52 protein-coding genes and 1 tRNA gene (2 of these 53 only partly in view) are annotated in these 55,926 nt (G+C 61.9%); 32 read left to right on the forward strand and 21 right to left on the reverse strand.

Annotated features, from left to right (window positions below; translation table 11 throughout):
• Nucleotides 1-557, reverse strand: the 5' portion of a protein-coding gene (locus tag A2I95_RS02140; protein WP_291727312.1) for a glutathione S-transferase family protein. 52 nt of this gene lie to the left of the window's left edge; 557 of the gene's 609 nt are visible here — the first part of the coding sequence; it begins with the start codon at nucleotides 555-557; the stop codon falls past the left edge of the window.
• A 188-nt stretch (nucleotides 558-745) separates the two neighbouring features.
• Complete coding sequence (locus A2I95_RS02145) at nucleotides 746-2,326, reverse strand: bifunctional UDP-sugar hydrolase/5'-nucleotidase (protein WP_291727314.1); 1,581 nt, start codon at nucleotides 2,324-2,326, stop codon at nucleotides 746-748.
• Between the two features lie 162 nt (nucleotides 2,327-2,488).
• On the opposite strand from A2I95_RS02145, the gene A2I95_RS02150 reads away from it, so the two are divergent.
• Genes A2I95_RS02150 through arsC form a run of 3 tightly spaced genes read left to right on the forward strand, consistent with a single transcriptional unit; the run spans nucleotide 2,489 to nucleotide 4,220 of the window.
• Nucleotides 2,489-2,827, forward strand: a complete 339-nt coding sequence (locus A2I95_RS02150) for a DUF952 domain-containing protein (RefSeq protein ID WP_291727316.1) — start codon at nucleotides 2,489-2,491, stop codon at nucleotides 2,825-2,827.
• On the forward strand, nucleotides 2,824-3,882 hold the full coding sequence (locus A2I95_RS02155) for a quinone-dependent dihydroorotate dehydrogenase (protein WP_291727318.1): 1,059 nt from the start codon (nucleotides 2,824-2,826) through the stop codon (nucleotides 3,880-3,882). Before A2I95_RS02150 ends, A2I95_RS02155 begins: the two co-directional genes overlap by 4 nt.
• Complete coding sequence (gene arsC / locus A2I95_RS02160) at nucleotides 3,879-4,220, forward strand: arsenate reductase (glutaredoxin) (protein ID WP_291727320.1); 342 nt, start codon at nucleotides 3,879-3,881, stop codon at nucleotides 4,218-4,220. The genes A2I95_RS02155 and arsC overlap by 4 nt, the downstream gene beginning before the upstream one ends.
• A 36-nt stretch (nucleotides 4,221-4,256) precedes the next feature.
• On the opposite strand, the gene A2I95_RS02165 is transcribed toward arsC, so the two are convergent.
• From A2I95_RS02165 to A2I95_RS02175, 3 genes are read right to left on the reverse strand one after another with little or no spacing between them, the layout of a single operon-like run.
• Complete coding sequence (locus A2I95_RS02165) at nucleotides 4,257-5,576, reverse strand: MATE family efflux transporter (protein WP_291727322.1); 1,320 nt, start codon at nucleotides 5,574-5,576, stop codon at nucleotides 4,257-4,259.
• A 6-nt stretch (nucleotides 5,577-5,582) separates the two neighbouring features.
• The gene (locus A2I95_RS02170) at nucleotides 5,583-6,101 is read right to left on the reverse strand and encodes a PaaI family thioesterase (protein WP_024089720.1); all 519 of its coding nucleotides are present in this window, start codon (nucleotides 6,099-6,101) and stop codon (nucleotides 5,583-5,585) included.
• Nucleotides 6,098-6,520, reverse strand: a complete 423-nt coding sequence (locus tag A2I95_RS02175; RefSeq protein WP_291727327.1) for a PaaI family thioesterase — start codon at nucleotides 6,518-6,520, stop codon at nucleotides 6,098-6,100. Before A2I95_RS02175 ends, A2I95_RS02170 begins: the two co-directional genes overlap by 4 nt.
• A 124-nt stretch (nucleotides 6,521-6,644) precedes the next feature.
• On the opposite strand from A2I95_RS02175, the gene A2I95_RS02180 reads away from it, so the two are divergent.
• The 9 genes from A2I95_RS02180 to A2I95_RS02220 all read left to right on the forward strand — a co-directional run bounded on the left by A2I95_RS02180 (nucleotide 6,645) and on the right by A2I95_RS02220 (nucleotide 15,969).
• Nucleotides 6,645-7,013: a MerR family DNA-binding transcriptional regulator gene (locus A2I95_RS02180; protein ID WP_291727329.1), complete on the forward strand. Its 369-nt coding sequence runs from the start codon at nucleotides 6,645-6,647 to the stop codon at nucleotides 7,011-7,013.
• Nucleotides 7,014-7,437: 424 nt separating this feature from the next.
• The gene (locus tag A2I95_RS02185; RefSeq protein WP_291727331.1) at nucleotides 7,438-7,839 is read left to right on the forward strand and encodes a MerR family DNA-binding transcriptional regulator; all 402 of its coding nucleotides are present in this window, start codon (nucleotides 7,438-7,440) and stop codon (nucleotides 7,837-7,839) included.
• Between the two features lie 72 nt (nucleotides 7,840-7,911).
• Entirely contained in the window at nucleotides 7,912-9,693 is a 1,782-nt protein-coding gene (locus A2I95_RS02190) for an acyl-CoA dehydrogenase C-terminal domain-containing protein (protein ID WP_291727333.1), read from the forward strand.
• Between the two features lie 77 nt (nucleotides 9,694-9,770).
• Entirely contained in the window at nucleotides 9,771-9,983 is a 213-nt protein-coding gene (locus tag A2I95_RS02195) for a hypothetical protein (RefSeq protein WP_027259316.1), read from the forward strand.
• 27 nt (nucleotides 9,984-10,010) lie between these two features.
• Entirely contained in the window at nucleotides 10,011-11,159 is a 1,149-nt protein-coding gene (locus tag A2I95_RS02200; protein WP_291727335.1) for an acyl-CoA dehydrogenase family protein, read from the forward strand.
• A gap of 272 nt (nucleotides 11,160-11,431) precedes the next feature.
• Nucleotides 11,432-12,064, forward strand: coding sequence for a glutathione S-transferase family protein (locus A2I95_RS02205; RefSeq protein ID WP_291727337.1), 633 nt, complete (start codon nucleotides 11,432-11,434; stop codon nucleotides 12,062-12,064).
• Nucleotides 12,065-12,074: 10 nt separating this feature from the next.
• On the forward strand, nucleotides 12,075-13,286 hold the full coding sequence (locus A2I95_RS02210; protein ID WP_291727339.1) for an acetyl-CoA C-acetyltransferase: 1,212 nt from the start codon (nucleotides 12,075-12,077) through the stop codon (nucleotides 13,284-13,286).
• Complete coding sequence (locus A2I95_RS02215; protein ID WP_291727341.1) at nucleotides 13,286-13,771, forward strand: cupin domain-containing protein; 486 nt, start codon at nucleotides 13,286-13,288, stop codon at nucleotides 13,769-13,771. Before A2I95_RS02210 ends, A2I95_RS02215 begins: the two co-directional genes overlap by 1 nt.
• Nucleotides 13,768-15,969 carry a 3-hydroxyacyl-CoA dehydrogenase NAD-binding domain-containing protein gene (locus A2I95_RS02220; RefSeq protein ID WP_291727343.1) on the forward strand — a complete coding sequence of 734 codons (2,202 nt, stop codon included), beginning with the start codon at nucleotides 13,768-13,770 and terminating at the stop codon, nucleotides 15,967-15,969. Before A2I95_RS02215 ends, A2I95_RS02220 begins: the two co-directional genes overlap by 4 nt.
• A 76-nt stretch (nucleotides 15,970-16,045) precedes the next feature.
• On the opposite strand, the gene A2I95_RS02225 is transcribed toward A2I95_RS02220, so the two are convergent.
• The 3 genes from A2I95_RS02225 to A2I95_RS02235 form a co-directional block, all read right to left on the reverse strand.
• Nucleotides 16,046-16,726, reverse strand: coding sequence for a Hint domain-containing protein (locus A2I95_RS02225; RefSeq protein ID WP_291727345.1), 681 nt, complete (start codon nucleotides 16,724-16,726; stop codon nucleotides 16,046-16,048).
• Between the two features lie 180 nt (nucleotides 16,727-16,906).
• Nucleotides 16,907-17,572 carry a sulfotransferase family 2 domain-containing protein gene (locus tag A2I95_RS02230; protein ID WP_291727347.1) on the reverse strand — a complete coding sequence of 222 codons (666 nt, stop codon included), beginning with the start codon at nucleotides 17,570-17,572 and terminating at the stop codon, nucleotides 16,907-16,909.
• Nucleotides 17,573-17,698: 126 nt separating this feature from the next.
• Nucleotides 17,699-18,622 carry a DMT family transporter gene (locus A2I95_RS02235; RefSeq protein WP_291727350.1) on the reverse strand — a complete coding sequence of 308 codons (924 nt, stop codon included), beginning with the start codon at nucleotides 18,620-18,622 and terminating at the stop codon, nucleotides 17,699-17,701.
• 76 nt (nucleotides 18,623-18,698) lie between these two features.
• On the opposite strand from A2I95_RS02235, the gene A2I95_RS02240 reads away from it, so the two are divergent.
• The 3 genes from A2I95_RS02240 to A2I95_RS02250 all read left to right on the forward strand — a co-directional run bounded on the left by A2I95_RS02240 (nucleotide 18,699) and on the right by A2I95_RS02250 (nucleotide 22,004).
• The gene (locus tag A2I95_RS02240; protein WP_291727351.1) at nucleotides 18,699-20,327 is read left to right on the forward strand and encodes an AMP-binding protein; all 1,629 of its coding nucleotides are present in this window, start codon (nucleotides 18,699-18,701) and stop codon (nucleotides 20,325-20,327) included.
• A 105-nt stretch (nucleotides 20,328-20,432) separates the two neighbouring features.
• Nucleotides 20,433-21,443, forward strand: coding sequence for a hypothetical protein (locus tag A2I95_RS02245; RefSeq protein ID WP_291727353.1), 1,011 nt, complete (start codon nucleotides 20,433-20,435; stop codon nucleotides 21,441-21,443).
• A gap of 117 nt (nucleotides 21,444-21,560) precedes the next feature.
• Nucleotides 21,561-22,004, forward strand: coding sequence for a PACE efflux transporter (locus tag A2I95_RS02250; RefSeq protein ID WP_291727355.1), 444 nt, complete (start codon nucleotides 21,561-21,563; stop codon nucleotides 22,002-22,004).
• 78 nt (nucleotides 22,005-22,082) lie between these two features.
• Here the strand turns inward: A2I95_RS02250 and A2I95_RS02255 are convergent, their stop codons facing one another.
• From A2I95_RS02255 to A2I95_RS02280, 6 genes are all read right to left on the reverse strand, one after another.
• Entirely contained in the window at nucleotides 22,083-23,429 is a 1,347-nt protein-coding gene (locus tag A2I95_RS02255; RefSeq protein WP_291727357.1) for an SPOR domain-containing protein, read from the reverse strand.
• Nucleotides 23,430-23,613: 184 nt separating this feature from the next.
• Nucleotides 23,614-24,246: a uracil phosphoribosyltransferase gene (gene upp / locus A2I95_RS02260; RefSeq protein WP_291727359.1), complete on the reverse strand. Its 633-nt coding sequence runs from the start codon at nucleotides 24,244-24,246 to the stop codon at nucleotides 23,614-23,616.
• A gap of 90 nt (nucleotides 24,247-24,336) precedes the next feature.
• Nucleotides 24,337-25,548, reverse strand: a complete 1,212-nt coding sequence (locus A2I95_RS02265) for a phosphopentomutase (RefSeq protein ID WP_291727361.1) — start codon at nucleotides 25,546-25,548, stop codon at nucleotides 24,337-24,339.
• Nucleotides 25,548-26,852 (reverse strand): thymidine phosphorylase, encoded by a 1,305-nt coding sequence (locus A2I95_RS02270; RefSeq protein WP_291727363.1) that lies wholly within the window; start codon nucleotides 26,850-26,852, stop codon nucleotides 25,548-25,550. The genes A2I95_RS02265 and A2I95_RS02270 overlap by 1 nt, the downstream gene beginning before the upstream one ends.
• Nucleotides 26,852-27,244: a cytidine deaminase gene (locus A2I95_RS02275; protein WP_291727365.1), complete on the reverse strand. Its 393-nt coding sequence runs from the start codon at nucleotides 27,242-27,244 to the stop codon at nucleotides 26,852-26,854. The genes A2I95_RS02270 and A2I95_RS02275 overlap by 1 nt, the downstream gene beginning before the upstream one ends.
• 180 nt (nucleotides 27,245-27,424) lie before the next feature.
• Entirely contained in the window at nucleotides 27,425-27,703 is a 279-nt protein-coding gene (locus tag A2I95_RS02280; protein WP_291727367.1) for a hypothetical protein, read from the reverse strand.
• A 207-nt stretch (nucleotides 27,704-27,910) separates the two neighbouring features.
• On the opposite strand from A2I95_RS02280, the gene A2I95_RS02285 reads away from it, so the two are divergent.
• Nucleotides 27,911-30,184 carry an NADP-dependent malic enzyme gene (locus A2I95_RS02285; protein ID WP_291727369.1) on the forward strand — a complete coding sequence of 758 codons (2,274 nt, stop codon included), beginning with the start codon at nucleotides 27,911-27,913 and terminating at the stop codon, nucleotides 30,182-30,184.
• Between the two features lie 61 nt (nucleotides 30,185-30,245).
• On the forward strand, nucleotides 30,246-30,647 hold the full coding sequence (locus A2I95_RS02290; protein ID WP_291727371.1) for a GFA family protein: 402 nt from the start codon (nucleotides 30,246-30,248) through the stop codon (nucleotides 30,645-30,647).
• Nucleotides 30,648-30,742: 95 nt separating this feature from the next.
• Here the strand turns inward: A2I95_RS02290 and prpE are convergent, their stop codons facing one another.
• Complete coding sequence (gene prpE / locus A2I95_RS02295; protein ID WP_291727373.1) at nucleotides 30,743-32,632, reverse strand: propionate-CoA ligase PrpE; 1,890 nt, start codon at nucleotides 32,630-32,632, stop codon at nucleotides 30,743-30,745.
• A 628-nt stretch (nucleotides 32,633-33,260) separates the two neighbouring features.
• On the opposite strand from prpE, the gene A2I95_RS02300 reads away from it, so the two are divergent.
• Nucleotides 33,261-34,706 (forward strand): amidase family protein, encoded by a 1,446-nt coding sequence (locus tag A2I95_RS02300; protein ID WP_291727375.1) that lies wholly within the window; start codon nucleotides 33,261-33,263, stop codon nucleotides 34,704-34,706.
• Between the two features lie 409 nt (nucleotides 34,707-35,115).
• Here A2I95_RS02300 and A2I95_RS02305 read toward each other — a convergent pair whose 3' ends face one another.
• The gene (locus A2I95_RS02305; RefSeq protein ID WP_291727377.1) at nucleotides 35,116-35,877 is read right to left on the reverse strand and encodes an NAD kinase; all 762 of its coding nucleotides are present in this window, start codon (nucleotides 35,875-35,877) and stop codon (nucleotides 35,116-35,118) included.
• A gap of 169 nt (nucleotides 35,878-36,046) precedes the next feature.
• Here A2I95_RS02305 and glyA point away from each other — a divergent pair, with 169 nt between their 5' ends.
• From glyA to A2I95_RS02325, 4 genes are all read left to right on the forward strand, one after another.
• On the forward strand, nucleotides 36,047-37,342 hold the full coding sequence (glyA, locus tag A2I95_RS02310) for a serine hydroxymethyltransferase (RefSeq protein WP_291727379.1): 1,296 nt from the start codon (nucleotides 36,047-36,049) through the stop codon (nucleotides 37,340-37,342).
• Nucleotides 37,343-37,714: 372 nt separating this feature from the next.
• Nucleotides 37,715-38,506: a DeoR/GlpR family DNA-binding transcription regulator gene (locus A2I95_RS02315; protein WP_291727381.1), complete on the forward strand. Its 792-nt coding sequence runs from the start codon at nucleotides 37,715-37,717 to the stop codon at nucleotides 38,504-38,506.
• Nucleotides 38,507-38,666: 160 nt separating this feature from the next.
• A complete protein-coding gene (locus A2I95_RS02320) occupies nucleotides 38,667-40,343 on the forward strand; it encodes a Na/Pi cotransporter family protein (RefSeq protein ID WP_291727383.1) in 1,677 nt (558 codons plus the stop codon).
• Nucleotides 40,344-40,384: 41 nt separating this feature from the next.
• Entirely contained in the window at nucleotides 40,385-41,224 is an 840-nt protein-coding gene (locus A2I95_RS02325; RefSeq protein ID WP_291727385.1) for a DMT family transporter, read from the forward strand.
• Between the two features lie 51 nt (nucleotides 41,225-41,275).
• Here the strand turns inward: A2I95_RS02325 and A2I95_RS02330 are convergent, their stop codons facing one another.
• The 3 genes from A2I95_RS02330 to A2I95_RS02340 all read right to left on the reverse strand — a co-directional run bounded on the left by A2I95_RS02330 (nucleotide 41,276) and on the right by A2I95_RS02340 (nucleotide 47,370).
• Nucleotides 41,276-44,233: an ATP-binding protein gene (locus A2I95_RS02330; RefSeq protein ID WP_291727387.1), complete on the reverse strand. Its 2,958-nt coding sequence runs from the start codon at nucleotides 44,231-44,233 to the stop codon at nucleotides 41,276-41,278.
• Nucleotides 44,234-44,466: 233 nt separating this feature from the next.
• Nucleotides 44,467-46,815, reverse strand: coding sequence for a methyl-accepting chemotaxis protein (locus tag A2I95_RS02335; protein ID WP_291727389.1), 2,349 nt, complete (start codon nucleotides 46,813-46,815; stop codon nucleotides 44,467-44,469).
• Between the two features lie 480 nt (nucleotides 46,816-47,295).
• Nucleotides 47,296-47,370, reverse strand: a tRNA-Thr gene (locus A2I95_RS02340).
• A gap of 85 nt (nucleotides 47,371-47,455) precedes the next feature.
• On the opposite strand from A2I95_RS02340, the gene A2I95_RS02345 reads away from it, so the two are divergent.
• The 5 genes from A2I95_RS02345 (at nucleotide 47,456) to hisD (ending at nucleotide 51,339) form a co-directional block, all read left to right on the forward strand.
• Entirely contained in the window at nucleotides 47,456-47,611 is a 156-nt protein-coding gene (locus tag A2I95_RS02345) for a hypothetical protein (RefSeq protein ID WP_164982766.1), read from the forward strand.
• A gap of 6 nt (nucleotides 47,612-47,617) precedes the next feature.
• Nucleotides 47,618-48,886, forward strand: a complete 1,269-nt coding sequence (gene murA / locus A2I95_RS02350; protein ID WP_291727392.1) for a UDP-N-acetylglucosamine 1-carboxyvinyltransferase — start codon at nucleotides 47,618-47,620, stop codon at nucleotides 48,884-48,886.
• Complete coding sequence (locus A2I95_RS02355; protein ID WP_291727394.1) at nucleotides 48,886-49,362, forward strand: DUF2948 family protein; 477 nt, start codon at nucleotides 48,886-48,888, stop codon at nucleotides 49,360-49,362. The genes murA and A2I95_RS02355 overlap by 1 nt, the downstream gene beginning before the upstream one ends.
• A 3-nt stretch (nucleotides 49,363-49,365) precedes the next feature.
• Complete coding sequence (locus tag A2I95_RS02360) at nucleotides 49,366-49,878, forward strand: GNAT family N-acetyltransferase (protein WP_291727396.1); 513 nt, start codon at nucleotides 49,366-49,368, stop codon at nucleotides 49,876-49,878.
• Between the two features lie 159 nt (nucleotides 49,879-50,037).
• Nucleotides 50,038-51,339 carry a histidinol dehydrogenase gene (hisD, locus tag A2I95_RS02365; protein ID WP_291727398.1) on the forward strand — a complete coding sequence of 434 codons (1,302 nt, stop codon included), beginning with the start codon at nucleotides 50,038-50,040 and terminating at the stop codon, nucleotides 51,337-51,339.
• 81 nt (nucleotides 51,340-51,420) lie between these two features.
• Here the strand turns inward: hisD and A2I95_RS02370 are convergent, their stop codons facing one another.
• On the reverse strand, nucleotides 51,421-52,182 hold the full coding sequence (locus A2I95_RS02370; RefSeq protein WP_291727400.1) for an SDR family oxidoreductase: 762 nt from the start codon (nucleotides 52,180-52,182) through the stop codon (nucleotides 51,421-51,423).
• A 157-nt stretch (nucleotides 52,183-52,339) separates the two neighbouring features.
• On the opposite strand from A2I95_RS02370, the gene A2I95_RS02375 reads away from it, so the two are divergent.
• The 4 genes from A2I95_RS02375 to A2I95_RS02390 are packed head-to-tail and all read left to right on the forward strand — an operon-like array spanning nucleotide 52,340 to nucleotide 54,260.
• Nucleotides 52,340-52,819, forward strand: a complete 480-nt coding sequence (locus A2I95_RS02375) for a UPF0262 family protein (protein WP_291727402.1) — start codon at nucleotides 52,340-52,342, stop codon at nucleotides 52,817-52,819.
• 3 nt (nucleotides 52,820-52,822) lie between these two features.
• On the forward strand, nucleotides 52,823-53,281 hold the full coding sequence (locus A2I95_RS02380) for a low molecular weight phosphatase family protein (RefSeq protein WP_291727404.1): 459 nt from the start codon (nucleotides 52,823-52,825) through the stop codon (nucleotides 53,279-53,281).
• A complete protein-coding gene (locus A2I95_RS02385; protein ID WP_291727406.1) occupies nucleotides 53,278-53,676 on the forward strand; it encodes a ketosteroid isomerase-related protein in 399 nt (132 codons plus the stop codon). The genes A2I95_RS02380 and A2I95_RS02385 overlap by 4 nt, the downstream gene beginning before the upstream one ends.
• Nucleotides 53,673-54,260, forward strand: coding sequence for a GNAT family N-acetyltransferase (locus A2I95_RS02390; protein WP_291727408.1), 588 nt, complete (start codon nucleotides 53,673-53,675; stop codon nucleotides 54,258-54,260). The genes A2I95_RS02385 and A2I95_RS02390 overlap by 4 nt, the downstream gene beginning before the upstream one ends.
• Nucleotides 54,261-54,299: 39 nt before the next feature.
• Here the strand turns inward: A2I95_RS02390 and A2I95_RS02395 are convergent, their stop codons facing one another.
• Nucleotides 54,300-55,220: a hypothetical protein gene (locus tag A2I95_RS02395; RefSeq protein ID WP_291727410.1), complete on the reverse strand. Its 921-nt coding sequence runs from the start codon at nucleotides 55,218-55,220 to the stop codon at nucleotides 54,300-54,302.
• A 258-nt stretch (nucleotides 55,221-55,478) separates the two neighbouring features.
• Here A2I95_RS02395 and A2I95_RS02400 point away from each other — a divergent pair, with 258 nt between their 5' ends.
• Nucleotides 55,479-55,926, forward strand: partial view of a carbon-nitrogen hydrolase family protein gene (locus A2I95_RS02400; protein WP_291727412.1) — the 5' portion only. The gene runs 431 nt beyond the window's last position; 448 of the gene's 879 nt are visible here — the first part of the coding sequence; the start codon lies at nucleotides 55,479-55,481; its stop codon lies off the right edge, out of view.

The following is a 55,926-nucleotide window of genomic DNA, read 5'->3' on the forward strand; positions in this document are numbered from 1 at the left end:
TCGATCCGGGCGATCCAGCGCAGGATATTGCCGTAGCCCTCAACCGGATACTGGCAGGGCTCGCGGTAACACAGGATCGCCGCCACCGAGACATCCGCCGTGGTCATCGCCTCCCCCGACAGCCAGTCGCGCCCGTCCAGATGACCGTCCAGCACCTTGGCATACTTGTGGAAGTCCTCCGCCGCCGCCGCCATGTCGATATCCTCCCGCCCGAAAAAGTGGCGCGAGATGAACTTGCTGCAGGCAGGCGTCCAGTGGCAGCCCTCCCAGAACTGCCAGCGCATTATGTCATAGCGCTGGTTCGAGCGCGGCCACAGCGGCGTGTCCTGATCGGTGCACAGCCGGTTGACGATCGCGTTGGATTCCCACAGCGAGGATCCGTCGTCCTCCTCCAGCACCGGCACCTTGGCATTGGGGTTGAGTTCCGCAAACGCCTCATGAAATTGGTCGCCAGCCTGCAGGTCCACGATATTGACCGGCAGATCCAAACCTAAAAAGTTGTTTACGGCCAAGACCTTGCGGGAATTTGGTGACGGAGGGAAAACATGCAGTTTCATGGGGTTGCCTCTCTGGTCCTCTGATTAACATTTTGGTTAAATAATGGATCCAGTTCCCTGCGTCAAGGCCGGGCACCCCCGACATCCATCCCGCATGCGGTTGGGAAAGTTAATATTCAATAAACAAAATACGTAAGAAATCCTGCCCCAATGTTTCGCGCGCGAAACATTGGGTGAGAACTGCTGACCTATTTTCCACGGGTAATCCGCCCGTCGGTATATGGCGCATAAGCCCCTTGTGCGGCGAGATATTCCGCCAGCACATCGGCCACATCCGGGCCATAGTCATAGGCGTTCTTGTCGTCGCCCTCGAACATCGCATAGCCGTCGCCGCCGTTGCGGACGTAGTCATTGGTGACCACCAGATAGGTCTTCTGCGGATCAATCGGCACAAAGCCCTCGCCATCCGCGACCATCACCTCGGTGACGCGGCCCTCATTCGGCGCGGCGGAACCGTCCCAGCTGAATTTCAGCCCCGCCACCTGCGGGAAACGGCCCTTGACGTCCTCCACCTGGCTGACACCGTTCTCCAGCGCCGCGACCAGAGTTTTGCCGTCAATCTCAAAGGTCGACAGCGTGTTCTGGAACGGCAGGATGGTCAGCACCTCACCCATGGTGACCTCGCCCGCATCCAGGCTGGCCCGGATGCCGCCGGAGTTGGCAATGGCGATGGTTATGCCCTGATCCTTCACGCGGTCCAGCATCGCATCGGCCACCAGATTGCCCATCTGGCATTCCTGAACCCGGCAGACGTCGCGGCTGCCTTCGATGGGTTCAGCCGCTTCCGCCACCACCTTGTTGCGGATCTCATCCAGCGGCTGGGCCAGTTCGGCAATCCGGTCCAGCGTGGCAGCATCTTCGCTGATGGCAGCATCCATGATCAGCGGCTCGCCTTCGGCGCTGATGACAGCGCCCGCATCGTCGAAGGTCACATTCAGCTCCCCCAGAAACTTGCCATAGGCATAGGCCTGCACGATCTGCACCCCGTTGACCACGGTCGGGTACGGGCCAGCGGCCTTGTCCGACACATTGGACAGGTAAGTGTTGCTGTGGCCGCCGACGATCACGTCCACGCCGGTGGTCTCTGCCGCCACCCGCTGGTCCACCCCATAGCCGGAATGGCTCAGCACAACGATCTTGTTCACCCCTTCCGCAGTCAACCGGTCCACCTCAGCCTGCACCGCCGCCACAGGGTCGGAGAAATGCACGTGTTTGCCGGGGCTCGCCAATTCGTGCGTGTCCTCCGGTGTGAGACCAATGAGGCCGATCTTCTCGCCGCCGCGCTCGATCACCGTGGATTTCTTCAACACATCTGCCAGCGCAGGCTCGGCGGAGACATCGGCATTGGACATCAGCACCGGAAAGCCCACCGCGTCCATGAACCCGCGCAGCACTTCCGGCCCGTCGTCAAACTCATGATTGCCGACGGTCATGCCGTCATAGCCCAGCTTGGTCATGAACTCTGCCGCGGCCTTGCCCTTGTAATAGGTATAAAACAGCGAGCCCTGAAACTGGTCGCCGCCGTCCACCAGGATCGCGTGTTCCGCCCGCCCGCGCGCCTCGGCAATGGCCGTCACCAGCCGCGCGGTGCCGCCGAAACACTTGCCCTCGGCCTGATCCTCAGCGTCGCAGGTGCTGTCGTATTTGTTGATCGGCTCAAACCGCGAATGGAAGTCGTTGGTGTGCAGGATGGTCAGCTTGTACTCCGCCGCCGCGGCGCCGGCAGTCAGGGCCAGGGCTGCAACCGATGTGAGAATGCGTGCAATCATGAAGAGCGCTCCCGTTGTTCTGTTTTGAGGGGAGCCTGCGCCCAAAGCCCGCGCCGGTCAAAGGGGAAAAGCCGCGCCGCGGCCTCCCTTTGCGTCAGCCCTGCCCGGCCACTGCGGCCAAGCCCCCTTGATTCACCTGCAAACACAGGGCATCAGGCGCTCATGCTGATTTACAAGATTTTCCGGGCGGACGAATGGGCCGCACTGCAAGCCGCGGGCGAGACCCAGGGCGCACCGATTGATGTGGCGGACGGATACGTCCATTTCTCCACCGCAACCCAGGCTGCGGAAACAGCGGCCAAGCATTTTGCAGGGGCCGAGGGGCTGACCCTGCTGGCCTGCGATGCCGGTGCAATGGGCGATGACCTTAAGTGGGAGGTTTCCCGCGGCGGCGCCGAGTTTCCGCATCTCTACCGCAGTATCCGGATGAGCGATGTGGTCTGGGCCAAACCGCTGCCGCTGGTGGAGGCCATGCATCAGTTCCCGGAGGAGATGGCATGAAGCTGACTGAAAAGCTTGCCCTTGCCGCGATGCACCGGATCGACCCGGAGGCGGCGCATGGGCTGTCGGTCAAGGCGCTGACAATGGGGTTGGCACCTGCCCCCGGCCCGGTGACATCCGCCCGGCTGAAGACCTCGCTGGCAGGCATTGATCTGCCGAACCCGGTTGGCCTCGCCGCAGGCTATGACAAGAACGCCCAAGCGCTGGCGCCGCTTGCGAAATCCGGCTTCGGTTTCATCGAGGCCGGCGCCGCCACCCCGCGCCCGCAGCCCGGCAACCCCAAGCCGCGCCTGTTCCGCCTGACCGAGGACAAGGCCGCGATCAACCGCTTCGGCTTCAACAACGAGGGCATGGAGGCAATCGGCGCGCGTCTGGCGCAGCGGCCCCAGGATGCGGTCATCGGTTTGAACCTCGGCGCCAACAAGGACAGCGAGGATCGCGCCGCGGATTTCGCAAAGGTACTGGCCCACTGCGGCGCGCATCTGGATTTTGCCACCGTCAACGTCTCCTCCCCCAACACCGAGAAGCTGCGCGATCTGCAAGGCAAGGCTGCGCTGTCGGCGCTGCTGGCTGGTGTGATCGAAACCCGCAACGGCCTTGCCCGCCGGGTGCCGGTGTTGCTGAAGATCGCACCGGATCTGGACCGCGCCGGTATTGAGGACATTGCCGCCGTGGCGCTGGAAACCGGCATTGACGCGGTGATTGCCACCAACACCACGCTGTCGCGCGACGGGCTGCAAAGCGCCCATAAGGGCGAGGCCGGCGGGCTGTCCGGTGCGCCATTGTTTAAGAAATCCACCCGGGTTCTGGCGCAGCTGTCGGAATTGTTGGACGGCAAGGTGCCGCTGGTCGGCGTCGGCGGCATCAGCACGGCTGAGCACGCCTATGCCAAGATCTGCGCCGGGGCTTCTGCCGTGCAGTTCTACACCGCCATGGTGTACGGTGGTCTGTCGCTGGCCGGTGATATCGCCCGCGGGCTGGACGGCCTGCTGGCGCGCGATGGCTTTGACAACGTCGTGCAAGCGGTTGGAAGCAAACGGAAGGATTGGCTTTGATCACCTATTGGCATTACCCGAAGTGTTCGAAATCCCGCACGGGCCTCGCGCTGATCGAGGAGCGCGGCGCAGAGGTGCAGACCCGCGTTTACCTGGAAAACGCGCCCACGGTTGAGGAACTGAAGGCGGTGCAGGCTGCGCTTGGTGTCGCCACGGTGGAAATGATGCGGACCGGCGAGAAGGTCTTTAAGGAGCTGGGCCTTACCAAGCACAGCCCTGAGGATGAGCTGCTGGCGGCGATGGCCGCGCATCCGATCCTGATTGAGCGCCCGATTGCCATCAGGGACGGCAAGGCGGTGATCGGCCGACCGACCGAGGCGATAGAAGCGCTGCTGTGAACGTTTGCGGCGGGTCCTCCGGCCCGCCCTGCAAGCTCAAGCGCCCACCTGCGCCTCCAGCCGCGGGTAGCGCAGGCCTAGCGTGATGCCGCGGGCAATGTTCAGCACGATCAGTGCAGCCCACAGGCCGTGATTGCCAAAGGCCGGCACCAGCAGCAGCAGGGCCGCCACATAGATGGCCACCGATTGCAGCATCGCCCATCGCATGTCGCGGGTCCAGGTGGCGCCGATGTAGATGCCGTCGAACATATAGCTGGCAACGCTCAGGACCGGCAGCACAGCCGCCCAGATCAGGAACACACGGCCGGCCTCGCGCACCTCGGGAGAGGTGGACATCAGGTCAATGAGCCAGGGGCCACCGGCTGCAAAGGCGATGCCAAGCAGAACCGCACCGCCCACACCCCATTGCGAGGTGATCACCGACGCCCGCCGCACACGCGCACGCGCCTTGGCGCCAACCGCTCCGCCCACCAGCGCTTCGGCCGAGAAGGCGAACCCGTCCAGCGCAAAGGCTGTGATCTCGACAAATTGCAGCAGGATCTGATTGGCGGCGAGGTTCACGTCGCCGATGCCGGAGCCGATGAACAGGAAGGTGGTGAAGGACCCGGTGAGCAGCACCGAGCGTACCATGATGTCGCCGTTGACCTGCATCATCCGCTTGAGCCGTGCGGGATCAAACACCCGCGCCCAGTCGCGCCATTGGTCGCCGGCAAAGGCATCACGGCAGAGATACAGCCCCAGCGCCAGACCGGTCCATTCGGCAATCAGCGTGGCGATGGCGACGCCCTCCACGCCCCAGCCAAGGCCGAGCACGAACCACAAATCGAGGATGATGTTCAGCCCGTTCATCCAGACCTGCAGCAGGAACACGCCGCGGGTGCGCTCCACCGCGATCAGCCAGCCGGTGACCGCATAAAGTGCGATGGTGGCAGGCGCGCCCCAGATGCGGATTTCCAGGTAATCGCGGGCCAGGCTTTCAACCTCGGCACTGGCCGGTGCCAGTGCAAAGGCGCCCCGGAACACGGCCCCTTGCGCGATGATGAAGACCGCACCGGCGGCAAAGGCCAGCAGCAGCCCGCGCGTCAGCAGGGCGCCTGTTTCAGCCCAATCCCCTGCTCCGCGCGCTTGCGCCGCCAGCCCGGTGGTGCCCATGCGCAGAAAGCCGAAGATCCAGTAAATGGTCGCCAGGATCACCGCGCCGATGCCGACGGCGCCTATGGGCGCGGCCTGCCCCATCTGGCCAACCACGCCGGTATCCACAGCGCCCAGAATGGGCACCGTTGCGTTGGACAGCACAATCGGCAATGCGATCTTGAGCACCCGCTTGTGGGTGATGTCGGTGTCCGCGCTGGTCATGGCTGTCTAGCCTTCGCCGTTCTGGTCCTGCGGCATCAGGAAATGGCCGGTGGCCTGCGCGAACAGTTTGTCCTTGTGATCCTGCCAGGCCTCCACATGCACCGAGGCATAGCGGCGGCCGGAGCGGTTCACCCGCGCCCGCGCATAGGCGTCGCGCGGCAGGCCGGAGCGCAGGTAATCGACGGTGAAGTCGATGGTTTTGGGCTGGCGCGGCAGATTGCCCTTGGCCATTTCCGCCGGGTCCAGATCGCCGGATTCGATGCGTTGCCAGAGATGCGACCAGTTGAGGGTGATCATCGCGGTGATCTCAAGGAAGGCCGCCGTCACCCCGCCGTGGATCGCAGGCAGGAACGGGTTGCCGATCAGCTTGTCATCGAAATTCAGCTGCGCGGTCAGCTCATCGCCGCGGCGCTCGAATGTGACGTTCAGGAAACGGATGTAGGGCACCGAATCCACCAATGCCGAGAGGGCCGCATCGCGGCGCTGCTTGACCACCTGGATCGGTTCGGGACGGGGGCGGCTCAAAACTTCTTCTCCACGGTAAAGGCGCCTGCGGCGGTGGCGACGGGACGGTCGGTGTCTTCGTCCATCGCAACCGCGCGGACAAAGGCGACGCTGCGGGTGATCTGGTGGCAGGTGGCGCGGGTGGTGATCGCCTGCCCCGGTGTCGCGGGGCGCATGTAGTCGATGCGCAGGTCGATGGTGGCGGTGCCGCCCGGCGCCGAAGGGTGGCTCATCACTGCTGCGCCGCAGCAAGTGTCCATCAGCGCCGATACCGCGCCGCCATGGATGACACCGGTGGCCGGATCGCCGATCAGCTTCTCGTCATAGGCCATGCGGATCTCTGCGGTGCCGTCGCCGATCTCCGTCAGCTTCATGCCCAACTGCTTGGCATGGGGGATGGCTTCGATGAACTGGCGTGCGAGCTGGGTCTTGTCGGCCATAAGGCTGCCCCTTTGGTTTGTCTCCCTCATCTTTGGCCCCGCCCCGGCGAAAGCGCAAGAGTGCCGCCGCGGAGGTTGCACTGTTCGCTGCAAGTGCATAGGTTCCCGGCAAGGGAGATGACGGATGACCGACAACAGATTGTCATTCAAGGAAATGTGCGCCGAGTTCGAGGTAACGCCGCGGACGCTGCGCTACTATGAATACATCGAATTGCTGCAGCCGGACCGCGAAGGCCGGTCGCGTTTCTATGGCGCGCGGGAGCGGGCGCGGATGAAGCTGATCCTGCGCGGGCGCAAGTTCGGCTTTCAGCTGGAAGAGATCCGCCAGTGGCTCATGATCTATGAAAAAGAGAGCAATGACGCCCAAAACCATGCGTTCATGGAAATGGCCGACCGCCAGCTGATCGAGCTGGAAAAGCAGCGCGAGCAGATCAATGAGGCCATTGAAGAGCTGAGCGAGCTGCGCGAAAGCACCCGGGCACTTTTGAAGTAATCTCCTTCTACGCCTTTCTGAGGCCAATCTAAGACCAGTCCCGTTTCAATCAGCCGGGCCTGCGCCTGCCCGCAGTGTTGCGCCGCCACATTGTGCCTGCCACTTCCCCCTGCCAAGCCAGGCTGCATTTTCAATGTGCAATCAGGTTGTCAACGCACGTGCCCTTTGAGGCGGGCAAGCGCGTGCCCGGATTCTCCTTGTTTCCGGGCTGTTGGGTTCGTCCTGAACCCGTCTCTGATCCGGTGCGGCCCCGTCCCGCCCCGCCTCCCAATTGTAACGCTACGTCATTTTATGTTCGTTTTACGAACCCTTCACCGCGCCGAAAGTGACGCGACGTACAACTTACGTAAACGTAAAGTCAGTCTTGATCGAAAAACCGGATGCGCACAGCTTGGCTTGGCACCAAGCCGTAAGAGTGACGACGATGACCGAAACAACCATGACCATCCGCGAGATGTGCGAGGCTTATGACGTAACCCCCCGCACGCTCAGGTTCTACGAAGCCAAGGAACTGCTGTTCCCGATCCGCGACGGCCAGAAGCGGCTGTTCACCAAACGCGACCGCGCCCGGCTGAAGCTGATCCTGCGCGGCAAGCGGTTCGGGTTCAGCCTGGAAGAGATCCGCCAGCTGCTGGATCTGTACCATGTCGGCGACCAGCAGGTGACGCAGCTCACCAAGACCTATGAGGTCGGCCGCGAGCGGCTTGCCGATATGGAGCGCCAGCGCGAAGAGCTGACCGAGGCGATCGAAGACCTGAAAGACCAGCTGGCCTGGGGCGAAAAGATGATCGCCTCAATGCGGGCCAAGCAGGAGGCCGCCCAATAGGCAGCCGCCCCGCCCTTTCCGCCGGACTGTCCGGCATCACCACGAGCAACAAGACCCCTGAAGAGGACCGCAATGCCTTCGTATACAGCCCCCGCCAAAGACGCCCAGTTTATCCTGCATGACGTGCTGAAAGTATCGGACAACAGTATTCCCGGATACAGCGAGCTGGAACCGGATTTCACCGGTGCGGTGCTGGAGGAAGCAGGCAAAATTGCCAGCGCCGTGCTGCACCCGCTGAACGTCGCGGGCGACACCGAGGGCTGCCGGCTGGAAAACGGCGTGGTCTATACGCCCAAGGGGTTCAAGGAAGCCTTTGAGCAGGTCAAGGACGGCGGCTGGACCGGGCTGGACATGCCCGAGGAATTCGGCGGCCAGAACATGCCCTATGTCATGGGCACCGCCGTGGGTGAGTTCTTCTCGTCTGCGAACCAGGCGTTCACCATGTATCAGGGGCTGACCCATGGCGCCGCCTCGGCGATCCTGGTGCATGGCACCGAGGAACAGAAAGCCACCTATCTGCCCAATATGGTCAGCTGCCAGTGGACCGGCACCATGAACCTGACCGAACCCCATTGCGGCACCGACCTCGGCCTGATGCGCAGCAAGGCGGAACCGAAGGGCGACGGCAGCTATAAGATCTCCGGTCAGAAGATCTTTATCTCCTCCGGTGATCACGACATGGCGGAAAATGTGATCCATCTGGTGCTGGCCAAGATCCCCGGCGGCCCCGAGGGCATCAAGGGCGTCAGCCTGTTCATCGTGCCCAAGTTCATCGTCAACGCAGATGGCACTCCGGGCGAACGCAACGGTGTCTCGGTCGGCAAGATCGAAGAGAAGATGGGCATTCACGGCAATTCGACCTGCGTGATGGATTATGACGGTGCCACCGGCTGGCTGCTGGGAGAAGAGCACAAGGGCATGCGCGCCATGTTCACCATGATGAACGAGGCGCGTCTGGGTGTCGGCATGCAGGGCCTGGCCCAGGCCGAGGCCGCCTATCAGAACGCAGTCGAATACGCCAAGGACCGGCTGCAGGGCCGCGATGTGACCGGCGCCAAGAACCCGGACGGCCCCGCGGATCCGCTGATTGTGCACCCGGACATCCGCCGTTCGCTGATGGATCAGAAAAGCTTTGCCGAGGGCGCGCGTGCGTTCCTGCTGTGGGGTGCCACCCTGATCGACCAGGCGCATCGGGCGGGTGACAAGGACGCCGACGGGCTGATCTCGCTGATGACGCCGGTGATCAAGGGTTTCCTGACCGATCAGGGCTATGACATGACCGTGCAGGCGCAGCAGGTCTATGGCGGCCATGGCTACATCGAAGAATCAGGCATGTCGCAATACACCCGCGACGCCCGCATCGCGATGATCTATGAGGGTGCCAACGGCGTGCAGGCGCTGGATCTGGTAGGCCGCAAGCTGGGCCAGCACGGCGGCAAATATGTGCTGGCCTTCTTTGATCTCGTGAAAGCCTTCTGCCAGGAAAACAAAGATGTTTCAGAGACTTTCGGCAAAGACTTCATCGATCCGCTGAAGGCGGCCTCGAAAGATCTGCAAGCGGCCGGCATGTTCTTCATGCAGAACGGCATGAAGGATCCCAACCACGCGCTGGCCGGCTCTTACGACTTCATGCATCTGTTCGGGCAGGTCTGCCTGGGCCTGATGTGGGCAAAGATGGGCAAGGCTGCGCAAGAAGCGCTTGACGCCGGGTCCCCTGACGCGGCGTTCTATGAGACGAAACTCGCAACCGGCCGGTATTATATGGCACGGCGGCTGCCCGCGACCAAACTGCACCTGGCCCGCATCGAAAGCGGTGCGGAAACAGTGATGGCGCTGGACGCGGACGCCTTCTGATGCCTTTCCGGGCGTTCCCCTGACGGGAGTGCCCGGCCCAGCCCCGGCCGGTGCTTTGACATGCAAAGGACCACATGATGCCAAAACGTTTCCGCCTGACCCGCCGCTTCCCGGTTGCGATGACCGAGGACGGCTACCGCAAGCTCAGGAAGTTTGCCCAAGAGGCCGGGCTGGATGAAGGCGAAGCGCTGTCATTCCTGTTCGAGAATTTCGACAGTGTGACGGACTTTGAAAACCTGAGCCACCGGCTGCGGCTGTTCAACGCCGAGCTGGAGGCGCGCAAAAGATAAGGCCCGGAAGCGGCCAAAGGGAGAAAGATGACCGAGACTCGCTCCGCATGGATGACGGATGAGCATCAGATGCTCGCCGGAATGACGGCCCAGTTCATTACCAATGAATGGGCGCCCAAGTTCGAGACCTGGCGCAAGCAGGGCATGATGGACCGGGAAACCTGGAACCAGGCCGGAGACCTCGGCCTGCTCTGCCCCTCCATTCCCGAAGAATACGGCGGCGCCGGTGGCGACTTCGGCCACGAGGCCGTGATCCTGATGGAAGGCAGCCGTGCCAATCTGGCCAGCTGGGGCCAGGGCATCCATTCAGGCATCGTTGGCCACTATATCCTGGCCTATGGCACCGAAGAGCAGAAACAGCGCTGGCTGCCCAGGATGGTGACCGGCGAACTGGTCGGCGCCCTGGCGATGACGGAACCCTCCACCGGATCAGACGTGCAGTCGATCAAGACCAAGGCATTGCGCGACGGCAACGCTTACCGGCTGTCGGGGCAGAAGACCTTTATCACCAATGGACAGCACGCCAATCTGATCCTGGTCGCTGCGAAGACCGACCCGGCGGCGGGTGCCAAAGGTGTGTCGCTGGTGGCGGTGGAAACCGACGGTGCGGCAGGCTTCACCCGCGGCCGCAACCTCGACAAGATCGGCTGCCATGCGGCGGACACGTCCGAGCTGTTCTTCAGTGATGTGGAAATCCCGCCGGAAAACATCCTGGGCGGTGCCGAGGGCCAGGGTTTTTACCAGATGATGCAGCAGCTGCCGCAAGAGCGTCTCATCATCGCCTGCGGGGCCGTTGGCGCCATGGAAGGCGCCGTGGACCGCACCATCGCCTATTGCAAGGAACGCGAAGCCTTTGGCGGCCCGATCCTGCAATTCCAGAACACCCGCTTTAAACTGGCGGAATGCCAGACCAAAGCCAAAGTGGCGCGCGCTTTCCTGGACAACTGCATCTGCGAACATCTGGAGGGCAAGCTGACGGTTGAGAAGGCAGCAATGGCAAAATACTGGATCACCGACACCCAGGGCGAAGTGCTGGATGAGTGCCTGCAACTGCACGGCGGCTACGGCTACATGCAGGAATATGCGGTGGGTGAAATGTGGGCCGACGCCCGCGTGCAGCGGATCTACGGCGGCACCAATGAGATCATGAAGGAACTGATTGCGCGGGCACTGTAGCCGCAAGATCCGCTGCGGCACCGCGGGAGGAAAGCCATGGATTTGAGTATTTGGAAAAAGATGAAACAGCCGATGCGCCCCTGCCCTGCAGGTTCCGCAAGACAGGGACGTCTTCACCTTTTACGGTCATCGGCTCTCCAGCCTGTACCGCGCCGCCACGATACAGCCATCTTGGTTAACAGGACCTGAAACCCTTCATCTTTTCGAAAATACTCCACGGGGGTGCGGGGGTGTGAAACCCCCGCTCCAACAGCAGAAACAGGGAATAGCAGATGACAATAAAACTGCATTGCTTTGGCGAAAGCGGAAACTCCTACAAGGCCGCTTTGGCACTGGAACTGTCGGGTCTTGCTTGGGAACCGGTCTTTGTGGATTTTTTCAGCGGCGCGGCGCGCACCGAGGAATTCCGCGACTTCACTCCCATGGCTGAGGCACCGGTGCTGGTGGACGGCGATCTGACGCTCAGCCAGTCCGGCGCGATCCAGCAGTATATCACCGACAAGACCGGTAAGTTCGGCGGCGCGCCAGAAGACAAATACGAGGTTCTGCGCTGGGTGCTGTGGGACAATCACAAACTGTCCAGCCAGGCCGGGATGACCCGCTTCCTGATCCACTTCCTGCCGGAAAAACACCGGCCGCCGGAAGTGATCGCCTTCATGCAAGGCCGCCTGAAAGCCGCATATGCCACATTGGAACACCACCTGAAGGGGCGCGAATGGATTGCGGGCAGCGGGCTGAGCAATGCCGACATCAGCTGCTGCAGCTATCTGTATTATCCCGAGCCTTTCGGCTTTGACCGGGCTGACTGGCCCAATATCGACGCCTGGCTCACCCGCATCAGCGAACAGCCCGGCTGGAAACACCCCTATGATTTGATGCCCGGCAACCCGTCGGACCGGGCGTGAGGAGAACGACATGACAGACGCATATATCTATGACGCCCTGCGTACCCCGCGCGGCAAGGGCCGCAAGGATGGATCCTTGCATGAGGTGACCTCGGTCCGCCTGTCCGCCCTGACGCTGAATGCGATCAAGGAGCGCAACAACCTGGAGGGTCACGCGGTTGAGGACGTGATCTGGGGCAACGTGACCCAAGTGATGGAACAGGGCGGCTGCCTGGCCCGCTCGGCTGTTCTCGCCTCGGCTCTGGACGAGCGTATTCCAGGCCTGGCTATCAACCGTTTCTGTGCGAGCGGCATGGAAGCCGTGAACCTGGCGGCAAACCAGGTCAAAGGCGGCGCAGGTGATGGCTACATCGCCGGCGGTGTTGAAATGATGGGCCGGGTGGCCATGGGCAGCGACGGCGCCGCGATTGCTGTGGATCCGAGCCTTGCAATGGATACCTATTTCGTACCGCAGGGCATTTCGGCCGACATCATCGCAACTGAGTACGGTTTCAGCCGCGATCAGGCCGACGCGCTGGCAATGGAGAGCCAGCGCCGTGCCAAGGCCGCGTGGGATGACAACCGATTTGCAAAATCTGTGATCACCGTGCGCGACCAGAACGGGCTGCCGATCCTGGATCATGACGAGTACATGCGCCCCGGCACCGATATGCAGGCGTTGGGATCGCTGAACCCTGCCTTCCAGATGATGGGCGAGCAGATGCCCGGCTTCGACAAGGTGGCAATGATGAAATATCCGCATCTGGAGCGGATCAATCATATCCACCATGCAGGCAACTCATCCGGCATCGTGGACGGCGCCGCGGCACTTCTGATCGGCAACAAGGAATTCGGCGAAAAGCACGGCCTGAAGCCACGGGCGCGGATCAAGGCGACCGCCAAGATCGGCACCGATCCCACTATCATGCTGACCGGCCCGGTGCCGGTGACCGAGAAGATCCTGGCCGATAACGGCATGAAGATCGGCGATCTGGATCTGTTTGAAGTGAACGAGGCCTTTGCCTCCGTCGTGCTGCGCTTCCAGCAGGCGTTTGATGTCGATCCCGAGCGGGTGAACGTGAACGGCGGCTCCATCGCGATGGGGCATCCGCTGGGCGCCACCGGTGCGATCATCATCGGCACCCTGCTGGATGAACTGGAGCGGCAGGATAAAGAATGCGGCCTCGCCACCCTGTGCATTGCATCGGGCATGGGTGCGGCAACGATCATCGAGCGCGTCTGATGCCGAAGCTGGACCTTTCCCAACTGCCCTGGCGCACCGGGTCGGGCTACCCCGGCAAGCTGGCTGAGGCCTGCGCCGGACGCAGCGTGCAGCCGCTGGGGGATCCCGGCGGGCTCAGCCAGTTCGGCGTCAACATCGTCCGGCTGGAGCCCGGCGCGGCCTCCTCCCTGCGCCACTATCACATGGAGCAGGACGAGTTTGTGATGGTGACTGAGGGCACCTGCACCCTGGTAGACGATCAGGGCGCACATGAGATGTTGCCGGGCGATTGTGCCGCCTTTCCGGCAGGGGACGAGAACGGCCACCATCTGGTGAACCGTTCTGACAAGCCTGCGGCGTTCCTTGTGGCGGGGACGCGGACCGCAACCGAGACCGGCTATTACAGCGATTTGGACATGATGGTGAAATTCGCAGGCGGCGAGTTCACATTCACCCGCAAGGACGGCAGCCCGCTGACGGCTGACCAGACCGGAGAAGACACATGAGCGATTTTAAATACGGCGTGGACGCGGACGGCGTCGCAATCATCACCTGGGACGCGATCGGCAAAAGCATGAACGTCCTGACCCGCGAGGCCTTTGGCCTGGTGGAGGAATACGTGGACCGGGCGCTGGAAGACGAGGCCGTCAAGGGCATCGTCATCACCAGCGGCAAGAAGGATTTTGCCGGCGGCATGGACCTGAATGTGCTGGCCACCATCCGCGAGGAGTCGGGCGACAACCCGGCCCAGGGGCTGTTCGACTTCACCATGGGCGGCCACCGCATCCTGCGCAAACTGGAACTTGCAGGCATGGACCTCAAGACCAAGAAGGGCGGCAAGCCGGTGGCCTGTGCGATCAACGGCACCTGTGCCGGCATCGGCACCGAGATTGCGCTGGCCTGCCATCACCGGGTGATGACGTCGAACCCCAAAGCCAAGATCGGCCTGCCGGAAATCATGATCGGCATCTTCCCCGGCGGCGGCGGCACCACGCGGTATTCCCGCATGGTCGGCGCCATGGCAGCGGCCCCGGTGCTGCTGGAAGGCAAGATGCTGGACCCGAAAAAGGCCAAGGGGGCGCAGCTGATCGACGCGGTTGCAGACGATGCGCTGGCCGCGGCCAAAGACTGGGTGCTGAACGCCAAACCCGCAGATCTGGTGAAACCCTGGGACGCCAAGGGTTACAAAATGCCGGGCGGCGCGCCGTATCACCCCGCCGGCTTCATGACCTTTGTCGGCGCCTCGGCGATGATCAACGGCAAGACCCAGGGCGCCTTTCCGGCAGCCCAGGCGCTGCTCAGCTCGATCTATGAAGGCGCGCTGGTTGATTTCGACACCGCGCTGAAGATCGAGGCGCGCTGGTTCACCCATGTGCTGATGAACCCCTCGTCCTCGGCGATGATCCGCAGCCTGTTCCTGAACAAGCAGGCGCTGGAAAAAGGCGCTGTGCGACCCAAGGACGTGCCGGACCAGTCGGTGAAGAAGATCGGCGTACTGGGGGCTGGCATGATGGGCGCAGGCATCGCGCTGGTTTCGGCCCAGGCGGGCATGGAGGTGGTTCTGATAGACCGCGACCAGGAGGCTGCCGACAAGGGCAAGGCCTACTCCGCCGCCTACATGGACAAGGGCATCAAGCGCGGCAAAGCGACCGAAGAGAAGAAAGAGGCGCTGCTGGCAAAGATCACCGCGACCCCGGATCTGGACGCGCTGAAGGGCTGCGACCTGATCATCGAGGCGGTGTTTGAGGACCCGGGTGTGAAGGCCGAAATGACCCAAAAGGTCGAGGCGATCATCCCCGAAGACTGCATCTTTGCCTCCAACACCTCGACCCTGCCGATCAGCGAGCTGGCCAAGGCCTCCAAACGCGCGGATCAGTTCATCGGCATCCACTTCTTCTCCCCGGTTGAGAAGATGTTCCTGGTGGAAATCATCAAGGGCAAGGAGACCGGCGACCGGGCGGTGGCGAAGGCGCTGGATTACGTGCGCCAGATCCGCAAGACACCGATTGTGGTCAACGACGCGCGCTTCTTCTACGCCAACCGCTGCATCATTCCTTACATCAACGAAGGGGTGCGGATGATCGCCGAGGGTGTGTCTCCGGTGCTGATCGACAACGCTGCGCGTCAGCTGGGCTTCCCGGTGGGGCCGATCCAGCTGACCGATGAAACCTCGATTGACCTCGGCGCCAAGATCGCCCGCGCAACCAAGGCGGCGATGGGCGATGCCTATCCTGAAAGCCCCTCGGACGATCTGATCTTCTGGATGGAAGAACAGGGCCGTTTGGGGCGCAAGGCCAATGCCGGTTTCTTCGATTATGACGACAAGGGCAAGCGGGTTGAGTATTGGAAGGGCCTGCAGGACAAGTATCCGCAAGCCGCCGAGCAGCCCGAGCTGATCGAAGTCCAGGAGCGGCTGATGTTCGCGCAAGTGCTGGAAGCAGTGCGGGCGTTGGAGGAAGGGGTGCTGATGGACATCCGTGAGGGTGACGTCGGCGCGGTCCTGGCCTGGGGTTTTGCCCCCTGGTCCGGCGGCCCCCTGAGCTGGCTGGATATCATCGGCACGCCCTATGCGGCTGAGCGCTGCGATCAGCTGGCCGAGCAGTACGGCGCACGCTTTGCCTGCCCGGACCTGCTGCGCGACATGGCGAACAAGGGTCAAAGCTTCTATGGCCGGTTCAACCCGGAGAAATCCGCGGCCGCCTGATGGCAGCGGAAAACAAAAAAGAACGGCCGGGGCAGTCCCGGCCGTTTTCATTTGTTCCGAAAGAAGTGCTGCCGGCTCAGTTTACCGGTGGATGATACTGTGCCGCAGAGGATGCCGGGCCGGGCGCGCTCCAGCGTTCGTCCTCGGCCATCATCGACAAGACCAGGCCCCGCGCCTCATCCGGCGGCAGCACCCTGTAGGCACTTTCTTCGGTAAAGATGCGCCCGCACATCAAATTGACCGGTGCGGCTGCAAACGCCAGCATTCCGGCTTCAAGGTAAATCACCTGATCCTGGGCAAAGCGCGGCATGATCAGCTCCAGCTGCGCGCCGGGATGCATCCGGTGGATGCCGCGGTAGCCCTCCAGCGCGGCGGCAGACACCACCGCAAAGGGATCGCCCTGAACATCCTCCACCAGGTCGCTTTCCAGCAGCACGCCCTGATCCGGCATCAGCCACAACGGCACCCGGTTCATCAGCGCATCGCGCGGCACCAGCAGCGGACAGCGGGCCGGGTCCAGACCGCTGTCGCCCGGAACGATGGTTTCGCGCTGCAGTTCCATAACCGTTTGCATGCCATGATCGAATGTCAGCACCTTGTCGCCCGGCGTCAGCGCCTCAACCGGGCGCCAGCCCAGGTTGGACGCAACATGGGTGCCCGCCAGAAAACCGCCTTGCCCCGCAGGGACCAGGGGGAAGCCGCTGTTCAAAACCCGCCCAGCCGGGGTCTGCGTGCGTGTCAGGAGCCAATCCAGCATCCGTGTTCCTTTCCTGCAGCCAGGGTCCGAACCGCTGGCCGGTTTCCGGTTTTTGCCAGTTCCCGCGGTTTCAACGGTGCGGTAATGCGGCAAAAACCAGTCACTGTTCACGTCGCCGCGCCAATCCGCTTACCCGATCCGGGATTGATCCCGATCCGGCAGGCTCAGCGCTGTTTCATGTCACTGGGATACGCGCGAGTCGTTAAAAGAGTATTCAAATTGCGCAATGTCTGCAGCGCAGGCCCGTGCGATGGCTTCAGCAGCGGCATCGTCATAATAGCCCCGCCAGTCCCGCAGCCGGCCGCTTTCATTGACCCGCGGCAAGTCGAGGACAAAGCCGAGATGGTCAAACAGCGGCCGGGCATCCTCCTGAAAATATTCCAGGCGGATGTAAAGCTGGCATTGTTCGGCCCCGTCCGCACGGCGCATGTAAGACGCCGCGGGGCTGCCTTGGAACGCGCTTACAATCTGCGGATGCTGCACAAAACCGCGGAACTCCAGACTCTGCGCAAGCTGGATGGCCGGATGGCTGAAGCGCTGTTCCCTCAGCCAGTGATAATAGCTCACCGCCCGGTCCCAGGGGTTGCGCACTATGGTGAAGGCAAACAGCGCGTGCAGGTCTTCCTCCGGCACCAATCCCGCAATATCTGCCAAGGTCGAATGTTTCCAAAGCCGCCCGCGGGTCTGCGCGTTCTGCAGACGGCGGCGGCGTTTCAGCGCTTTCGGCGTGTCCCCCAGCATCATGTCATCCGCCATGGCGCGCTCCTCCAGCGCCAGCGCCAGCGCGGTGCCGCCGGTCTTGGGGATGTGGATGAAAACGTATCTGCGGCCTTGGGACAGGATCATGATCTGACCCTAGGGGATTGATCTGTGTATGGAAATACCGATCTGCGCCAAGCTTCCAGCTTCTTTCTGGTCGCAAATACCTCGGGGTGAATTGGCCCTTCAGGGCCAAGAGGGGCAGCGCCCCTGCTACCTCGAACGCAGTGCAATGGTGGCGCCGGCCGCAATGATCAGCGCGATCCCCAGCATCTGCCAGATGTTCAGCGCCTGCCCCCAAAAGGCCCAGGCAACCCCCGGCCCGACAATCATCACCGAGTATTCAAAGACGGCGACATAAGATGCTTCGCCCAGCTGATAGGCCTTGGTGATCAAAAACACGCCGCCCACCGCCGCACAGCCCTGCAGCAGGATCAGGTGCGAGATTTCCCACAGCGGCCAGACCCAGCCGCGGGTCACAAACCCATCGGCGCCATCGGCCACCGGCTGCGGCCAGATCTCCAGGCCCGTCAGCAGCAGCGCCCCCAGCACGCCCTGCACCAGCAGATAGATGAACAGCATCGCCACGGTGCTTTCGCCCTGGCAGTAAAGGCCGGTTGCCAGCGACCCCAGTGCGTAGAACAGCCCGCCTGCAACCGGCACCAGGATCAGCCAGTTGAAGGCCGCCGGGTCCGGCTGCAGAACCATCAGGACGCCCGCAAAACCGCAGAGCACTGCGGCAACCCGGATCCAGCCGATCCGCATCCTCAGGAACAGCACGGAAATCACCACGATCAGGATCGGCGAGGTGAACAGCCCCGCCAGCGCCTGTGCGATCGGCATCAGCGCGACTGCGGCAAAGTAGAACACCATCGCGACCGCCACCAGCACAGCCCGCAGCAGCACCGCCCCCATCCGGCGCGGTGCCAGGCCGCCAAGCCCCGCCCGGGCCATCAGCCACAAAAAAGGCAGCGCGACAAAGCTGCGAAGCAGATAGAATTGGCCAAGCCCGATCTGTTCGGCCATCAGCGGCACGGCGTTGTCGGTGATGCCGATAATCAGCATCGCCGCCAGCATGGCATGTGCGGCCGCTGTCTGGCTGCCGTTTTCTGCGGAAAGGGTCGCTGTTTGTTTCATACCCTTCCCATTGCCCGCAACATTCCGCAATATCTGTTCTCTAAGCGACACCAAAGTGATTCAGGGGAGGAAACTGATGGGGTGGATGGCGGATGAAACCGGTCTGGAGAAGACCGCCGCGAATTATGTGCCGCTGACGCCGCTGTCGCATCTGCAGCGGGCGGCACAGGTGTTTCCGGAGCATCTGGCGGTTAGCTATGGCAAGCACCGCAAGACCTATGCCGAATACCACGACCGCTGCACACGGCTGGCCTCGGGGCTGGTCAAGCTGGGGGTGAAGCCCGGCGACGTGGTGGCCACGCTGCTGCCGAACATCCCGGCCCAGGCCGAGGCGCATTTCGGGGTGCCAGCCTGCGGGGCAGTGCTGAACACCATCAATACCCGGCTGGATGTGAGCACAGTTGCCTATATCTTCGGCCATGGCGAAGCCAGGGTGGTGCTGGTCGACCCGCAATTCCTGGAACTGGCCGAGGCCGCCGTCGAGGAAATGGAAGGCCCCGCCCCGGTCTTGATCGAAGTGGCGGATGATCAGGCCACCTGGCACGCGACCGGCCGGCACATGGAGTACGAGGCGCTGCTGGCCAGCGGCGACCCGGATTTCCAGTGGATCATGCCCGAGGATGAATGGGAAAGCCTGGCGCTGAACTATACTTCCGGCACCACCGGGCGACCCAAGGGCGTAGTGTATCACCACCGCGGCGCCTATCTGATGACCACGGGCACGGTGATTTCCTGGCGGATGGTGCTGCATCCGGTCTATCTGACCATCGTGCCGTTGTTCCACTGCAACGGCTGGAACCACACCTGGATGATGCCAGTGGTGGGCGGCACCTTGGTCTGCTGCCGCGATGTTTCGGCGCAAAATATCTACAATGCCATCCATTACGAGGGCGTCACCCATTTCGGCGGCGCGCCGATTGTGCTGAACATGCTGGTCAATGCGCTGGACGAGGAGCGGCGCACCTTCGACCACACGGTTGAGGTTTTCACTGCAGGCGCCCCGCCTGCCCCCGCAACGCTGTCGAAGATCGAGGATCTGGGCTTCAACGTCACCCATGTTTACGGGTTGACCGAGACTTATGGCCACGTCACCGAATGCTACTGGAAAACCGCAGAATGGGATGGGCTGGACAAGGCCGGGATCGCCGCGAAGAAATCCCGCCAAGGGGTTGCCATGCCGATGCTGGAGCCTGTGGTGGTGCGCGACAGCGAACACAACACCCTGCCAAAGGATGGACAGAGCCAAGGAGAGATCGCCCTGCGCGGCAATGTGGTGATGAAGGGATATCTGAAGAACCCGGAGGCCACGGCCGAAGCCTTCAAAGACGGCTATTTCAACTCTGGCGACCTGGCGGTGCAGCACCCCGACGGCTACATCCAGATTGCCGACAGGGCCAAGGATATCATTATCTCGGGCGGCGAGAACATTTCCTCGGTCGAGGTGGAGGGCGTGCTGATGGCGCATCCGGATGTGCTGCTGGCTGCTGTCGCTGCGATGCCGGATGAAAAATGGGGCGAGGTGCCTTGCGCCTTTGTCGAACTGAAGCCGGGTGCCAAGGAAGACGCAGCGGCGCTGATCGCCTTCACCCGAGAGACGTTGGCGGGCTTCAAGGCGCCCAAGAAAGTTGTGTTCCAGGAGCTGCCCAAGACCTCCACCGGCAAGATTCAGAAGTTCGAACTGAGAAAAACCGCCAAGAACCTGTAACTTTTCATGGCGAAACAGCATCCGGGGGCAGCAAAGCAATTTGCTGCCCCTGTTTTATGTGATTATTCTGACGGCAACGATAAAAACGGGGGCCGGGCTGGCTGCATGACGGCATTGAAGGAATTTGAGCGGCTGGAGGCTGCGGGCTTGTGGCGCGCGGACCGGGAGGCGCAGCGGCGGGATGTGATCATCTCGCTGGGGGATGCGACGCTGACGATTGCCAGTATGAACGATCTGCCGCTGGCGCATTGGTCGCTGGCAGCGGTAGAGCGCGCCAATCCCGGGGAATTCCCGGCCCTGTTCCACCCCGATGGCGACCCCGGCGAAACACTGGAACTGGGTCAGGACGAAACCGCCATGCTGGAGGCGATTGCCCGGGTGCAAAACGCCATCGGCCGCTCCCGCGCGCGGCCCGGCCGGCTGCGGGCCGCCAGTATCCTGGGCACCTTTGCGCTGGTGCTGGCGCTGCTGGTCCTGTGGCTGCCTGGTGCTGTCACCCGGCATGCGGTCAGCGTGGTTCCCGACATAAAACGCAAGGCGATCGGCCAGGCCTTGCTGGGCCGGCTCGAGCGGGTCTCGGGGCCCGCCTGCGCGACCCCCGAAGCCGCACCGATCCTTCGAGACCTGGCACAGCGCACCGGGGTGCGGCAACTGGCGATCCTGCGGTCCGGCATACCCGGCAGCCTGCATCTGCCTGGCGGCATCGTGCTGCTGAACCGGTCGTTCGTTGAGGATTTCGAGGATCCCGCAGTGGCAGCCGGCGCCATCCTGGCGGAACGCGCCCGGGCCGAGGCCAGCGACCCGATGTTCGAACTGCTGGAGGCCGGGGGTGTCATGGCCGCCTTCAAATTGCTGACCACGGGCGAGTTGGACCGCGCAGCCCTGGATGCCTATTCCGAAACCACCCTGGCCAGCCCCCGTCCGGCACTGCCGGATCAGGTGCTGCTGGCGGAGTTTGCCCGCGCGGCGCTGCCCTCCTCGCCTTATGCCTATGCGCTGGACATCACCGGCGAGACCGTGCTGGGTCTGATCGAGGCGGACCCGATGGCAGGCCGCGACCAGGAGCCGCTGCTGAATGACCGCGACTGGGTGCAACTGCAGAACATCTGCGGCTGACATTGCCCCCTTGAAATCGCCGGGCCGCAGGGTAATATGGATACCCAAGCGAGGACGGCCTCCCCCATTCCGGGACAGCGCTCCGGGACGGCCCGGGACAATCTGAGGGAATGGGCCATGCGCACCGCCAAAGACCGGATCCGTCACGCAATTTCATTTGAAGTCCTTGGCCTTTTGCTGGTGACACCGGCCGGGGCCTGGCTGTTTCACATCCCGATGCAGCATTTCGGCATTGCCGCCCTGGTCTGCGCCACGCTCGCCACATTCTGGAACTATGCCTATAACCTGCTGTTTGACCGCATCATGCAGCGGCTGGCCGACACCACGCGGAAAACCGTTGCCCTGCGCGTTGCGCATGCAATCCTGTTTGAACTGGGCCTGCTGCTGGCGCTGATGCCTTTTCTGGCCTGGTTCCTGGAGATTACTTTGCTTGAGGCTTTTGTGATGGACCTGGGCTTTGCAGGTTTCTACCTCGTCTACGCGTTTTCTTTCAATTGGGTCTATGACATCGTCTTTCCGCTTCCGCAGGCTGAGCCTGACGCTGCAGCCGGCGCGCATTGACCGGCTGACTTTCCGCCGCAATCCCAAAGACAAAAAAGCCGGGGCGGACCCCGGCTTTTGTTCTTTTCCAGTACGCTATTACTTGCTCAGCCTGGCCCTGGCAAAACCCGCGCCCTGCACCTTGGCCAGTGCGGCGGCGGCATCAGCAGTCTGACGGAAAGGGCCGGCAAGAACCACCTTGTGGGGCTGACCCCTGCGGCTGACAGTGCCCAGACGGACCGGCAGCCCGGTGGCGGCCAGCCGCCGCGCTGCGGCCTTGGCCTGATCTGCGTCAGCGTAGGTTGCGGCGCGGACATAGCGCGCAGCCGGGGCCTGCTGCGGCGCCGCCGCATCCGGTGCAGAGCGGGTCGACAGGCGCAGGCCCGACGGCTGCGCTTCGGCCGGGCTGCGGCGCACATTGCGCGGCAGTGTCAGCGTTGCACGGTCAAGCGGCAGCTGCACCAGGCGGCGCGGCACGCCCTTGGTCCAGACCTGCGCCATCTGCGCATCGCCGTGGGATGTGCGCACCCCCCGCATCGGGTTCAGGCGGTCGTCTTCACGTTCCACGGCCAGATAGCCGGCCGGGGCCTGGGCAAAACCGGTCACCACTGCCGGGCGCACGGTACGCACCGCACGCTGCGGGTTCAGCCGCCCGTCGGTCCAGACCGGGCGGTAGCCTTCGGGCACCGTGAAACTGTTGCTGAGACGGCGGTCCTGGTAGATGTGCGTCTGCACCACACGCGTATTCGGGGTGAGGCGCAGGGAGAATTGCGGGCCGCTGCCCTGCCCGCTGTAAGTCACCGGCGAAACAGTTTGCGGGCCGCAGCGCGCGCCGGTGGCATTGGTGTACTGGCGGCTGATATCCGAAAGACCGGCACACGCACCACTGCCTGCGGGCTGCACTGCAGCCGGAGCGGGTGCTGCTGAGGCCGGGATTGGCTTGGGCGTCACACGCACGACCCTCTTAGGTGCCGGTTTCGGCGCCGGAGCAGCAGCGGCGGGCCGGGCGCTGATGGATTGCGGTGTACGGCGCGGCTTGGCCGTGGTGACGATCCTGGGCGCTGCGGCGGCGGGTTTGGCAGCGGTGGAAGGTCGATTTGCTGCTGCGGACGCAGCCGATTGTGCCGGCTGCTGACCTGGCTCCAGCGTGATCAGCTCCGGCGCCGCGGCTGCCTGCTGCGTCCGCGTGGCGCCTGCCAGCTTGGTTGGCGCATAGCCGCAAATCTGCTTACGCGAGCGGGAGACCCGTGGAACCCAGGTGACATTGCCGTCAATGCCTGCACGGATGTAGATACAGCCGCGGCTGTCAACATATTGCTTGCCTTTATAGGAAGCAGGCGGAAATTCGGAGGGCGGGCTGGTTTCACGCAGGGTTTGTGCCTGTATACCTGCCGCTCCAGTTGTCCCCGCGATGATGGCCAGTGCAATAATTCTAGTTATTTTCATTCCTGAGCCCCACAAAATATGGCTGCAGGATGCCTGACTCCGGCCTGTGAGTAAAGATTCTGCGGCAACAATAAGGCCGCAAGGCGGCGATTTTTGCTCAAATTGGAGCTTGTTTGCCTGCCGCAGGCGGCTGCCGGGCAGTCCGGCCAAGGCAATCAGGGCTGCCTTGGCCGCTGCGTTCCGATCATTTGGTGCCGAACATCCGGTCGCCGGCATCGCCCAGACCGGGCAGAATGTAACCTTTCTCATTCAGCTGCCGGTCCAGCGAAGCGGTGACGATCGGTACATCCGGATGTGCTTCTTTCATCCGCGCAACGCCTTCGGGCGAGGCCAATAGGCAGAGAAAGCGGATGTTGTTGGCGCCGGCCTCTTTCAGCAGATCGATAGCGGCAGCTGAGCTGTTGCCGGTGGCCAGCATCGGGTCCACCGCGATGACCAGCCGGTCTTCCAGCGCTTCGGGCGCCTTGAAATAGTATTGCACCGGCTCCAGGGTTTCCTCGTCACGGTAGAGGCCGACAAAACCGACGCGGGCCGAGGGGATCAGCTCCAGCACCCCGTCCAGCATGCCGTTGCCTGCGCGCAGGATCGACACCAGCGCCAGTTTCTTGCCTGCCAGGATCGGCGCGTCCATTTCCTCCATCGGGGTTTCGATATTGGTCGTGGTCAGCGCCATTTCGCGGGTGATTTCATAGGCCAAGAGCTGGGTGATCTCGCGCAGCAGGCGGCGGAAGCCGGCGGTGGACGTACCCTTGTCCCGCATCAGGGTCAGCTTGTGCTGCACAAGCGGGTGATCAACAACGGTCAGGTGGTCGGTCATGGGGCACTCCTATGGTCTGTTAACGGCGGTTCTGTTTGCAGCGCTTTTACGGGCTAGGCCGCGGCTGGCAAGCAGGTTTTGACCATGGGGTCAAAGAAAGCTTTTGCCGGGGCCTTGGGCCGGGACATTCAAATGGGCGGCGATGGACGCCGCCGCATCGGCGAATTTGATCTGCCCGATGGGTCCCGCGTCAAGCCCAGCAATCAGGACGGGCACCTGTTCGCGGGTGTGGTCACTGCCGGGCCAGCTGGGATCATTGCCGTGATCAGCAGTGAGCACGAGCATGTCATCCGGGCGCAGGTTTGGCAGCAGCCGCCCCAATTCCGCATCGAACCACTCCAGCGCGCGGGCATAACCGGCGATGTCGCGGGTGTGGCCGTACAGGCTGTCGAACTCGACAAAATTGGCGAAGGTCAGGCTGCCCTCCTCGGCCGTTTCCACCGCTTCAAAAAGATGCTGCATCAGCTTGGCATCAGAGCCCTTTTTCAAGGTGTCGATGCCGGACATCGTGAAGATATCACCGATTTTGCCGATGGCGTGGACCTTGCAGCCTGCCTCCTGCACCCAGTTGGTCAGCACCGGTGCTGGCGGGGTGATCGCATAGTCGCGGCGGTTGGTTGTGCGGGTAAATCCGTCCTCCGCCGAGCCGAGGAAGGGCCGCGCAATGACCCGGCCCACTTTCATTGTGTGCAGGCGCGGGGCGATGACCTCGCACAGGGCCAGCAGGCGGTCGAGGCCGAATACCTCCTCATGCGCGGCGATCTGGAAAACGCTGTCGGCGGAGGTGTAGCAGATCGGCTTGCCGGTCCGCATGTGCTCGGCGCCCAGATCGTCGAGGATCACTGTGCCGGAGGCGTGGCAATTGCCGAGGATGCCATCGGTGCCGGCCTGCTCAGCCACAAAGGCCGTGAGGTCTTCGGGGAAGGACGGCGCCTGATCGGGGAAATAATGCCAGTCCCAGGGCACCGGCAGGCCTGCCAGTTCCCAATGGCCCGACGGCGTGTCCTTGCCGCGGCTGACTTCGCTAGCACAGCCCCAGCGTCCCTGCGGCTCTGCATCCAGCCCCGGAAACGGCACCGAGGACGCCAGCCGCATGGCTGCACCAAGGCCGAGGCGTTCCATGTTCGGCACCTGCAGCGGGCCGCTTCTGCCCCCCTCTGCCTGTCCTGCGGCGCAGGCCTGGGTGATATGGGCCAGCGTGTTGGCGCCAAGGTCCGGCAGATCGCCGTTGAAGAACGCGCCGGCATCAGGCGCGCCGCCGATGCCAACGGAATCCATCACCACAAGGAAGGCACGGGGCATCAGGAGATCCTTTCGTGAACCAGCGGCGGCGGGGCGTCCGGCGCATCGCCGATGGCGATGGCGGCGAGTAAGGCAGCCTCTGCCATGTCTGCTGCATCATCGCTGGCGGCGTGGATGCAGGCAAGGGTGTCCCCTGCCCCGACGGGCTGGCCCAGGCGGACAATATCCGAGATGCCAACACCCGGGTGGATCTTGTCGCTCTCCACCATCCGGCCGCCGCCCAGGGCAACTACGGCCAGACCAAGTGCTTCGCCGTTCATGGCACAGACATGCCCGGCGCCGGAGGCCTTGACCGCCCGCACGACCTCTGCGCCCGGCAGATGATCCTGCCATTTGGCGGCGAAATCCGCAGGGCCGCCCATGGCCGCAATCATACGGGCAAACCGGTCTGCCGCGCGGCCATCGCTGAGAGTTGCGTTGATCTGCGCCGCACCTTCATCTGCGTCCGCGGCCAGACCGGCGTGGGCCAGCAGCTCGCCTCCCAAAACCGCGGAAATCTCTGCCAGCGGGCCAGCCGCCTGCCCTGTCAGCACCCGCATCACCTCGGCTACTTCCAGCGCATTGCCAAGGGCAGGCGCAAGCGGCTGGTTCATGTCGGTGATCAGCGCCGAAGTGCGGCAGCCGGCGGCATTCGCCGTATCGCACAGCGACTGCGCCAGCGCGCGGGCGTCATCGGCGGTTTTCATAAAGGCGCCAGAGCCGATTTTCACGTCCAGCACCAGCGCATCCGGGCTGGCGGCGAGTTTTTTGGACAGGATCGAGGCGGTGATCAGGTCAAGGCTTTCCACCGTCGCGGTGACGTCGCGGATCGCATAGAGCCGCTTGTCCGCAGGCGCGATCTGCGCTGTGGCGCCGGCAATGGCGCAGCCCATGTCCTGCATCATGCTCCGCAAGCGGTCCTCGCTGACGCTGGTGGAAACACCGGGGATCGCTTCCAGCTTGTCCAAAGTACCGCCGGTGTGGCCCAGCCCGCGGCCCGAGATCATCGGCACATAGGCACCGCAGGCCGCCAGCGCCGGTGCCAGCAGCAGCGAGACGCAGTCTCCCACCCCGCCAGTGGAATGCTTGTCCAGAACCGGGCCGTCCAGGTCCCACGTCAGCACATCGCCAGTGTCGCGCATCGCCAGCGTCAGGGCGCGGCGGCCCTCGACGCTGAGGCCCTGCAAGCACACTGCCATGGCAAAGGCCCCGGCCTGCGCGTCCGTCACGTCGCCGCTGGCGAGCCCTTCGGCAAACCAGCGCAGCGCGTCCCCGCCGGGGGTTTCACCGCGCCGCAGCTGCGCATTAATGGCGCGGGCGTCCATCAGCTCCGCTCCATATGGTCCGCGTCAAAGGCGCCCGGCAACAGGCCGCCGATGGTGGTCTCGTGCTCATCGCCGTCGGTGGTGGCCATGATGACCTTCACATCGTTGCTGGCGAATTCCTTGATCTTCTGGCGGCAGCCGCCACAGGGCGTGATCGGGGTCGGGCAGTCGGCGATCACATAGACCTCCGCCAGTTCTTTCTCCCCCGCTGCCACCATGGAGGCGATGGCGCCGGCCTCGGCGCAGGTGCCTTCGGGATAGGCCACGTTTTCAACATTGCAGCCGACATAAATCTGGCCGGTGGACGAGCGGATTGCAGCGCCAACCTTGAAATTGGAGTACGGCGCGTGGGCATTTTCGCGGACGGCGGTTGCGGCGGCTTTGAGGCTCATGGGCGTTTCCCCGGTTTTTGATCATCTGGTCAGAATGCCGCAGCCTAGCTGAATTGCCCCGGGGAGCGGAAGCCCCCGGATGCAGTTCCAGGCCTGTCCTTCTTTGCGCTGGACACGCCCTCAGGATTATCTCCAGAAATTGCGGGCAGTTTTCCGGGTCGCGGCCCCGGATCGTTCAGCCTAGCGAAACGGCAAAGCTGAGAGAACCTCCCGCTCCATCATCAGCATGTACTGCCGGAAAATCTCAGCTTTGAAACCAACAGCTTGGTTCAGACGGCGCGGGCTTTCTGAAGAACCATCAGGATCTTCAAGAAAAATGTGGATAATCTCTGGGTTTCCCTGCCCCTGTTTTGCACCGCAGCCATAGACCGCAGCCCGAAAACCGGGCCGCATCGAGATCATTTTCCACCAAAAGAAAACACCTAAATCCCTGACATAACACGTAAAGTCATTGCGCAAGCGCCATAACACCGAAGCGGGGAGCGGTGACTGGCTGACTCAACTTTTCACTCCCTTTTCATTTAGCGTTTGCTCGGGCCGCAGGGCAGAGTTCATGCAAGAAGCCGCCGCTTGCCCGCCGCTGCGTCCAATTGCGTCAGTTTGGGCTAGGTTTCCGGCAAGAAAAATGGTTTAACACTAAACAATATCGATTTTCAGGAGCGCCAGATGTCCGATTCACAGAACCTGCGCCAAGCCGCGCTCAACTATCACGAGTTTCCGCGCCCCGGCAAGCTGGAGATCCGCGCGACCAAACCGATGGCCAACGGGCGCGATCTGGCACGCGCCTATTCACCCGGCGTGGCAGAGGCCTGCACCGAGATCAAAGCGGACGCCGCCAATGCCGCGCGCTATACCTCGCGCGGGAACCTGGTTGCGGTTGTGACGAACGGCTCGGCGGTGCTGGGGCTCGGTAACATCGGCGCGCTAGCCTCGAAACCGGTGATGGAGGGCAAGGCAGTCCTGTTCAAGAACTTCGCGGGCATCGATTGTTTTGACATCGAAGTGAACGAAAGCGATCCGGAAAAGCTGGCGGATATCGTCTGCGCGCTGGAGCCGACGTTTGGCGCCATCAACCTGGAAGACATCAAGGCGCCGGATTGCTTTGTGGTGGAAAAGCTCTGCCGGGAGCGGATGAACATTCCGGTCTTCCACGACGACCAGCACGGCACCGCAATTGTGGTCGGCGCAGCCGCCACGAACGCCCTGCATGTGGCGGGCAAGTCGTTTGAGGAGATCAAGATCGTCTCCACCGGCGGCGGCGCGGCGGGCATTGCCTGCCTCAACATGCTGGTGAAGCTGGGGGTGAAGCGCGAGAATATCTGGCTCTGCGACATTCACGGTTTGGTCTACGAGGGCCGCGAAGAGGACATGAACCCGCAGAAGGCGGCCTTTGCCCAGGCTTCGGAGAAACGCACGCTGGATGAGGTGATGGACGAGGCGGATCTGTTCCTCGGTCTCTCCGGCCCGAACGTCCTGAAGCCCGAAATGGTGGCAAAGATGGCAGACCGCCCGATCATCTTTGCGCTGGCAAACCCGACCCCCGAGATCATGCCCGACGCCGCGCGCCAGGTGGCGCCGGAGGCGATCATCGCCACGGGCCGCAGCGATTTCCCCAATCAGGTCAACAACGTACTGTGCTTCCCCTTCATCTTCCGCGGCGCGCTCGATGTGGGGGCAACCGAGATCAATGACCAGATGCAGATCGCCTGCGTTGACGGCATTGCCGAACTGGCCCGCGCCACAACCAGTGCCGAAGCCGCGGCGGCCTACAAAGGGGAGCAGCTGAATTTCGGCGCCGATTACCTGATCCCCAAACCGTTCGACCCGCGGCTGGTGGCGGTGGTCTCCTCCGCCGTTGCCAAGGCGGCAATGGACAGCGGCGTTGCAACCCGCCCGATTGAGGACATCGAGGCCTATAAGCAGAAACTGAACCAGACGGTGTTCAAATCCGCCCTGCTGATGCGCCCGGTGTTTGAGGCCGCCCGCGCTGCGTCCCGCCGGATCGTGTTCAGCGAGGGCGAGGATGAGCGGGTGCTGCGTGCGGCGCAGGCGATCCTGGAAGAGACAACTGAAACCCCGATCCTGATCGGCCGTCCGGAAGTGATCGAGCGCCGCTGTGAGCGGCTGGGGCTGGATGTGCGGCCAGGGCGCGATTTCCAGCTGGTGAACCCGGAGAACGACCCGCGCTATTACGATTATTGGAACAGCTATCACAAGGTGATGCAGCGGCGCGGGGTGACGCCGGATCTGGCCAAGGCGATCATGCGCACCAATACCACTGCCATCGGCGCCATCATGGTCCACCGCGGCGAGGCGGACAGCCTGATCTGCGGCACCTTTGGCGAATACCGCTGGCATATGAATTACGTGCAGCAGGTTCTGGGCGGCAACAGCTATTCGCCGCACGGAGCGCTGTCGCTGATGATCCTGGAGGACGGGCCGCTGTTCATCGCCGACACCCATGTGCGGATCGAGCCGACGCCAGAGCAGATCGCGGAAACCGTCATCGGCGCGGCCCGCCATGTGCGCCGCTTCGGCCTGGATCCGAAGATTGCGCTGTGCTCGCAATCGCAATTCGGCAATATCGCCTGCGACACCGGCAGCCGGCTGCGCGCCGCGCTGGAGATCCTCGACGAAAAACGCCGGGATTTTGCCTATGAGGGTGAGATGAACATCGACTGCGCGCTGGATCCTGAGCTGCGCGAACGGATCTTCCCCAATTCACGGCTGGAGGGCGCGGCCAATGTGCTGATTTTCGCCCATGCCGATGCCGCCTCGGGGGTGCGCAATATCCTGAAGATGCGAGCCGGCGGTCTGGAGGTCGGGCCGATCCTGATGGGGATGGGCAACCGCGCCCATATCGTTTCCCCTTCGATCACCGCGCGCGGGCTTTTGAACATGGCCGCTATTGCCGGCACCCCGGTGGCGCACTACGGTTAGTCCGGCGGCTGGGAATTACTGCTGGCCGCCCATCCAGGGAGGTCAGCAAAGGGGACCAGCCATGAGAGGGCATTGCCACTGCGGCGCCGTGCATTGGGAGAGCCAGGCCGAGGCGGCCTGGAGCTGCTACTGCCACTGCGCCGATTGCCGCCGCAATTGCGCAGCACCTGTCACCGCATTTTTCGGACTGCCGCATGAGGCGGTCGCGTGGTCCGGCTCAATGCCGCAAATCTACAATTCCTCTGACGGTGTCGAGCGGCTGTTCTGCGGTGCCTGCGGCACCCAGATGGCCTATCGCACCGCACGGGATGCGGTGAACATCCATATGTACACGGCAACTCTGGAATGCCCTGGGGATTTGCCCCCCAAGTTCCATGTCTTCCACTCCGACCATGTGAGCTGGCTGGAGCTGAAAGACAAGCTGCCCCGCTACAGCCGGGGCAGAGAACAAGATGCACTGTAGCTGGACGGGGTTGACGGGCGGACATCAGTGTTTCCTGCCCCGCTAGGAGATCACGGAATTTCCTAGCGGTTTCCATGCAGGGAACCGGCGGGCGCTTAGCGGGCGTAACCGATGGTTTGCAGGGCATCCTTGATTTCGTCCAGGACAGCCGGATCGTCAATCGTGGCCGGCATCTTCCACGGGGTGCCATCCGCGATGTTCACCATAGTGCCGCGCAGGATCTTGCCGGAACGGGTCTTGGGCAGCCGGTCGACCACCGCCGCCAGTTTAAATGCGGCAACCGGGCCGATCTTCTCGCGCACCAGCTTGACGACCTCGGACACCACCTCGCCATGATCGCGGCCGGCACCGGCGTTCAGGCAGAGGAAGCCAACCGGCATCTGACCCTTAAGGCTGTCCGCCACGCCGATCACGGCGCATTCGGCGACATCCGGATGGCCTGCCAGCACTTCCTCCATGCCGCCGGTCGACAACCGGTGGCCCGCCACGTTGATCACGTCATCGGTGCGCGCCATGATGTAGAGATAGCCGTCCTCGTCCTTCATGCCCGCATCGCCGGTCTCGTAGTAGCCGGGAAATGTGGTGAGGTAGCTTTTCTTGAACCGCTCCCCGGCATTCCACAGCGTCGGCAGGGTGCCCGGCGGCAGCGGCAGCTTGACCGCGATAGCGCCCAGCTCGCCCGGCGCCACCGGGTTGCCGCCTTCGTCCAGAATATCGACTTCATAGCCCGGCATCGGCACTGCAGGCGAGCCAAGCTTGGTCGGAAGTTCTTCGATCCCCAGCGGATTGGCCGCAATCGACCAGCCGGTTTCGGTCTGCCACCAATGATCCACAACTGGAACCTTCAGCTGCTCCTGCGCCCAGGTGATGGTGTCGGGGTCGGCGCGTTCGCCGGCCAGATAAACCTGCTCCAGGCAGCTCAGATCGTATTTCTTGACGTATTCGCCCTTGGGATCCTCCCGCTTCACCGCCCGAAAGGCTGTCGGCGCGGTGAAGAAGCTTTTGACCTTATGCTCGGAAATCACCCGCCAGAATGTGCCCGCATCCGGCGTGCCCACCGGCTTGCCCTCGAACACGATGGTGGTGTTGCCGTGGATCAGCGGCGCGTAGCAGATGTAACTGTGGCCCACGACCCAGCCCACATCGGACGCAGCCCAGAACACATCGCCGGGATCAACGTTGTAGATGTTCTTCATCGTCCAGTTCAACGCCACCAGCTGGCCCGCGGTGTGGCGGATCACGCCTTTGGGCTGGCCGGTGGTGCCGGAGGTGTAGAGGATATAGGAGGGATGGTTGCCCTCGACAGGCACACATTCGGCGGGTTCCACACCGTATTGGAAGCCATGCCAGTTCACGTCCCGGCCCGGAATCAGATCCGCCACTTCCTGTTCGCGCTGGAAGATCACGCAAAACTCCGGCTTGTGCTCCGACAGATCGATGGCGCCATCCAGCAGCGGCTTGTAATGCACAGTGCGGCCCGGCTCGATCCCGCAGGAGGCGGCGATGATCGCCTTGGGCTTGGCGTCATCAATCCGCACCGCCAGCTCGTTGGAGGCAAATCCGCCGAACACCACCGAATGCACAGCACCGATGCGGGCGCAGGCCAGCATCGCCTCCAGCGCCTCTGGGATCATCGGCATGTAGATGATGACCCGGTCGCCTTTTTCGACGCCCTTGGCACGCAGCGCGCCGGCCAGTGTGGCGACGCGGTTGCGCAGCTCGACATAGGAGATTTCACGCCTGGTGTGGGTGACCGGGCTGTCATAGATGATCGCGGTCTGTTCGCCGCGGCCTTGTTCCACATGGCGGTCAACGGCGTTGTAGCAGGTGTTCACCTTGGCATCGGAAAACCATTCATAAAGGCCATCGCCCTTATCTAACAGCGCCTGTTTCGGGGCTTCATCCCAGTCGATCGCCTGTGCGGCTTCCATCCAAAACCCTTCCGGGTCCTGTTTCCAGCCGGCATAAATATCCTGATATCCCATAGTGATCATCTCCTCCTGCACTTTGCCTAGGCGAGAAAGCGGCAAACGGGCAAGTTTTGCTGCCGCGGCACGCAAGGTTGGTCAATAAATTTACAGATTCCAGTTAGGAAAACAGCCGGAATTCACAGAATTTACACATGGTTTGCGGTTTGCATCCAATCCGCTTTGCAAACAGGTCTTTGCCGGAGAATATTCAGGAAAGCCGCGCCGGAATTGCAAATCTGCAAACTTTTCCGATGGACATGGCGGCTGCGATCCGGGAATCACCCGCCGCGGCAAGAGCACTGGCAGAGAAAAGACCTTTGGGCTTCTGTCGCCCCAGCTGGCCGTGCACCGCCAACCCTAGATTCTGCCAAGCATGAACTGGAGCCGGTTTCGCCGCTTTTACTGCGTTTTTCGTTTCGCGCCGCCTGCCACGAGCTTGGGGAAGCAAGGTGCCAGACGTGCCAACGGCACGTGGCTCAACCAGACATACCATCGCGCGCTCTAAAGCGACCTGTCACGCTGACAGACAAGCCAATAGGTCTTGAACCCCGGTAGAGTCCCCGCAGAATTCCGGCCCCTTGCCGTCCGGTTTCCCTTGCAACTCCGCCCTGCCCTCCTAGGCTGCGGCCAGGGAGGCTTGAGCATGACAAAACCGGATATCTGGCGCCTGGGGGCAACGGAGCTGACAAAGCTGACACGCACCGGAGATCTGAGCGCCGAAGATGCCGTGCAAGCCTCCATTGATCGCATGAACGCGGCGAACCCGGCGCTGAATGCCGTGGTTGAAGATCTGAGCGCCGAGGCACTGGAGCGCGCCCGCGCGCTCGACACGGCGCGCGCAGGCGGCGCAGTTCCCGGTCCGCTGCAGGGTGTGCCGGTCACCATCAAAATAAACGTTGATCAGAAGGGCCATGCCACTTCTAACGGCGTCCCGGCGCTCAAGGATTTGCTGGCGCCTGCGGACGCCCCAGTGGTGGAGAACCTGCAAAAGGCCGGGGCGGTGGTGATCGGGCGGACAAATACGCCGGAGTTTTCCTTCCGCGCCGACACCGACAACCCGCTGCATGGCCGCACACATAACCCTTGGGGGCGGCATATCTCACCCGGCGGGTCCTCTGGCGGTGCCGGTGCTGCGGTGATGGCCGGGATTGGCGCACTGGCCCATGGCAATGACATTGGCGGCTCCTTGCGGTTTCCGGCCGCAGCTAATGGTGCGGTGACTGTCAAACCGGGCCTGGGCCGAGTGCCGGCTTGGAACCCCAGCCAAGCGACCGAACGCGGGCTGCTCGCGCAGCTGATGTCAGTGCAGGGGCTGATCACCCGCTCGGCAGAAGACCTGCATCTGTCAATGCCTTCCTTGATTGCCGCAGACCCGCGCGACCCCTATCATGTGCCGATGCCCTGGCGCGGCAAAGCGCTGACTGGACCGGTCAAGGTTGCTTTCACCAAGAACACCCATGGCTATGATCTGCACCCCGAAGTCGAGGCCGCGCTGAATTTTGCCCGCGCGGCGCTGACCGACGCAGGCTATTTGGTTGAGGACGCGGAGCCTCCCAATGCGTTCGAGGCCGGACGCACCGGTTACCGCGCTCTGATGGGCGAAATCCATGCGCTGATGAAGGGGGATGTGGACGCGGCGGGCTCCCAGACCGTGCGCGATATCTTTGCCGTCTATTTCCAAGAGTTCCCGCCCTTTGCCGGCGATGAGCTGCTGCAGATGATGGCCAAGCGCACCCATTACGCGCGGCAATGGTCCCTGTTCATGGAGAAATACCCGCTGGTGCTGTCGCCCTTTCTGCCGCAGCCGTTTTTTAAGCCCGACCGCGACACCGAAGGCGCCGAAGGTGTGCATGAGGTGCTGGGCTGCGCAGTTTATTCTTATGCGATGAACTTCCTCGGCCTGCCTGCTGCCTCAGTCCCTGCCCGGCTGGCGCAGTTGCCGAGCGGGCCGCAGCCCATCAATGTGCAGATCGCCGCCCGCCGCTGGCGTGAGGATCTTGCGGTGGACGCCTGCGCTGCGATTGAAGCCCGTGCAGGCCGCATGTGCCTGCCGCTGTGGGACCAGATGCAGGCCGCCGGTGGCGCCTGACATTGCAGTCAGCCGTCAAACGGCAGCATGAGCCACTTCAAAACATTCGAATTGGAGAAGGCCCCTAAAGGGAGTCAGGAAGAGCGCACCGGACCATGTATTCACCGTCACACCCGGCCCGCTTAAGGTCCCGGGGAACGGATTGAACCGCCCCCGGGGAACTTCCATACCTAGGTCACTCACTAATAACAGCACGCGCCTTGTCGCATTCTGCGAACCCGGCGTTTGGCACAGGTTCCGTGGTCGTAACCGGCTGGGAACTTAAAAAACTGGAACGCACAAAACACGCCGGTACGGATCTGTGGCATTTTGCCCTTTGGCAGCTGCCATCCACATCCGCCTGTGGGTAAATCATCGCACGGAATCGTTACCGGTAAGTTCACAAATCCGTGAACTCTTCGTTAAATGCTTACGTAAACTGCTCGGAAATAAGCCTTTCTTCCAGGCCATGACCGGGATCGAACAGAATTTTATGGCGTATTTGCGGATCGGTACGGATCTCAACCCAATCAATATCGGCCACAGAATTCGAGTCCGCGTCAGCCATCACCGGGCGTTTACCCGCCTCCAGAACGTCAAAACGCACCATCGCATTGCTGGGCAAAAGCGCGCCGCGCCAGCGCCGCGGCCGGAAGGCGGCAATCGCGGTGAGCGCCAGCACATCCGCCCCGATCGGCAGAATCGGACCATGGGCGGAGTAGTTATAGGCCGTGGACCCTGCAGGGGTGGAGACCAAAGCGCCGTCGCAGACCAGCTCTTCCATCCGCACACGCCCGTCCACAGATATTCTGAGCCGCGCCGCCTGCGGTCCTGCCCGCAGCAGAGACACCTCGTTGATAGCCAGCGCCTTATGCACCGCACCACGGCGGTCCATGGCGGTCATCGACAGCGGATTGATGATTTCCTGCACGGCTTCTTCAAGCCGCTCGATCAGCCCGTCTTCACGGTATTCATTCATCAGAAAACCAACGGTGCCGCGGTTCATGCCGTAAACAGGCGCCGGGTGATCCACCATCGCAAGCAGCGTGCGCAGCATGAAACCGTCCCCGCCCAAGGCCACAACAATACCGGCTTCGGCGGGCGGCACATGACCGTATCTCTTTCGCAGGGCGCCCAGGGCGTCCTGCGCAACATCGGCCTCACTGGCCAGAAAGGCGATTCTCAAACTCATGAAATCTGTTTCCGGTGTTAGGCATCTGGTTCCGAAACAATCACAGCTTTCCCGCAAAGACCATAGTTGCCGTTCTGTCGCAGGGAAATGTCGCTTTACAGGCTTCCTGCGCAAGGATGTTTCCGATAGGAAATCCCTCAATTCTGATCCTTACTCCAACGGAGCCACCATGACTGAAGCGACCCGTGACCCCGGCTTTTTCACCCAACCCCTCTCCGAGCGCGATCCTGAGCTTTATGCGTCGATCACCGCCGAGCTGGGCCGCCAGCGCGACGAGATCGAGCTGATCGCCTCCGAGAACATCGTCTCCGCCGCGGTGATGGAAGCGCAAGGGTCGGTGCTGACCAACAAATACGCCGAAGGCTACCCGGGACGCCGCTACTATGGCGGCTGCCAGTATGTCGATGTCGCCGAAAACCTGGCTATCGACCGCGCCAAGGCGCTGTTCGGCTGCGAATACGCCAATGTGCAGCCGAACTCTGGCTCCCAGGCCAACCAGGGCGTGTTCCAGGCGCTGATCCAGCCCGGCGACACCATTCTGGGCATGGACCTGGCCTCCGGCGGCCACCTGACCCACGGCGCGCGTCCGAACCAGTCCGGCAAATGGTTCAACGCGGTGCATTACGGCGTGCGCGAAAGCGACAACCTGATCGACTACGACCAGATCCAGGCGCTGGCAACCGAGCACAACCCCAAGCTGATCATCGCCGGCGGCTCCGCCATCCCGCGCCAGATCGACTTTGCCAGGTTCCGTGAGATCGCCGACAGCGTCGGCGCCTATTTCATGGTCGACATGGCCCATATCGCGGGTCTGATCGCTGCCGGTGAGCATCCCTCGCCGTTCCCGCATGCGCATGTGGCCACCACCACCACGCATAAAACCCTGCGCGGCCCGCGCGGCGGCATGATCGTGACCAATGACGAGGCGATTGCCAAGAAAGTGAACTCGGCGATCTTCCCCGGCATCCAGGGCGGCCCGCTGATGCATGTGATCGCAGGCAAGGCGGCAGCCTTCGGCGAGGCGCTGAAGCCGGAGTTCAAGACCTACCAGAAGCAGGTGCGTGCAAACGCGGCCGCGCTGGCGGATCAGCTGATCCAGGGCGGTCTGGACATCGTCACCGGCGGCACCGATACGCATGTGATGCTGGTCGACCTGCGCCCCAAGGGCGTCACCGGCAACATCGCCGACAAGGCGCTGGGACGCGCCCATATCACCACCAACAAGAACGGCATCCCGTTCGACCCGGAAAAGCCCACCGTGACGAGCGGTTTGCGCCTGGGCACGCCCGCAGGCACCACCCGCGGCTTCGGCGAGGCTGAGTTCCGCCAGATCGCCGACCTGATCATCGAGGTGATCGACGGGCTGGCCGCCAACGGCGAAGACGGCAATGCGGATGTGGAAGCCGCGGTGCGCGCCAAGGTGGCCGGTCTCTGCGTCCGGTTCCCGCTGTACCCGAACCTGTAAGCCCCTGCAGGGTTGAGAGAAAAAGACCGCCGCGGCCCTCGCAGCCGCGGCGGTTTTCTGCTGCCGCAAAGGCGAGGCTCCCGCGCCCCGCAGGTGCATCAAAGATGCCCCGGCACGGGTCTTGGGCCCGGCAGCGCCCCTACAGGGCGCACCCGCGCGGCGCCATGCCCAACGCTTTCAGGTCTGCCTCCGGCAGGCTGGAAAGGGGCGGGAGCGGCTCGTGGCTGGACGCGCAGGTGCCCGTTTGCCGGAGAATGACCGCCAGAAAGCGGAAATATCCAGAAAATTGTGGGAAAATGTGGGATGAGCTTGTAAGCCGGAAAAAACCCATGCCTTATGGTGCAAGGCAGTTAAACGCGAACAGGCTCAATCTTGTCGGACTCACTTTCTCTTTCTCACCGCGAATTGGAGCTGGTGGACGCTTTGCGGCGTTTGGGCGGATCAGCCCGCAGTGCGGAGCTTGCAAAAATGCTGGATGTTTCCGAGGAAACTGTGCGCCGCACCATCAAGGCGCTGGACAAGGCTGGAGCCGTGCAGCGGGTGCATGGCGGAGCTTTTCTGGCAGGGCCGCAGAGTGCGACCAGCTTCGCCCGGCGGATTTCTGAGAACCAGAAGGAAAAAGCCCGGATCGCGGCCCGGATCGCTGCGCATGCCCGTGATGGCATGGCACTGTTTCTGGATGTCGGATCTACTACCGCATTTGTTGCGGAGGAGCTGCGGCAGAAAACCGGGTTGATCGTGGTCACCAATTCGATCGGAGCTGCGCAGGCACTGGCAAACCACAATGGCAACAGGGTGCATTTGCTGGGTGGCGAATTGCAAAGCAATGAGCGTGGCACCTTTGGTTTTGTGGCTGAGCAGCAAATCCGGCGGTTTGCGCTGGATCTGGCAATACTGTCTGCGGATGCCTTTTCTGCCAAACAGGGAATGCTTTATCACAGTGCGGCCGAGGCGCAGCTGGCTGGGGCGGTTGCCGATTGCACAGAGCAGGTGGCCGTGGCCATGGCCCATCCCAAGTTTGCGGAAACTGCGCCGCATTGCGGGCCCTCTCCGCGCAAGATCAGCCTGCTGTTTACCGACCGCAGACCTGACAAGAAGCTCTCTGCAGCGTTGGCAGGCTGGGGGGTGAAAGTGGACGTTGCTCCGGGTGGCAAGGATGACTGAAAAACACCTGACCCCGCCTCCGCGGCAGCCTGAAATGCAGGCCGCTTGATGGACGGCCGCTGGAAATGCCCGCAGCAGCTGCCTCAAGAACGGGGTAAGGTTGCATTTGCTGCAACTGGGATAGATACAGCCCCGCTACAGGCTGCAAGCAGGAATTGACATGGCAATTTTGACTTTTTTGATCAGCCTGGCGGGAGCCACGATGCTGCTTCTTTATGCGGTGCGGATGGTGCGCACCGGGATCGAGCGCAGCTATGGCGCCTCGTTCCAGCGGCTGCTGACCGGACGGCAAAGCCATCTGCAGGCGGGCCTGATGGGGCTGATGCTGGCAATCGTACTGCAAAGTTCGGCTGCCGTGGCGCTGCTCACCTCCGGGTTTGCGGCCAGCGGCTATCTGGCCTTTCCCACTGGGCTGGCCATCGTGCTGGGCGGTGATCTGGGTTCGGCGCTGATCATTCAGATCCTCTCCTTTGATCTCGATTGGCTGGTGCCGGTGTTGCTGGCGGCCGGCGGGTATCTGTTCGTCAAGACCGAGGCTAAGAAGGCGCGGCAGCTGGGCAGGATCTTGATGGGGGTCGCCTTCATCCTGATTTCGCTGCGATTTTTGCGCGAAGCAATGGACCCGATCCGCGACAGCGCCTTTTTGCCGGCGGTTGCGGGCTATTTGGCGCGGGATTACATCACGGCGTTTCTGGTCGGTGGCGCGCTGGCCTTTGTGATGCATTCGTCAGTTGCCGCTATCCTGATGTGCGTGACGCTGGTGCAAATCGGAGCGATCCCCTTTGCCGCCGGCCTTTCACTGGTCTTGGGGGCGAATTTCGGTTCTGCCTTCATTCCCGTCTGGCTGAGCCGCGGAATGGACCTGCGGGCACGCCGCATCCCCTATGCCAATCTGGCTTTGCGCGGCACCTGGGCGGTGATCTGCCTGTTCGGTGCCAATCTGGCGCTGCGCCAGGGGGTGCTGGGGGATCCGCAAGGCGGCCAGATGCTGGTCAATGCGCATCTGGCTTTTAATGCGTCATTGCTGGTGCTCGCGCTGCCGGTTTGCACGCCGTTGGGAGATATCTTCGCCCGGCTGTTCCCCGAACCAGCGCAGACAGAGATGAATCATCCGGGGCGGCCTGTCAGTGCGCTGGAGCAGGGCAGCTATGGGTCAGCTGCTGTGTCTGTTTCGAACCTTAAGCGTGAACTGCTGCGGATGTCGGACCAGGTCAATGCTATGTTCCGCCCGGTACTGGAACTGTACCAATCAGGCGGCAAGGAGCAAATCAAGGCCGTTCAGTCGATGGATGATGAGGTCAACGCTTGTCTCTCCGGTGTCCGGAAATATGTTGCTGCGATCCCCGAGGATGGCTTTGATAAAGAACAATTGAAGACGGCCCGCGGTCTGATGGAATATGCGATCCGTCTGGAAACGGCCGGCGATGTGGTGGCACGCCGTTTGACAGTCCTGGCCGGCGATTTGAACAAAAGAAATCTGAGCTTTTCGAGGGACGGCTGGATGGAGATCACCCGGATGCATGAGGCAATCCTGGCCAATATGCAGCTGGCCTCCAATGTTCTGATCTCTGATGACTTGGAAAGTGCGCGGCTGTTGAGTCTGGAAAAAACCGAATTGAAGCGGATGGAGCACGACAGCCGGAAACGCCACCTGAAACGGTTGCAGAATGGCGCCCGGGAAAGTTTTGACACGTCCGACATCCATTTGGAAACGCTGCGTGCCTTACGTGAGTTCAACAGCCACATTGCGGCGGTAGCCTATCCGGTTCTGTACCAGAATGGCCAGCTGCTGGAGACCCGGCTGATCAATGAAATGCTGCCGGAAGACGCCGGGTGACGCTTGAAACCCAGCCGCCTGCCTAAAGGCCTGTCCAGAAAATGACCCTATTTATCATCGCTATCATCTTGTCGGCAGCGCTGTTGCATGCTGTGTGGAACGCTATCGTGAAGACGGCTGCGGACCGCACCACCACACTCGGGCTGGTTGCCTTTGGCCAAGTGATCCCCAGTGCCGTGATGATCACAGTTTTACCGCTGCCTTCTGCTGAAAGCTTTGTCTATATCCTGCTCTCAACGGTCGTTCATTTCGGGTACTACTACATGCTTGGCCGCGCCTATCAGCACGGTGACCTCAGCGTCGTATACCCGATTGCCAGGGGGATCGTGCCGGCGCTTGTCGGCATATGGGCGATGATCTTTGCCGGCGAGGTTTTGCCGTTGCAGGCCTGGGGGGGCATTGTGGTGATTGCCCTTGGCATCCAGCTCAGCAGCTGGAAAGCGCTGCGCTCAGGTGTCGGGCGTGCGGCCCTCGGCTTTGCCGTGGGGACCGGTTTTTGCATTTCGATTTATTCATTGGTCGACGGTATCGGCGTACGCCTGTCCGGTAACACACTCAGCTATTGGGCCTGGGGGGCATTTCTGCACATTTTCATCGCCGTGTTCATAGCCGTGCGCAAGCGCCGCACGCTGACGGCTTTGCCCAAGCGGACATGGATCCTGGGGATTGCCGGAGGGCTGGTATCTATGACGGCTTACGGGCTGGTGCTTTATGCCAAGAACTTTGCCCCGCTGGGCGCTGTTTCCGCGCTGCGGGAAACGTCTGTGATCTTTGCCGCGCTGATCGGATTTTTCTTTCTCAAAGAAGGATACTGGATGCGGCGGCTTGGTTCTGCGGTATTGATGGCCTGCGGTGTGGCCCTGATCGGAATGGCTGTCTAGACCCTGTGCGGCTTGATGCGCTGGCGCAGTCAATGGGATTGGATTGAGACCTCAGGCTCTTGCTCTGGGCTGCTGCTCAAAGGGGGCAGTGTCTATCAGAAATGATGCCAAAGTGTGCAGCAGAACCGCCTTTTTGACCGGCTTGGCCAAGAAGTGATCCATGCCCGCATCCAGGCAGGCTTGCCGGTCGCTGGAATACGCGTTTGCCGTCAGGGCAATGATTATTGGCTGGGGAATGGGCAGGTTGCGGATCTCCCGGGTGGCGGCAATGCCGTCCAGCTCGGGCATCGACATGTCCATCAGGATAACATCCGGCTGCTGCTCCTTGAACATATTAACTGCCGCCCGGCCGTTGCCGGCTTCAGCCAGCTCAACCGGCTGGCCGCGAAGGAATTTGCGGATCAGCAGCCTGTTGGTCTGGTTGTCTTCAGCCAGCAGAACCTTGCAAGGTCTGATCCGAGGTGCAGTGCCCAGTGAAATCTCCGCGGCCGGGGGGGGCGCTTGCTTGGCTGGCGCCATCTGCAGCTCCAGCCGGAAACAAGAGCCTTGGCCGGGATCCGATTTTACCGAAATGCTGCCACCCATCCGCTTGGCCAGCATGCTGGAAATAGTAAGCCCCAGCCCGGTTCCGCCAAACGCCTTTGTCGTTGCCGCGTCCGCTTGGGTGAAACGGTCAAAGATATGGCGCGCTTGAGATTCGGAAATTCCGATCCCGCTGTCCTCGACTTCAGCGACAAGGCGGCATGGATTTCCATTGGCATGCGAGATGCGGACGTCAATTCTGCCTTGCGGCGTGAACTTGACAGCGTTGCCGATCAAATTGACCAGAATTTGCCGCAAGCGCCCGTCGTCACCATGCAGCCGTTCCGCCAGTCCGTCAGCGTAGGAGACTTGCAGCGATAAACCTTTTGCCAGCGCTTTCGGGCGGAACAGCCCCGCCGCACTGGCAATGCAGTCCCGCAGATTGAAGTCCTCTTCGATTATGGAGAATTTCCCTGCTTCCAGCCGCGACAGGTCGAGAATGTCATTGATGATCTTCAGCAGTGCTTGTGCCGAACTGCGGATGGTTTCCACATTCTGCTGTTCATCCGGCGGAAGCTCGGCCTCTGCCAGCAGGTCGGCCATGCCGATGATGCCGTTCATCGGAGTGCGGATTTCGTGGCTCATGTTGGCCAGGAACTCCGATTTGGCCCGATCGGCCTGTTCAGCGGCAACCTTGGCCTCTGCAAGTTCCCGTTCACGCAGTTTGCTATGGGTGATGTCGCGCTCAATGCCGATAATCAAGTCGACTGTGCCATCTTCGCCGGTCACCGGGACGATATTGGTATCGAACCAGGCTTCTTCCCCTGATTTGGTGTAGGTGAGCACTTCGTTGTGATAGCGGATGCCAAGGTCTTTATGGCGGTTCATTTCCCGGATCACGCCAAGATCGGTATCCGGGCCGTCCAGCATTTCTGAAGGTGTCCGGCCAATCGCCTCGTTGGCGGAATAACCTGTGACGCGGGTGAAGGCGTCGTTGACCCAGAGGATCTGCCGCTCTGCATCGGTCAGGATGATACTGTCGGACGCGTGTTTTGCGACCAGCGACAAACGGTACAGCTCCGCCTGTTGTTTTTGCAGTGCGGCATGGGCATCTTCCAGTGCGCGTTTACCGTGTTTCAGTTCGCTGTTCCGCTCGGACAATGTCTGATTCGCACGGATCAGTTCTTCGCGCAGATGGACATCTTCCGACACATTCCAGTTGACGCCGATCATCCAGTCGCGGCCTTGCGCATCTGTAAACGGGCTGGCCAGCGCCCTGATATGCTTGAAGGTGCCATCTCCCAGAACGATCCGGAAATCCGAGGCAAAGTGTGTCTTGTTCCGTTCTGCTGACTGCAGTGCCTTGTCCACCCGGTCCCGGTCGCCGGGATGCAGCATGGCCATCCACTCTGCCCCCTCCAGCGGCCCTTGGTCCGCGGGCACGCCGTAAAGTTCATGCATGCGGCTGTCCCAGCTCACTTTCTGGTTCTCCGAGTCGCATTCCCAAATGCCGACCCTGGATGTCTTGACCGCAATTTCCAACCGCCGCGAGACTGCCTCAAGCTCGGCTTCCCTTCGCCGCAGCTTGCCGATCACGGTTTGCCGCGCAGCAGACAGCCTGCCGGCCAGAAACGTCGGGAAAACGACCAGTGCCGCCGCCGCCAGCAGAGCCAGTCTCAGCTTCCACAGGTTGCCAGGAACGCTTTGCCAGCCGCCTTGGGGGCGGGCGGCCAGTTTCCAGGAGCCAACTGGCAGGTTTATGTCCAGCAGAACGGGATCTCCGGTCAGCATGTCCGGCACGCCGAAAAACTGGCGGCCAGAGGGGCCTGTCCCGTCTTGGCCAGTCAGCGCTATTTCCAGGCCGCCCTTGTTGCCGTTGATCCCGGTCTCTGTATAAAGAGTGCCAGTGGCGACCACCGCTGAGAGAATGCCCCAGAATTGCCGGTCAGTCCCTGACCCGGTGAAAATAGGCAGCCGGTAGATAAACCCGGAACCGCCCTGTACCAGCTTTACCGGTCCGGCCAGCACCATGTCACCGCTATCACGCACCCGGTGCGCCGCCGCGCGCTGCGCTGCATTCTGATTGTAGTCCAGCCCAATGACAGGTTCGTTCCCTTTCACCGGGTAGACCAACGAGACCACCAGGCCGGGTGCTGCAGCTATGTGCCGGATGGCGGTCTTTCCTTCGAGCACCTGCGCAGCCATCCGGCTGAACCGGGCCTGCTCCATATCCGGCTCTGTGGCCAGCATCGCGGCCAGCCCGCGCAACCGCTGATAGTCGCCATTGACCTGACCTTCCAGCCGGGACTTGAGCATCCCTGCTTCTTGCTGGACCCTGGCGCGTTCGGACTGGTGGTGGATTGTGGCGTTTTGCTGCTCAGCATAAAATCCCGCAGCACAGACTACCGCCAAGGCAAGCAGGGCAGGCAGGTATGTCCGGTTGCTGAAGGCGCGCAGCCAGCGTGCAGGAATTTTAGACACGGCCATCTTGCCACCTTTGCATTTGCGCGAAACACCGCTGGCATCCGTGTCCAGAATGTATGCCAAGTGTTCGGTTCAGCCCCAATGTCCTCTTAAAGTCTGAAAATTTGGTTTTCACAACACCGGCGCTGCTTGAACGGCGCTTCGGCCGCCGTCGCGGGGGCCGAAGCGGACCGTTGCAATTCGGGTATTGCAGCCAGGCTGTTGTCTTTTCCAGATGCGCCCCGGTCCAGTCAGGATTAAAAATCCTGCCATTTTGCCAATGCGGCAGAGCCATCCATGGCCGGAATGGCGGAATGCGTTTCTGGCAGATCATCCCAGCCAGAGCCGTGAGCGGATGGCTGAACTGGTTCCGGCGTCTGACGGGGTGAAGGTGTGTCCATTCCGACATTGAAGTTATCCACCAGCCCGGCCAGCTTGGAAGCGTCGCCGTTCAGCAGCTGGCCTGCTGCCGTCATCTGCTCCACCATCGCGGCGTTCTGCTGGGTCACCTGGTCCAGTTGCATGACGCCGGTGTTGATTTCACCAATGCCAGTGGATTGTTCTGCTGCTCCCTCGGCAATCCCCGAGACAAGACCCGAGATATGAGTGACCTGGGAGACAATGCTGTTCAGCGCCTGGCCGGCTTTGCCGACCAGATCCACCCCCTTTGCCACCTGGTCACCGGAATTGGAGATCAGCGCCTTGATTTCCATGGCCGCATCCGAGGATCGCTGTGCCAGTGCCCGCACTTCGGAGGCAACAACTGCAAAGCCGCGCCCGGCATCGCCTGCGCGCGCCGCTTCGACGCCTGCATTCAGCGCCAGCAGGTTTGTCTGAAAGGCGATATCGTCGATCACTCCGATGATTTGCGAAATATGGGAGGCTGATGCTTCGATCCCGTTCATCGCAGACACCGCGTTCCGCACCACTTCACCGCTGGCCTCGGCTTCGTCGCGGGCCTCATTCATGGCGGTTTCGACGCGGCGTGCGCCATCGGCAGCGGCCTTGACGCTGGCGGTCATCTGATCCAGCGCAGCAGCGGTCTGCTCCAGCGTAGCGGCCTGGCTTTCGGTGCGCTGCGACAGGTCGTCTGAGGCCTGGCTGATTTCCGAAGTGCCGTTGCGGATGCTGGTGGTGGCTTCCACCACTTCGCGCACCGTATTGTTCAATGTGTCAGCTGTCTGGTTGAAGTCGAGGCGCAGGCCTTTATACGCTTCGGGGAAGGGTTTTGTTATCGGGTTCGAAAAGTCCCCGTTTGCCAGATGCTTCAGGCCGTTACGCAGTTCACCAACCACGAGATCCTGCTGGCGTTGCAATTCAGCCCGTTCCTCTTCTGCCGCCCGGGCATTTTGCAAGTCGGTTTTGAAACCTTCGAGAATACCAGCAATATTGCCGAATTCATCGCCGGTGCCATGACCCGCGACAGGGTGATTGTAATCCTTGGCTGCAATGTGTTCGACACTGTCGGACAGGGCCGAAACCTTGCGGGCAATGCTGCGGGCTGCCACCCAGGACAATAGTGCAACAGCCAATGCCACGCCAACGGCCTGCAGCATGGCGGCGTTGGACAGGCTGTTTTGGGCTGCCAGCGCCTCGGCGCTGTCGACTTCCAGGACAATACCCCAGGTCCGGTCGTCGAGGGCGACGCCTGCAGCCATGGCCTCGACCGGTTGGCCCGCCAGACCCGGAGTGCCGGAAAAACTGCTCTTCCCGCCGCCAAGTGCCGCCGTAATCTGTGTCAAACCGGGCAGATCCGACAATGCCTGATGCCCGCCGCCGCGGTTTGAAGCAGTCAATGCCACGCCATCGCCGCGCACCAGGTAGGCCTGGCCGGTTTTCCCCAGCAGGCTGGAGTGGGACAGGAGCTCGGAAATGTCTTCAACCGGGACGCGCAGCACCAGCGCCCCCATCATTGCGCCTTTCTTCAGGATTGGAGCAGAGATGAACATTGCCGGGCGGCCCTCATCGGCTTCGTAGGCGGCCATTTCCGACAGGAACACCTGGCCGTGCTCCAGTTCCAGCGCGGCGCGGAATGCCACGCCTAGCCCGCTGTCCTGATACGGCCCATCCAAATAATTCAGCGCAAAATCATCGTTCTTTTGCACTGCATAGACCATGTTGCCCTGCACATCCAAAAGATAGGCGTCCAGGAACCCCTGTTCTTCCAGAAAGGTGACAAATCCAGTGTGGTTCATCTTGTGGCGGATAGACCAGGCGGATTTGTCTTTGGCATCGAGCAGTTTGTAGCGTTCACCTGCAGGATTGGGGTTGCCGTCTGCATAGGCGGCGCGCAGATGCCCGCTGGGGTCATCGCCCAGTGAATAGAAACCGTTGGAAAAGTCCCGCAATGCCGTTTCGACTGCTTTACTGGCAACCAGTGTCCGGGTCTGCGAGCGCAGATCGGCTACCCAGTTTTCCAGTGCTTCCTTACGCTCTTCCAGCAGTGTCGCATAGGCGGCTTCCCGGTTAGCCTTCAATGCTTGCCCGGCCTCCCAAGCAAAGAAAATGCCAGAGGCGAGGGTCAGAAGTATCGTGGGGGCGGCGATAGACAGCGGCAGTTTGCGGCCCAATGGCATATTCGCCCAGAATTTGAACAGTCGAGTCATTGCAGCGTAGTTCCCATCAACATTTGTGTCTGCCGGCAGCCTGGGAGCAGCCGTGAATGGTGCCAGTTGGATGGCGCCTGATGCCAAAACACTTGATGGGATTCATTTCCGCAGCGTTAAATTATGTGCCAAAACCCCTGATTTGCTGCATTTGGCAGGTCAGATGCAGCATAAAAGCAGGTCCATTTTTATCTGTGGCCTTACGAGTCTGTTGCGAATCACCGATGCACCATCGAGCCGCGCCGCCCCCAGCCTGGTCTTGGGGCAGCAGCGAATCTCATGTGCCAGCTTCTGTATCTGCTGCACCAGGCCAAGTTATGTTCAGGGGCGGCAGAGCGGGCCGGTTGCGAGGCTGAGGCCGTGAAAATCCCAGTACACACGGTAATTTTGCGTGTTTGCAGCGCTCGTCATGCTGGGGCAGGTTGCTGAAATACCGGCACTATCCGCCCAGTATTCTGAAAACATTGAATTTTTGAAATATGGTGCTGCTGGAGAGAATTGAACTCTCGACCTCTCCCTTACCAAGGGAGTGCTCTACCTCTGAGCTACAGCAGCGCCGGTGAGGGGGCTTTTAGGCATAAACGCTGAGGGGCGCAAGAGCATTCTGGACGGTTTTTTCCCACTCAGTTACAGAAGTCTTATGGCTGAAAAGAAAACACCGAAAAACGACAGGTCAGCGGCATCGCGCGAAGACCGGCTGAAGGCAGCGCTCAAGGCAAATATGGCCCGGCGCAAGGCTCAGGCCAAGGCGCGGGCGGAAAAGCCGGACCAGGATACGGGCAAAAACGGAGAGTAAGGGCAGATGGATTCGATTCTGGTAACTGGTAACGGCCCGCTGAACGGGCAGATTCCAATCGCAGGGGCCAAAAACGCCTGCCTCACCCTGATGCCTGCAACGCTCCTCAGCGAAGAACCGCTGACGCTGACCAATGCGCCGCGGTTGAGCGATATCAAGACAATGACACTGCTCTTGCAGTCATTGGGCGCCGAAGTGTCCAGCCTGCAGGACGGCCAGGTGCTGGCACTGTCGAGCCATGACCTGACCAGCCATGTGGCTGACTATGACATCGTGCGGAAAATGCGCGCCTCCAACCTGGTGCTGGGTCCGATGCTGGCGCGGCTGGGGCAGGCGGTGGTGTCGCTGCCCGGCGGCTGTGCAATTGGCGCCAGGCCGATGGATCTGCACATCCAGGGTCTTGAGGCGCTGGGCGCCGAGATTGAGCTGAAGGACGGCTATCTGCACGCAAAGGCCCCGGGGGGGCTGAAAGGCGCGGTAATCGAGCTGAGCTTTGCTTCGGTCGGGGCTACCGAAAACATCATGATGGCGGCCACTCTGGCAAAAGGCACCACCGTCATCAAGAACGCCGCACGCGAGCCGGAGATTGTCGATCTGGCCGATTGCCTGCGGAAAATGGGCGCGCAGATCGAGGGCGACGGCTCCCCGGACATCACCATTCAAGGCGTCGACCGGCTGCATGGCGCAACGCATCAGGTAGTGACCGACCGGATCGAGCTGGGCACCTATATGCTGGCACCAGCGATCTGCGGCGGCGAGGTGGAATTGCTGGGCGGACGCCGCAGCCTGCTGGAAAGCTTCTGCGACAAGCTGGAGGCCGCAGGCGTCGAGATCACCGAAGGCACGAACAGCCTGACCGTCAGCCGTAAGAACGGCCGGATCCGGGCTGTGGACGTGGTCACCGAACCGTTCCCCGGCTTTCCGACCGACTTGCAGGCGCAGATGATGGCGCTGATGTGTACTGCTGAAGGCACGTCTGTTCTGGAAGAGAAAATCTTCGAGAACCGCTTTATGCACGCGCCGGAGCTGGTGCGCATGGGCGCGCAGATCGAGGTGCACGGCGGCCATGCAACCGTGACCGGCGTTGAAACGCTGAAAGGCGCTCCGGTGATGGCAACCGACTTGCGCGCCTCGGTCTCGCTGATCCTGGCCGGCATGGCGGCGGAAGGCGAAACCAAGGTGAGCCGGGTCTACCACTTGGACCGTGGCTATGAACATGTGGTGCGCAAACTGTCCGGCGTCGGCGCCAATATCGAACGGGTCAGGGAAGAGTAATGGCGGATGCAAGCTTTGAAGACGGCCGCGAGGCGCCTCTGAACCTGGGCGCGCTGGAGGCGGAGGATCTCAAGATCCTGTCGTCGCTGGTGCAGGATGCGGTGTTTCCGGTCACCGAAATGAGCTGGCGCGCCTCCAAGCGCCGCTTTGCCCTGCTGGTGAACCGTTTCCGCTGGGAAGACCGCGAGGCTGCGGAACGCCGTGGCCGGGCTTATGAGCGGGTTCAGTCGCTGCTGGTGGTGGACAATGTGCTGGCTGTTGCGTCGCAGGGCGTGGACCGCAAGGACAAGGACCTGGTCCTGTCGCTGCTTTCGGTTGATTTCGAGCCGGATGAGGACGGTGCCGGCCACGTATTGCTGACCTTGGCCGGCGACGGCGCGGTGCGCTTGGCGGTCGAGGCGCTGGAGGTGTCCCTGCGGGATGTCACCCGGCCTTATCTTGCACCGTCGGGTCACGCGCCGGATCATGGTGCGTGACCCGTGCAGAACAAGCGCGGCATTTCCCAGGCGTTTGCCCGTCCCGCAGCGGAATTGGTGATCCGCCCCGCCACGGTCTTTGATGTATTCGCCATGAGCCAGGTGCTCACCGCGTCGATCCGCGATCTGTGCCAGGCGGATCACGGCGATGATGCCGGAAAAATAGCCGATTGGACTGCAAACAAGTCGCCTGCGCAGATTCGCAATTGGATTGATGGACCCGGCCGCTACTGGCTGGCAGAACGGGGCGGCGGACCCGAGGCGGTCGGGGGGGTGGCCCCGGAGGGGCTGATCTCCTTGCTTTATGTTTCCCCGGATGCTGCAGGGCAAGGTTCCGGGTCTGTTATGCTGAGGCGTCTTGAGGTGGAGCTGTGCGGGGCTGGCCATCGCGAAGGACGGCTGAACGCGACCCGCACAGCGCTGGGCTTTTACCGGGCCAATGGCTGGCAAAGCGTTGATGCCCCTCAGGGGGGCTGCGGCACACCCTGCATCCCGATGCGAAAATCCCTTCCCTGACAGCAGCTGCTTCTTTCTGGTCCCGAATGCTCCGGTGTTAATTGGTCAAATGGCCCAAAAGGGGCGGTGCCCCGTCCTTGCGTCCAATTGCACCGCCCTGCGTCATAGTTCTTGAGGCCGCTCCGGCATAAAGCTATGCGAGGGCCAAAGGAGATCCCGATGCCGCAGTTTCTGAACACCGCCGATTCCGATTTCGAACAATCCTTCGCCGCTCTCTTGGGCGCCAAGCGCGAGGATAGTCCGGATGTGGACGCTGTCGTGGCCGGGATCATCGCTGACGTGCGTGCCCGCGGTGATGCCGCGCTGGTGGAGCTGACAGCGAAGTTTGACCGGATGAAGCTGGAGCCTGCGCAACTGCGGATTACCGATGCAGAGGTGGAGGCGGCCATCGCCACGGTTTCTGCTGAAGAGCGTCAGGCGCTGAAAGTGGCGGCAGAGCGCATCCGCGCCTATCACGCGCGTCAGATGCCTGAGGATGCGCAGTGGACGGACGAGAGCGGCGCAACACTGGGCTGGCGCTGGTCGGCGGTCTCGGCGGCTGGTCTGTACGTACCGGGCGGGCTGGCCTCCTACCCGTCTTCGGTGCTGATGAACGCGATCCCGGCCAAGGTTGCAGGCGTTCAGCGGCTGGCGGTCACGGTTCCAACCCCGGACGGGCAGATCAACCCGCTGGTGCTGCTGGCAGCAAAGATTGCAGGAGTGGATGAAATCTACCGGGTCGGCGGGGCGCAGGCGGTGGCGGCGCTGGCCTATGGCACTGAAACCATCGCCCCGGTGGATAAGATCACCGGCCCCGGCAATGCCTTTGTCGCTGCGGCCAAGCGGCGGGTCTTCGGCAAGGTCGGCATCGACATGATCGCCGGGCCGTCTGAAATTCTGGTGATTGCGAATAAGGACAACAATCCCGACTGGATCGCGCTGGATCTGATGAGCCAAGCCGAGCATGACGAAAGCGCCCAGTCAATTCTGATCACCGATGACAAAGGATTCGGCTTGGCTGTGGCCGCCGCGGTGGACAAGCGCCTGGAAACACTGGAACGCCGCGCAATTGCCGGGCCCTCCTGGCGGGACTATGGTGCGGTGATTACCGTGCGGGACCTGGATGAGGCGGCAGCGCTGTCCAACCGCATCGCACCGGAACATCTGGAGTTGTGTGTCGCCGATCCGGTGGCCTTGAGCGAGAAAACCATCCACGCAGGCGCCATCTTCCTGGGTCAATACACGCCCGAAGCCATTGGCGACTACGTCGGTGGTCCGAACCATGTGCTGCCGACGGCGCGTTCGGCCCGGTTTTCTTCCGGATTGTCAGTTCTGGACTTCCTCAAGCGCACGACCCTTAGCCAAATGACATCGGACGCGCTGCGGGCAATTGGCCCGGCGGCAGAAATTCTGGCTCACAGTGAAAGCCTGCAGGCGCACAGTCTTTCCGTCACCGCCCGGCTGGATGCGCTGAACAAGTAAGCGGGGCAGGGGCGCTGCCCCTCTGCGCGTGCCGCGCATTCCCCCCGGGATACTTTTAGCCAGAAGAAGAATCGCGCGCATTCAATAGTGCGCGGTATAGCCGCCATCCACAGCCAGCACCTGCCCGGTGATGTAGGACGCGGCAGGGGAGGCGAGGAACAGGATGGCGGGCGCCAGCTCCTCAGGCTCGCCCCAGCGGCCGAGCGAGGTGGCATTTTTCAATTTCACTGCAATTTCCGGGTCGGCGGCTGCGGACATGTTGGGGGTGGTTTTGAAGAAACCCGGGGCAATAGCATTGACTGTGATGCCATGGGGGCCAAGCTCCGCTGCCAGTGCCTTGGTCATGCCATTGATGCCGGCTTTGGCTGTTGTATAGGCCGCATCCCCGGATTGCGCGATGAGGCCGGCAATGGAGGAAATGTTGATGATGCGGCCATACCCCTTTGGCGTCATTTGGGCGGCAGCCAATTGGGCAAGGCGGAACGGGGCGACCAGATCAACATCCCATAGCGCTTGTAAATCGGATCGCGTGAATTCCGCCAGGCCGCGCCGGTCTCGCTGGCCTACGTTATTGACCAGAATATCGAGCCCGCCTTCATCCGCGATGCTCTCAAATCCCGCCGCTGCAGATCCCTCGTCAGCCACATCCAGAACCAATGCGCGGGCCTTTCCAGGCATCCGGTTCAAGGCCTCTGCCACTCTCTCTTTGCTGCGTCCGTTCACCCAAACCTTGGCCCCGGCTTCAGACAGCAAACGGGCAGCGGCAAACCCCAGCCCGTCCGTGGAACCTGTCACCAGCGCGCGCTGGCCTTTGAGGGGAAACCGTTCAAGCCCTGTCATCATCCTGTCTCCTGTTGCAGGCAAGCTGTGCGTGCGGGCGTGGCCTGTCAAGCTCTGCCGCAAACCGGCATATCATTGACGCCCGCTGCTGCATTGCCCCAGGCACGCCGGTGCGATACTCATGGCCGGACGCCTCAGCGCATATTAGAGACAAAGACCCATGAGCCGCATCAGCCATATCGAACTTGACGACCGCAACCTGCCGCCTCCGACGCCTGAGATTGAGCAGGAGCGGAAAGTAGCGATCTATGATCTGATCGAGGACAACAGTTTTGCTTTGCCGCCTCGCGAAGGGCACAACCAGCCCGCAGGCCCCTACCATTTGGGACTGGCGATCCGTGACAAGCGGCTGGTCTTTGATATCAATACGGAAGCGGGCGAGAAAGCAGCAGAGTTCCACCTGTCGCTGTCGCCGTTCCGTCAGGTGGTCAAGGACTATTACCAAATTTGCGAAAGCTACTTCAGTGCAGTGAAAACCATGCCGCCCAGCCAGATCGAGACCATTGATATGGCGCGGCGCGGGATTCACAACGAAGGCAGCCGGGTTCTGCAGGAACGGCTGGAAGGTAAAGCGGAAGTTGACACTGATACCGCCCGGCGCCTGTTCACCTTGATCTGCGTTTTGCATTTCGGAGGCTGACGGGTGGAGGAGCTGCCGCAGTCCATTCTGTTCTGTTGCGACCATAATTCGGTCCGGTCTCCGATGGCGGAGGGCATCATGAAGAAGTTCTATGGCACCGGCACCTATGTGCAGTCGGCCGGTGTCAAGAACGACATGGAGATCGACGGTTTCTCTATCGCGGTCTGCCAGGAAATCGATGTCGAACTGTCGCGCCACCGGTCGCGCTCGTTCGATGAGATGGAGCGTTGGGGCGATGATCTCTCCTCCTTTGATCTGGTGGTGGCGCTGTCGCCCGCCAGCCAGCGCCGGGCGCTGGAACTCACCCGTTTTTTTCACCTCGATGTCGAATATTGGCCGATTATGGACCCTACCGGGCTCGGCGAGACGCGCGAAGCCAAGCTAGACGTCTACCGGCAATCACGGGACCAAATCATCCAGCATCTGAAAAGCCGCTGGGGCGAACCGACGGAGAGAACATGACCGACACCATCGCGCGTTACTTTGCAGCCTTCAACGCAGGCGATACCGACGCCATGCTGGACTGCCTGGACGACCAGATTTCCCATCACGTCAACGAGGGTAAGATCCGCGTAGGCAAAGAGAAATTCGCGGAGTTCTGCGCCCATATGAGCCGCAGCTACAAGGAAGAGCTGACCGATATGGTGATCTTTTCCAATGATGACGGCACCCGCGCGGCAGCGGAATTCATCGTCAACGGCACCTATCTGGCAACCGACGAAGGCCTGCCGGAAGCCAAGGGCCAGACCTACCGCCTGCCGGGCGGCTCGTTCTTTGAGCTGAAAGGCGGCAAGATTTCCCGCGTCACCACCTATTACAACCTGGCGGACTGGATTGCGCAGGTTTCCGCCGGATGACCATCCGGGTCGAAGCAATGACCGGCGCGGCGCTGGAGGCCGCGCTGGACGATGTTGCGCGCCTGCGGATCAAGGTGTTCCGCGCCTGGCCGTATCTCTATGACGGCGACCTGGCGTATGAGCGCGAGTACCTGCAAAGCTACCGCGACAGCACCCGCGCCGTGGTGGTTGGCGCCTTTGACGGCGATACCTTGGTCGGCGCCTCCACAGGCGCGCCGCTGGCGGATCATGCAGATGATTTTTCGGCAGCATTCAAGGGCACCGGTATTGACCTGAACGAGGTCTTCTATTGCGCCGAATCCGTGCTGCTGCCGGAATACCGCGGCCATGGCGTCGGCCACGGCTTCTTTGACGCGCGCGAGGCCCATGCCCGCAAGCACGGGTTCAAGAAGACCGCCTTTTGCGGCGTGCAGCGCCCGGCGGATCACCCGCTCCAGCCTGCGGACTACGCGCCGCTGGATCCGTTCTGGCGCAAACGCGGCTACGCCCCGCTGGGAGGCGCCATCGCGCATTTTTCCTGGAAGGACGTGGATCAGGCCGGGGAAACAAGCAAACCGCTGCAGTTCTGGATCCGGGATCTGTAAGGGAAGCAGGCGCCCCGGCGGGCGCCTGAAACCTAAGGCTCAGACGCCTTCGGGGCGCGCTTTCTGCAGCTCGCCCAGGGCCTGTTTGTGCTGGGCCAGGAAAAACCGCACATCGTCCTGAGCGGACTTGAAGCTGTTCTGCGCCGCAACCAGCGCCTTGCCGGTTGCCATCCGCTCCTTCTCGATGCCGGACTGCTTGGCATATTGCTTCAGCAGGCTGGTGGCCTCCTTCAGGATCTTGGGCAACGTTTCCTTGATGTTCTTGGCGTGGACCGCGATCTTGTGCTTTTTGATCAGCGCCCGCAGAGCCGCATCTGCCTTACCCTCGATATCCTCGCGGTTGACGCCTTCCTTATTGTACTGGGTCTTCCAGGCCTTGCGGACGGCTTCCATGTCCTTTTCCGCCTGCTTCACAGCCTTAGTAATGTCGTTGCAAGCGCCTTCGATCTCGCTGGCGCGGGTGTGAAGATCCTTCAGCTCCTTCAAAACCAGCTTGTTTTTCTGGTCATGCTCCTTCTTGAGTTTTTCCAGATGCTTGCCGGTTTCTTCATTTTCCTTCTCAACCTTCAGCTGCTGCGCCATCTGCTTTTGCTTGATCTTGTCCGCATTCCGGGCCAGCTCAGCCGCCGCATCTTCGCGCTTTTCGATCTGCTTGGCATAGGCCAGGCACAGCTCCCGGCTGTGCGACTGCAGCTTACCGCATTTGCCGCGCGCCTTGAGCATCGCGTTGGCCAGCATGCTGAAGGCCTGAACAATCTCCGGCATTTGGTCCAGGTCTGCCTTGGCCGGATCACCCGACGGCGGCACCCCCATTTTCTCCAGCAGATCCATGTACTTGCCCACACCGCTGCCCTTGCAGGCCCCGGCGCGGTATTCGCGCCAGAATTTTGTACGGAAACCTGTTTTGGGAATGTCGGCAATAACGCCTTTCAGATTCTTGTCATCAAGCTTGGTCGCCAAGGGAGTGGTCCTTTGTCAATTTATTAAAATGAGTGTCCGCGCCCGAGAATGGCCAAACAGCCGCGCAACACCAAGATGGAACGCAGGACGCGGCTGTTTCCGTTGCAAAAATGCGCATCTTTTTCAACCTTTTACTGCGGCCCGGCCCGGCGGCACCTGCAATCTGTTTGCCGCGCCGCCTTGCGCCGGGCGCCTTTGCAGGGCAATCCTGCCGGAAAGCCGCACCGGGATGCGGCTGCTGACCGCCGGAGACAACGCATGAAAATCGCCACCGCCGCCTATCCGCTCGACTGGCTCGACAGCTGGGCGCAGTATGAGGACAAGCTGGCCGCCTGGGTGGCAGAGGCCGCCGGGAATGGTGCCGATTTGCTGGTGTTCCCGGAATACGGCGCGATGGAGCTGTCAACGCTGGACGGTGCGGAGGTCGCCGCCGATCTGGAGCGGTCGATTCATTCCGTTTCGGAGAAGATGAAAGATGCCGCAGCCCTGCACCTGAAACTGGCTGCCGAACATGGGGTGCATATCCTGGGCGCCTCCGCGCCGGTAAACAGCGGACTGGACAGGCCGGTGAACCGGGCGGAGCTTTACACGCCCGCGGGTAAGCGGGACCATCAGGACAAGCAGATCATGACCCGGTTTGAGCGCGAGGATTGGGGCATCATGGGCGGCGGCCCTCTCAAGATCTTCGACACCGCGCTGGGCAGAA

Source organism: Leisingera sp. F5 (genome assembly GCF_001593695.1).

What these genes read in the sequence shown, in the direction of transcription:
- A2I95_RS02345 (WP_164982766.1), top strand. Translation starts at nt 47,456, where the DNA reads ATGGCTGAAAAGAAAACACCGAAAAACGACAGGTCAGCGGCATCGCGC.
- A2I95_RS02180 (WP_291727329.1), top strand. Translation starts at nt 6,645, where the DNA reads ATGACCGACAACAGATTGTCATTCAAGGAAATGTGCGCCGAGTTCGAG.
- A2I95_RS02240 (WP_291727351.1), top strand. Translation starts at nt 18,699, where the DNA reads ATGGGGTGGATGGCGGATGAAACCGGTCTGGAGAAGACCGCCGCGAAT.
- A2I95_RS02245 (WP_291727353.1), top strand. Translation starts at nt 20,433, where the DNA reads ATGACGGCATTGAAGGAATTTGAGCGGCTGGAGGCTGCGGGCTTGTGG.
- upp (WP_291727359.1), bottom strand. Translation starts at nt 24,246, where the DNA reads ATGACCGACCACCTGACCGTTGTTGATCACCCGCTTGTGCAGCACAAG.
- A2I95_RS02325 (WP_291727385.1), top strand. Translation starts at nt 40,385, where the DNA reads ATGACCCTATTTATCATCGCTATCATCTTGTCGGCAGCGCTGTTGCAT.
- A2I95_RS02255 (WP_291727357.1), bottom strand. Translation starts at nt 23,429, where the DNA reads ATGAAAATAACTAGAATTATTGCACTGGCCATCATCGCGGGGACAACT.
- A2I95_RS02285 (WP_291727369.1), top strand. Translation starts at nt 27,911, where the DNA reads ATGTCCGATTCACAGAACCTGCGCCAAGCCGCGCTCAACTATCACGAG.
- A2I95_RS02210 (WP_291727339.1), top strand. Translation starts at nt 12,075, where the DNA reads ATGACAGACGCATATATCTATGACGCCCTGCGTACCCCGCGCGGCAAG.
- A2I95_RS02270 (WP_291727363.1), bottom strand. Translation starts at nt 26,852, where the DNA reads ATGGACGCCCGCGCCATTAATGCGCAGCTGCGGCGCGGTGAAACCCCC.
- A2I95_RS02375 (WP_291727402.1), top strand. Translation starts at nt 52,340, where the DNA reads ATGAGCCGCATCAGCCATATCGAACTTGACGACCGCAACCTGCCGCCT.
- A2I95_RS02265 (WP_291727361.1), bottom strand. Translation starts at nt 25,548, where the DNA reads ATGCCCCGTGCCTTCCTTGTGGTGATGGATTCCGTTGGCATCGGCGGC.
- A2I95_RS02355 (WP_291727394.1), top strand. Translation starts at nt 48,886, where the DNA reads ATGGCGGATGCAAGCTTTGAAGACGGCCGCGAGGCGCCTCTGAACCTG.
- A2I95_RS02330 (WP_291727387.1), bottom strand. Translation starts at nt 44,233, where the DNA reads ATGGCCGTGTCTAAAATTCCTGCACGCTGGCTGCGCGCCTTCAGCAAC.
- A2I95_RS02225 (WP_291727345.1), bottom strand. Translation starts at nt 16,726, where the DNA reads ATGCTGGATTGGCTCCTGACACGCACGCAGACCCCGGCTGGGCGGGTT.
- prpE (WP_291727373.1), bottom strand. Translation starts at nt 32,632, where the DNA reads ATGGGATATCAGGATATTTATGCCGGCTGGAAACAGGACCCGGAAGGG.
- A2I95_RS02220 (WP_291727343.1), top strand. Translation starts at nt 13,768, where the DNA reads ATGAGCGATTTTAAATACGGCGTGGACGCGGACGGCGTCGCAATCATC.
- A2I95_RS02190 (WP_291727333.1), top strand. Translation starts at nt 7,912, where the DNA reads ATGCCTTCGTATACAGCCCCCGCCAAAGACGCCCAGTTTATCCTGCAT.
- A2I95_RS02235 (WP_291727350.1), bottom strand. Translation starts at nt 18,622, where the DNA reads ATGAAACAAACAGCGACCCTTTCCGCAGAAAACGGCAGCCAGACAGCG.
- A2I95_RS02370 (WP_291727400.1), bottom strand. Translation starts at nt 52,182, where the DNA reads ATGATGACAGGGCTTGAACGGTTTCCCCTCAAAGGCCAGCGCGCGCTG.
- A2I95_RS02250 (WP_291727355.1), top strand. Translation starts at nt 21,561, where the DNA reads ATGCGCACCGCCAAAGACCGGATCCGTCACGCAATTTCATTTGAAGTC.
- A2I95_RS02155 (WP_291727318.1), top strand. Translation starts at nt 2,824, where the DNA reads ATGAAGCTGACTGAAAAGCTTGCCCTTGCCGCGATGCACCGGATCGAC.
- A2I95_RS02320 (WP_291727383.1), top strand. Translation starts at nt 38,667, where the DNA reads ATGGCAATTTTGACTTTTTTGATCAGCCTGGCGGGAGCCACGATGCTG.
- A2I95_RS02215 (WP_291727341.1), top strand. Translation starts at nt 13,286, where the DNA reads ATGCCGAAGCTGGACCTTTCCCAACTGCCCTGGCGCACCGGGTCGGGC.
- murA (WP_291727392.1), top strand. Translation starts at nt 47,618, where the DNA reads ATGGATTCGATTCTGGTAACTGGTAACGGCCCGCTGAACGGGCAGATT.
- A2I95_RS02165 (WP_291727322.1), bottom strand. Translation starts at nt 5,576, where the DNA reads ATGACCAGCGCGGACACCGACATCACCCACAAGCGGGTGCTCAAGATC.
- A2I95_RS02275 (WP_291727365.1), bottom strand. Translation starts at nt 27,244, where the DNA reads ATGAGCCTCAAAGCCGCCGCAACCGCCGTCCGCGAAAATGCCCACGCG.
- A2I95_RS02305 (WP_291727377.1), bottom strand. Translation starts at nt 35,877, where the DNA reads ATGAGTTTGAGAATCGCCTTTCTGGCCAGTGAGGCCGATGTTGCGCAG.
- A2I95_RS02185 (WP_291727331.1), top strand. Translation starts at nt 7,438, where the DNA reads ATGACCGAAACAACCATGACCATCCGCGAGATGTGCGAGGCTTATGAC.
- A2I95_RS02390 (WP_291727408.1), top strand. Translation starts at nt 53,673, where the DNA reads ATGACCATCCGGGTCGAAGCAATGACCGGCGCGGCGCTGGAGGCCGCG.
- A2I95_RS02145 (WP_291727314.1), bottom strand. Translation starts at nt 2,326, where the DNA reads ATGATTGCACGCATTCTCACATCGGTTGCAGCCCTGGCCCTGACTGCC.
- A2I95_RS02205 (WP_291727337.1), top strand. Translation starts at nt 11,432, where the DNA reads ATGACAATAAAACTGCATTGCTTTGGCGAAAGCGGAAACTCCTACAAG.
- A2I95_RS02230 (WP_291727347.1), bottom strand. Translation starts at nt 17,572, where the DNA reads ATGATCCTGTCCCAAGGCCGCAGATACGTTTTCATCCACATCCCCAAG.
- A2I95_RS02385 (WP_291727406.1), top strand. Translation starts at nt 53,278, where the DNA reads ATGACCGACACCATCGCGCGTTACTTTGCAGCCTTCAACGCAGGCGAT.
- A2I95_RS02290 (WP_291727371.1), top strand. Translation starts at nt 30,246, where the DNA reads ATGAGAGGGCATTGCCACTGCGGCGCCGTGCATTGGGAGAGCCAGGCC.
- glyA (WP_291727379.1), top strand. Translation starts at nt 36,047, where the DNA reads ATGACTGAAGCGACCCGTGACCCCGGCTTTTTCACCCAACCCCTCTCC.
- A2I95_RS02195 (WP_027259316.1), top strand. Translation starts at nt 9,771, where the DNA reads ATGCCAAAACGTTTCCGCCTGACCCGCCGCTTCCCGGTTGCGATGACC.
- hisD (WP_291727398.1), top strand. Translation starts at nt 50,038, where the DNA reads ATGCCGCAGTTTCTGAACACCGCCGATTCCGATTTCGAACAATCCTTC.
- A2I95_RS02175 (WP_291727327.1), bottom strand. Translation starts at nt 6,520, where the DNA reads ATGGCCGACAAGACCCAGCTCGCACGCCAGTTCATCGAAGCCATCCCC.
- A2I95_RS02200 (WP_291727335.1), top strand. Translation starts at nt 10,011, where the DNA reads ATGACCGAGACTCGCTCCGCATGGATGACGGATGAGCATCAGATGCTC.
- A2I95_RS02335 (WP_291727389.1), bottom strand. Translation starts at nt 46,815, where the DNA reads ATGACTCGACTGTTCAAATTCTGGGCGAATATGCCATTGGGCCGCAAA.
- A2I95_RS02300 (WP_291727375.1), top strand. Translation starts at nt 33,261, where the DNA reads ATGACAAAACCGGATATCTGGCGCCTGGGGGCAACGGAGCTGACAAAG.
- A2I95_RS02150 (WP_291727316.1), top strand. Translation starts at nt 2,489, where the DNA reads ATGCTGATTTACAAGATTTTCCGGGCGGACGAATGGGCCGCACTGCAA.